Origin of the sequence: Streptomyces sp. NPDC050703, from assembly GCF_040654435.1 — a bacterium.
Classification (GTDB): domain Bacteria; phylum Actinomycetota; class Actinomycetes; order Streptomycetales; family Streptomycetaceae; genus Streptomyces.
In genome coordinates this window covers 1-41,854 of the sequence record NZ_JBFAHX010000056.1, presented here as the reverse complement: position 1 = coordinate 41,854, position 41,854 = coordinate 1, and the positions used below count along the sequence as shown (strand labels likewise).

Annotated in this window: 36 protein-coding genes, 2 tRNA genes and 1 riboswitch; of the genes, 20 read left to right on the top strand and 18 right to left on the bottom strand. The window is 71.1% G+C overall.

What is annotated here, in order from left to right; all coding sequences use genetic code 11:
• Positions 1 to 127: 127 nt before the first annotated feature.
• Complete coding sequence (locus AB0I16_RS32305) at positions 128 to 667, bottom strand: PPA1309 family protein (RefSeq protein WP_363253211.1); 540 nt, start codon at positions 665 to 667, stop codon at positions 128 to 130.
• 137 nt (positions 668 to 804) lie between these two features.
• On the opposite strand from AB0I16_RS32305, the gene AB0I16_RS32300 reads away from it, so the two are divergent.
• From AB0I16_RS32300 to AB0I16_RS32285, 4 genes are all read left to right on the top strand, one after another.
• Positions 805 to 3,765 carry a UPF0182 family protein gene (locus AB0I16_RS32300; RefSeq protein ID WP_363253214.1) on the top strand — a complete coding sequence of 987 codons (2,961 nt, stop codon included), beginning with the start codon at positions 805 to 807 and terminating at the stop codon, positions 3,763 to 3,765.
• A 51-nt stretch (positions 3,766 to 3,816) separates the two neighbouring features.
• Positions 3,817 to 3,890 (top strand) — tRNA-Met (locus AB0I16_RS32295).
• Between the two features lie 289 nt (positions 3,891 to 4,179).
• Positions 4,180 to 6,072 (top strand): sel1 repeat family protein, encoded by a 1,893-nt coding sequence (locus AB0I16_RS32290; RefSeq protein ID WP_363253210.1) that lies wholly within the window; start codon positions 4,180 to 4,182, stop codon positions 6,070 to 6,072.
• 75 nt (positions 6,073 to 6,147) lie between these two features.
• Positions 6,148 to 6,221, top strand: a tRNA-Met gene (locus AB0I16_RS32285).
• 144 nt (positions 6,222 to 6,365) lie between these two features.
• On the opposite strand, the gene AB0I16_RS32280 is transcribed toward AB0I16_RS32285, so the two are convergent.
• The 4 genes from AB0I16_RS32280 to AB0I16_RS32265 all read right to left on the bottom strand — a co-directional run bounded on the left by AB0I16_RS32280 (position 6,366) and on the right by AB0I16_RS32265 (position 9,711).
• The gene (locus tag AB0I16_RS32280; RefSeq protein ID WP_363253209.1) at positions 6,366 to 7,499 is read right to left on the bottom strand and encodes an ABC transporter substrate-binding protein; all 1,134 of its coding nucleotides are present in this window, start codon (positions 7,497 to 7,499) and stop codon (positions 6,366 to 6,368) included.
• A gap of 23 nt (positions 7,500 to 7,522) precedes the next feature.
• The gene (locus AB0I16_RS32275) at positions 7,523 to 8,392 is read right to left on the bottom strand and encodes an ABC transporter permease (RefSeq protein ID WP_363253208.1); all 870 of its coding nucleotides are present in this window, start codon (positions 8,390 to 8,392) and stop codon (positions 7,523 to 7,525) included.
• Positions 8,389 to 9,165 carry an ABC transporter ATP-binding protein gene (locus AB0I16_RS32270; RefSeq protein WP_363253207.1) on the bottom strand — a complete coding sequence of 259 codons (777 nt, stop codon included), beginning with the start codon at positions 9,163 to 9,165 and terminating at the stop codon, positions 8,389 to 8,391. Before AB0I16_RS32270 ends, AB0I16_RS32275 begins: the two co-directional genes overlap by 4 nt.
• 129 nt (positions 9,166 to 9,294) lie before the next feature.
• Entirely contained in the window at positions 9,295 to 9,711 is a 417-nt protein-coding gene (locus AB0I16_RS32265) for a Fur family transcriptional regulator (protein WP_363253206.1), read from the bottom strand.
• Between the two features lie 125 nt (positions 9,712 to 9,836).
• On the opposite strand from AB0I16_RS32265, the gene AB0I16_RS32260 reads away from it, so the two are divergent.
• A complete protein-coding gene (locus AB0I16_RS32260; RefSeq protein WP_363253205.1) occupies positions 9,837 to 11,306 on the top strand; it encodes a catalase in 1,470 nt (489 codons plus the stop codon).
• A gap of 69 nt (positions 11,307 to 11,375) precedes the next feature.
• Here AB0I16_RS32260 and AB0I16_RS32255 read toward each other — a convergent pair whose 3' ends face one another.
• Positions 11,376 to 11,777 (bottom strand): CBS domain-containing protein, encoded by a 402-nt coding sequence (locus AB0I16_RS32255; RefSeq protein WP_363253204.1) that lies wholly within the window; start codon positions 11,775 to 11,777, stop codon positions 11,376 to 11,378.
• Positions 11,778 to 12,017: 240 nt separating this feature from the next.
• Positions 12,018 to 12,818 (bottom strand): histidinol-phosphatase, encoded by an 801-nt coding sequence (hisN, locus tag AB0I16_RS32250; protein ID WP_363253203.1) that lies wholly within the window; start codon positions 12,816 to 12,818, stop codon positions 12,018 to 12,020.
• Between the two features lie 142 nt (positions 12,819 to 12,960).
• On the opposite strand from hisN, the gene AB0I16_RS32245 reads away from it, so the two are divergent.
• Positions 12,961 to 13,566 (top strand): TetR/AcrR family transcriptional regulator, encoded by a 606-nt coding sequence (locus tag AB0I16_RS32245; protein WP_363253202.1) that lies wholly within the window; start codon positions 12,961 to 12,963, stop codon positions 13,564 to 13,566.
• Between the two features lie 10 nt (positions 13,567 to 13,576).
• On the opposite strand, the gene AB0I16_RS32240 is transcribed toward AB0I16_RS32245, so the two are convergent.
• From AB0I16_RS32240 to AB0I16_RS32225, 4 genes are all read right to left on the bottom strand, one after another.
• Positions 13,577 to 13,900, bottom strand: a complete 324-nt coding sequence (locus tag AB0I16_RS32240; protein WP_363253201.1) for a multidrug efflux SMR transporter — start codon at positions 13,898 to 13,900, stop codon at positions 13,577 to 13,579.
• A gap of 111 nt (positions 13,901 to 14,011) precedes the next feature.
• Positions 14,012 to 15,022 (bottom strand): ribosome small subunit-dependent GTPase A, encoded by a 1,011-nt coding sequence (gene rsgA, locus AB0I16_RS32235; RefSeq protein WP_363253200.1) that lies wholly within the window; start codon positions 15,020 to 15,022, stop codon positions 14,012 to 14,014.
• Between the two features lie 17 nt (positions 15,023 to 15,039).
• Entirely contained in the window at positions 15,040 to 16,380 is a 1,341-nt protein-coding gene (gene aroA, locus AB0I16_RS32230) for a 3-phosphoshikimate 1-carboxyvinyltransferase (RefSeq protein WP_363253199.1), read from the bottom strand.
• A 32-nt stretch (positions 16,381 to 16,412) separates the two neighbouring features.
• Positions 16,413 to 17,147 carry a M50 family metallopeptidase gene (locus tag AB0I16_RS32225; protein ID WP_363253198.1) on the bottom strand — a complete coding sequence of 245 codons (735 nt, stop codon included), beginning with the start codon at positions 17,145 to 17,147 and terminating at the stop codon, positions 16,413 to 16,415.
• 66 nt (positions 17,148 to 17,213) lie between these two features.
• On the opposite strand from AB0I16_RS32225, the gene AB0I16_RS32220 reads away from it, so the two are divergent.
• The 10 genes from AB0I16_RS32220 (at position 17,214) to AB0I16_RS32175 (ending at position 27,503) form a co-directional block, all read left to right on the top strand.
• Positions 17,214 to 18,029 (top strand): SOS response-associated peptidase, encoded by an 816-nt coding sequence (locus AB0I16_RS32220; protein ID WP_363253197.1) that lies wholly within the window; start codon positions 17,214 to 17,216, stop codon positions 18,027 to 18,029.
• 1 nt (position 18,030) lies between these two features.
• Positions 18,031 to 18,684 carry an alpha/beta family hydrolase gene (locus tag AB0I16_RS32215; protein WP_363253196.1) on the top strand — a complete coding sequence of 218 codons (654 nt, stop codon included), beginning with the start codon at positions 18,031 to 18,033 and terminating at the stop codon, positions 18,682 to 18,684.
• A gap of 232 nt (positions 18,685 to 18,916) precedes the next feature.
• Positions 18,917 to 19,600: a sigma-70 family RNA polymerase sigma factor gene (locus AB0I16_RS32210; RefSeq protein ID WP_062782290.1), complete on the top strand. Its 684-nt coding sequence runs from the start codon at positions 18,917 to 18,919 to the stop codon at positions 19,598 to 19,600.
• Positions 19,597 to 19,905 (top strand): mycothiol system anti-sigma-R factor, encoded by a 309-nt coding sequence (rsrA, locus tag AB0I16_RS32205; protein WP_363253195.1) that lies wholly within the window; start codon positions 19,597 to 19,599, stop codon positions 19,903 to 19,905. Before AB0I16_RS32210 ends, rsrA begins: the two co-directional genes overlap by 4 nt.
• Positions 19,906 to 20,103: 198 nt before the next feature.
• A complete protein-coding gene (locus AB0I16_RS32200) occupies positions 20,104 to 21,492 on the top strand; it encodes an HD-GYP domain-containing protein (protein ID WP_363253194.1) in 1,389 nt (462 codons plus the stop codon).
• 92 nt (positions 21,493 to 21,584) lie between these two features.
• Entirely contained in the window at positions 21,585 to 22,835 is a 1,251-nt protein-coding gene (locus AB0I16_RS32195) for an HD domain-containing protein (protein ID WP_363253213.1), read from the top strand.
• A gap of 175 nt (positions 22,836 to 23,010) precedes the next feature.
• Positions 23,011 to 23,991, top strand: a complete 981-nt coding sequence (locus AB0I16_RS32190; protein ID WP_363253193.1) for a hypothetical protein — start codon at positions 23,011 to 23,013, stop codon at positions 23,989 to 23,991.
• A 74-nt stretch (positions 23,992 to 24,065) separates the two neighbouring features.
• Positions 24,066 to 24,716, top strand: coding sequence for a peptide deformylase (def, locus tag AB0I16_RS32185; RefSeq protein WP_363253192.1), 651 nt, complete (start codon positions 24,066 to 24,068; stop codon positions 24,714 to 24,716).
• A 301-nt stretch (positions 24,717 to 25,017) separates the two neighbouring features.
• Complete coding sequence (gene cyc1 / locus AB0I16_RS32180) at positions 25,018 to 26,130, top strand: epi-isozizaene synthase (protein ID WP_363253191.1); 1,113 nt, start codon at positions 25,018 to 25,020, stop codon at positions 26,128 to 26,130.
• On the top strand, positions 26,127 to 27,503 hold the full coding sequence (locus AB0I16_RS32175; protein WP_363253190.1) for a cytochrome P450: 1,377 nt from the start codon (positions 26,127 to 26,129) through the stop codon (positions 27,501 to 27,503). The genes cyc1 and AB0I16_RS32175 overlap by 4 nt, the downstream gene beginning before the upstream one ends.
• 67 nt (positions 27,504 to 27,570) lie before the next feature.
• Here AB0I16_RS32175 and AB0I16_RS32170 read toward each other — a convergent pair whose 3' ends face one another.
• The 7 genes from AB0I16_RS32170 to AB0I16_RS32140 all read right to left on the bottom strand — a co-directional run bounded on the left by AB0I16_RS32170 (position 27,571) and on the right by AB0I16_RS32140 (position 36,724).
• A complete protein-coding gene (locus AB0I16_RS32170; RefSeq protein ID WP_363253189.1) occupies positions 27,571 to 28,593 on the bottom strand; it encodes a ribonucleotide-diphosphate reductase subunit beta in 1,023 nt (340 codons plus the stop codon).
• Positions 28,593 to 31,001 (bottom strand): ribonucleoside-diphosphate reductase subunit alpha, encoded by a 2,409-nt coding sequence (locus AB0I16_RS32165; protein ID WP_363253188.1) that lies wholly within the window; start codon positions 30,999 to 31,001, stop codon positions 28,593 to 28,595. The genes AB0I16_RS32170 and AB0I16_RS32165 overlap by 1 nt, the downstream gene beginning before the upstream one ends.
• 127 nt (positions 31,002 to 31,128) lie before the next feature.
• Positions 31,129 to 31,259, bottom strand: a riboswitch (cobalamin riboswitch).
• Positions 31,260 to 31,400: 141 nt separating this feature from the next.
• Complete coding sequence (gene mctP / locus AB0I16_RS32160) at positions 31,401 to 33,044, bottom strand: monocarboxylate uptake permease MctP (protein ID WP_363253187.1); 1,644 nt, start codon at positions 33,042 to 33,044, stop codon at positions 31,401 to 31,403.
• Positions 33,041 to 33,310, bottom strand: coding sequence for a DUF3311 domain-containing protein (locus AB0I16_RS32155; RefSeq protein ID WP_363253186.1), 270 nt, complete (start codon positions 33,308 to 33,310; stop codon positions 33,041 to 33,043). The genes mctP and AB0I16_RS32155 overlap by 4 nt, the downstream gene beginning before the upstream one ends.
• 119 nt (positions 33,311 to 33,429) lie before the next feature.
• The gene (locus AB0I16_RS32150; protein ID WP_363253185.1) at positions 33,430 to 33,630 is read right to left on the bottom strand and encodes a YbdD/YjiX family protein; all 201 of its coding nucleotides are present in this window, start codon (positions 33,628 to 33,630) and stop codon (positions 33,430 to 33,432) included.
• Positions 33,627 to 35,762, bottom strand: coding sequence for a carbon starvation CstA family protein (locus tag AB0I16_RS32145; RefSeq protein WP_363253184.1), 2,136 nt, complete (start codon positions 35,760 to 35,762; stop codon positions 33,627 to 33,629). Before AB0I16_RS32145 ends, AB0I16_RS32150 begins: the two co-directional genes overlap by 4 nt.
• Positions 35,763 to 35,926: 164 nt before the next feature.
• On the bottom strand, positions 35,927 to 36,724 hold the full coding sequence (locus tag AB0I16_RS32140; RefSeq protein ID WP_363253212.1) for a GntR family transcriptional regulator: 798 nt from the start codon (positions 36,722 to 36,724) through the stop codon (positions 35,927 to 35,929).
• 384 nt (positions 36,725 to 37,108) lie between these two features.
• Here AB0I16_RS32140 and AB0I16_RS32135 point away from each other — a divergent pair, with 384 nt between their 5' ends.
• From AB0I16_RS32135 to AB0I16_RS32120, 4 genes are all read left to right on the top strand, one after another.
• Positions 37,109 to 38,383, top strand: a complete 1,275-nt coding sequence (locus AB0I16_RS32135; protein ID WP_363253183.1) for an extracellular solute-binding protein — start codon at positions 37,109 to 37,111, stop codon at positions 38,381 to 38,383.
• Positions 38,384 to 38,477: 94 nt separating this feature from the next.
• Entirely contained in the window at positions 38,478 to 39,467 is a 990-nt protein-coding gene (locus AB0I16_RS32130; protein WP_363253182.1) for a sugar ABC transporter permease, read from the top strand.
• Complete coding sequence (locus tag AB0I16_RS32125) at positions 39,464 to 40,294, top strand: carbohydrate ABC transporter permease (protein WP_363253181.1); 831 nt, start codon at positions 39,464 to 39,466, stop codon at positions 40,292 to 40,294. Before AB0I16_RS32130 ends, AB0I16_RS32125 begins: the two co-directional genes overlap by 4 nt.
• 8 nt (positions 40,295 to 40,302) lie before the next feature.
• Positions 40,303 to 41,799 carry a glycoside hydrolase family 3 protein gene (locus tag AB0I16_RS32120; protein WP_363253180.1) on the top strand — a complete coding sequence of 499 codons (1,497 nt, stop codon included), beginning with the start codon at positions 40,303 to 40,305 and terminating at the stop codon, positions 41,797 to 41,799.
• Positions 41,800 to 41,854 lie beyond the last annotated feature (55 nt).

Below are 41,854 nucleotides of genomic sequence, written 5' to 3'. Positions count from 1 at the left end.
GCAGTCCTAGACAGCTCCACCACACCGGAGGTCTTCGCCTTTGATCAAGACCCCCGTGTCAACAACGCTCGTGATCAATACAGCTAGGGCGTGTTTCCCGGAGCAGGCCGGGCAGGGCCGGCCGTCGCTACGCGAACGTCGCCGCCAGCGCGTCCGCGAGCCCCGGCACCAGGTCGGAGCCGGTGAGGACCTCGGTCGGCGAGTCCTTCTCGCGCAGCCGCAGCGCCGACTCGCGCGCGCCGTCGCGGAGCACCGCCACGGTCATGCGGACCTCCTGGCGGTCCGGGTGCGCCGCCACCCACGCGGCGAGCTTGGCGTCGCTCAGGCCCTCGGGGACGGACGTCTCGGCGGACGGGGGCAGCATCTGGCGCTCGACGGTGAGGGCGCAGCCCGCCACCGCGTCGGGCCAGGCGATGGTGCCGAGGAACTCGTCCAGCGGCTTGTTCGCGGGGATCTCCTCCTGCTCGATGGGGGTGAGACCGGCGTGCTCCACGCCGTCGTCGAGGCCGAGCTGGGAGGCGAGGCCGGGTTCTTGGGTGCGCAGTCGCGCCGTGTCGACGAGCGCGAAGAGGCGGGCGGGCCGGTCCCAGCCGAGGCCGGAGACGTACTCGTCGATCTCAAGGACGGCCCGGGTGAGGGGGCTCGCTGCCATGGGAGTGTTGGACATGGTCACAATCCTGCCTCGTTAGTCCCGAGAAACGGGAACCGAGTAAAGCGTGAGTAAGTTGCATAGGTGGGGCTCCACGATCTCGGGGGCCTGACATATCGACAGCGAACTTCGAGGTGCGCACCTTGGCTTTCCAGATGCCGGACCGCGGCGGAGGCCCGACGGGGCCACGGATCAGAGTGGGCCGACCCTCCCGTCGTGTCCGGACCCTGCTCATGACGTTGGGGGTCCTGGCCGTGCTGGCCATGGCCTTCGTCATGTTCTCCGGGTTCTGGACGGACTGGCTGTGGTACCGCTCGGTCAACTACTCATCGGTCTTCACGACGACCCTGTGGACCAAGATCGGACTGTTCTTCGTCTTCGGCCTCCTCATGGCGGTCGCGGTCGGGGTGAACATCTGGCTGGCGCACCGGCTGCGCCCGCCGCTGAGTGCCATGTCGATGGAGCAGCAGAGCCTCGACCGGTACCGCATGGGCATCGCCCCGTACAAGAAGTGGCTGCTGATCGGGGTCACCGCCCTGGTGGGCCTGATCGCGGGCGCGTCCGCCGCCGGGCAGTGGCGCACCTGGCTGCTCTGGATCAACGGCGTGCCCTTCGGCCAGAAGGACCCGCAGTTCCACATGGACGTGGCGTTCTTCGCGTTCGACCTGCCGTGGTACCGCTTCCTGCTCGGCTTCGGCTTCGCTGCGGCGGTGCTCTCCCTGGTGGCCGCCGCCCTGACGCACTACCTGTACGGCGGACTGCGGATCACCAGCCCCGGCGCGCGGGCGACCGCGGCGGCCACCGGGCACCTCTCGGTGCTGCTCGGTGTCTTCGTCACGCTCAAGGCCATCGCGTACTGGCTCGACCGGTACGGCCTCGCGGTGAAGTCCAGTGACTTCAAGGCGACGGGCAACTGGACCGGCCTGCGGTACGTGGACGCCAACGCCTACCTGCCGGCGAAGACGATCCTCTTCTGCATCGCGGTCATCTGCGCCGTGCTCTTCTTCGCGACGCTGTGGCGGCGCACCTGGCAGCTCCCGGTCATCGGCTTCGGCCTGATGGTGCTCTCGGCGATCCTCATCGGCGGGCTCTACCCCGCGATCGTCCAGAAGTTCCAGGTCCAGCCGAACGAGCAGGCCAAGGAAGCGCCGTACATCGAGAAGAACATCAAGGCCACCCGTGACGCCTACGGCATCAGCGGCGTGAAGCCCGAGGCGTACGAGGGCGCGGGCAAGGTCGACGAGACCCCCAAGAAGAAGCGCGACGCAGCGGACTCGGCGGCCAACTACCGGCTGAACGACCCGAACATCGTCTCGCCGACGTTCCAGCAGCTGGAGCAGGAGCGCAGCTACTACCAGTTCCCGAAGACGCTCGACGTCGACCGCTACAACGGCCAGGACACCATCGTCGGCCTGCGTGAGATCGACGTGAACAAGCTCGACAAGCGGAACTGGATCAACGACCACTTCGCCTACACCCACGGCTACGGCATGGTCGCGGCCAAGGGCACGGAGACGAAGAAGGGCTCCAAGGGCGCCCCGGCGTTCACCGAGTCCGGCCTGCCCACCACCGGCGACCTCGGTGAGTACGAGCAGCGGATCTACTACGGCGAGAAGACGTCGCAGTACTCGATCGTGGGCGGGCCCCAGAAGGAGCTCGACTACGAGGAGAACGGCGGCGGCCAGAAGACCTACAGCTACAAGGGCGACAGCGGGGTCAACCTCTCCAACCCGATCAACCGCGCCGCGTACGCGGTGTCCTTCGGGGAGCCGCAGATCCTGTACTCGGGCGCGATCGGCGAGGGCTCGCGGATTCTCTACAACCGCACGCCCAAGGAGCGCGTCGAGGCGGTGGCCCCCTGGCTGACGATCGACGGAGACGTGTATCCGACGGTGGTCGGCAAGCGCATCCAGTGGGTGGTCGACGCCTACACGACGTCGAACGGCTATCCGTACGCCTCGCGGACCACGCTCGGCGACACCACCGCCGACTCGCTGTCGCAGGCCGACAGCCAGCGCACGGTGATCGCCCAGCAGAACCGGGTCAACTACATCCGCAACTCGGTCAAGGCGACCGTCGACGCGTACACCGGCGAGGTCAAGCTCTACACCTGGGACGAGAAGGACCCCGTCCTCAAGACCTGGAAGAAGGCGTTCCCGGGCACCGTCAAGGACAAGAGCGAGATCCCGCAGGCGCTGATGGACCACCTGCGCTACCCGCAGGACATGTTCAAGGTGCAGCGCGAGCTCCTGACCAAGTACCACGTCACGGACCCCGGCCAGTTCTACAACGCGAGTGACGCCTGGCAGGTCCCGAACGACCCGACGAAGAAGGACGACAGCGCGGTCCCGCCGTACTACCTGTCCCTGAAGTCGCCGGGCCAGGACCGCCAGCAGTTCTCGCTGACGACGACGTTCACCCCGAGTGAGCGGCCCAACCTGCGGGCCTTCATGACGGTGGACGCCGACGCCAGAAGCGAGAACTACGGCAAGATGCAGCTCCTGAGGGTCAAGGGCGACGTCGACGGCCCGGAACAGGTGCAGAACAAGCTGAACTCCATGACGGAGGTCGGCAACTTCGTCCGGGACATGAAGGGCGCCGACTCCGACGTCCTCTACGGCAATCTGCTGACCGTGCCCCTGGACGACGGCTTCCTCTACGTGGAGCCCGTCTACGTCCAGGGCCGGAAGTCGGCGTATCCGCTCCTGAAGAAGGTGGCCGTCTCGTACGGCACGGAGACCGTCTTCGCCGACAGCCTGAGCGAGGGCCTCAACCAGGTCTTCGGCGCCGACGCGTCCACCAAGCCGCCGGGCGACGACCAGGACGAGGGCGAGCCGACGAAGCCGCCGAAGACGAGCGACCCGACGGTCCAGGCGGCGCTCGACGACGCCCAGACGGCGTTCGAGGACGGCGAGAAGGCCATGAAGGAAGGCGACTGGAAGAAGTACGGCGAGGCCCAGGAGCGGCTCCAGGAGGCGCTGGAGCGCGCCGAGGAGGCGTCGGCCAAGGCCGCGGAGAAGGACGGCGACAAGAACGCCGACAAGAACGCGGACAAGGCGGGGGACGAGGCCGGAGAGAAGGACGCCGACAAGAACGGCGACAAGAGCAGTGGCTGAGTAGCTGGTCAGGCTGCCCCCTCGCGCCGTGGTACGGTTTGGACACAACGGCGCGGGGTGGAGCAGCTCGGTAGCTCGCTGGGCTCATAACCCAGAGGTCGCAGGTTCAAATCCTGTCCCCGCTACTGCAAGGCGAAGGCCCGGATCCTTATGGATCCGGGCCTTCGTCGTGTGCGGTGTGCCACCGGGAGCGGCGTGCGCGACGCGCCCGGGCGGTCGTCGGAGGCGGCTCCGTGACGGCGGTGAACGGCGTGTGCGGGCGGCCTATGCCAATAAATGTGAACCGTGTCCGTACGGGGGAGAGTTGGGGGATCTGTGTTTCACTTATCTCTCTGTGGGCATGTCGACAAAACGCTGAAGTGACCTCACTGGCTGCGGTATACCAGGTGTACCCAGGTTGCAGGTGGTGCGACGATGGACGTTATGGGGGACAAGGCAACTCTGTTGGAGACAGGGCGGTTTGTGCAGCCGGCCGACCGGGACGACCCCGGGGCGGCCGCCGAGGAGTTGCGCCATCGGCTGGCCGCCGAGTCCGGCGACGTCGACGCCATGAGCGTCCTGGGAAGCCTTCTGCTGCGCCGCGGCGACCTCGACGGGGCCGAGTCGCTGCTGCGCGCGGCGACGGCCGAGGGCGACCGTGCCGCGGCCAACAACCTGGGCGTCCTGCTGCACCAGCGCGGCTACGCCGACGAGGCGGCGGGCTGGTGGCGCGTCGCCGCCGTCGCCGGTTCCGCGGCGGCCGCGCACGCGCTCGGCAGGCACCACCGCGAGCGCGGCGACGAGCCCGCCGCCGAGTACTGGCTGCGGCAGTCCGCCGAGCAGGGCCACACCCTCGGGGCGTACGCGCTCGCCGACCTCCTGGAGCACCGCGGGGACGTCGGGGCCGAGCGCTGGATGCGGGTCGCCGCCGAGCGGGGCCACCGTGAGGCCGCGTACCGCCTGGCCCGCGCCCTGGACCGGCGGGCCGCCGCCGAGCGCGGCGAGGCCGTCGAACCGGGCGAGGACCCCGTACGCGTGCTCCGCGGCACGGGGACCGGTCCGCGCCCGGGCGACGGCAAGGCCGACGAGGGCGCGCGCGCCGACAAGGAGGTACGAGGGCCGGCCGGCGAGGCCGAGCAGTGGTACCGCCAGGCCGCCGCGCGCGGGCACCGGCGGGCCGCCCTGCACCTCGGCGCGATCCTGGAGCGGCGCGGCGACCTCAAGGAGGCCGGGCGCTGGTACCTCAACTCCGCCAAGGACGGCGAGCCGCGGGCGGCCTGCGCCCTCGGCTTCCTGCTGCGGGACGCGGGCGACCAGGAGAGCGCCGCCGTCTGGTGGCTGAAGGCCGCCCAGGACGGCGACGGCAACGCCGCCAACGCGCTGGGCGCGCTGCACGCCGAGCGCGGCGAGACCCAGACCGCCGAGCGCTGGTACCGCGCGGCGATGGACGCGGGCGACGTGAACGGCGCGTACAACCTCGGGCTGCTCTGCGCCGAGCAGGGCCGCACCGCGCAGGCCGACCAGTGGTACCGCAGGGCCGCCTACGCGGGACACCGCGAAGCGGCGAACGCGCTGGCCGTGCTGCTGCTCCAGGGCGGCGACGCGGCCGGGGCCGAGCCGTGGTTCTGCAAGGCCGCGGAGGCGGGCAGCGTCGACGCGGCGTTCAACCTCGGCATCCTGTACGCGAGCAGGAACGACGAGACCTCCGCCCTGCGGTGGTACGAGCGCGCGGCGGCCGCGGGCCACACCGACGCCGCCCTCCAGGTCGGCACCGCGCGGCTGCGCGAGGGCGACGACCGGGAGGCGGAGCGGCATCTGCGGTGCGCGGCGGGCGGCGGCAGCGCCGAGGCGGCGTACCGGCTCGGCACGGTGCTCGACGCGCGGCGCCCGGCGGAGGCCCCGCCCGCGCTCGGCGAACCGGCCACGGAGAAGACCGAGTGCGAGGAGTGGTACGAGCGGGCCGCCGAGCTGGGGCACCGGCGGGCCCAGGTCAGGGTCGGCATGCTGGCCTCGGCGCGGGGCGACGTCGTCGAGGCCGCGCGGTGGTACCGCAAGGCCGCCGAGGCGGGCAGCCGCAACGGCGCGTTCAACCTCGGCCTGCTGCTCGCCAGGGAGGGCAGCGAGCCCGAGGCCGCGCTCTGGTGGACCAGGGCCGCCGACGCCGGCCACGGCAGGGCGGCGCTCCGCCTCGCCCTGCTCTACGCACGGCACGGGCAGCTCGCACAGGGCCAGCGCTGGGCCACGCGCGCGGTCGAGCTCGGCCCGGCGGAGGTCGCGGAGCGCGCGGGGCGCCTGCGGGAGGCCCTGCGGCAGGAGCTGTCGGCGTAGCCCTTCCGGGTGAGGCGGGCACGGCGGAACGAATTTGCGCTGGTCGTGGCCTTGACGTACTGTTGTGTTCACCGACGCGGGGTGGAGCAGCTCGGTAGCTCGCTGGGCTCATAACCCAGAGGTCGCAGGTTCAAATCCTGTCCCCGCTACTGAAGGCCGAAGGCCCGGAACCGACAAGGTTCCGGGCCTTCGGTGTGTCCCGGATGCATAAGGTGACGCGGCGCACATGGCCTGACACGGCGCGGCGCGAAGCCGAGCCCCGGGGGCCCGGGGGCCGCCGGCTGCGCCGGCCGCTATCTGTGCCCCACCGCCTCCTCGTACAGCTCGCGGTCGACCGCCTCCGCCTCCGGGACCTTGTCGCCGTCGAAGACGCCCGCCGCGCGGTACGCGTCCTGCAGCCGGTCCGTGGTGCCCGCGCGGATCTCCCAGTCCATGCGGAGCGACGGCGTCGAGAGCAGCACCTCCTCGTCCGTGTCGAGCAGATGGGCCAGGTCCCTCGCGAAGGACTCGTCGGCCTTGTAGTCGCCCGCGAAGTAGGTGTTGACCGTACGGATGTACGCGCGCAGCAGCGCGACGCCCGCCTCCGGGTCCTCCTTCAGGAGGTTCGGGCCGAAGAGGAGCCCGCCGAGGGGTTCGCCGAGCGGCTGGCCGCCGAGGAACGCGTACTTCCTGTCGCCGTCGACCTTGCGCCAGACCGGGTCGAGCAGCCAGGCCGCGTCGGTGCCGCCGTTCTCCAGGGCGGTGAGCACGTCCGCCGAGCCGAGCTGCTGGAACCGGATCTCGTCCAGGCCGCCGCCGTGCTTCTTCAGGGCCTTGTCCATCGGGTACGCGATGACGGAGCCCTTGCCGATCATCGTGCCGAGACTGCGGCCGGCCATGGGGACGCGGTCCGGGCTCTCGCCCTTCCGCAGCCGCACCCACAGGCCGCTCTTGGACCGGGGGTCGGGGGAGAAGTTCCCGGCCGTCCACTTGATGTCGAAGCCGCTGGTGATGCCGTTCAGCACGGCCGCCTCCGGGGCCGCCCACTGGGCGTCGATGTCGCCCCTGGCGAGGAGCGGGAGGGCGTCCGGCGTCGGCAGGACCTTCAGCTCGACGTCGAGGCCCTCCTTCTCGAACTCCCCCTTGTCCACCGCCACGCGCAGCGGGGCGACGTACTCGGCGCTCAGGGTGCCGGTCGCGATCGTCAGGCCGCGGCGCTCGCCCAGCGGCTCCGGGCTCGGGGTGCCACGGGCGCAGCGGGCGGGCCTCCGGTCGGGCGCGCGATCGGCGGGGTCGGTCCAGCTCCCCTTGCCGCAGCCCGCCACCGGGGTGACGCCGCGCTGCTTCGCGGGCCCGGCGGGCGACGCGTCGTCCTCCTTCGCGCAGCCCGCCGCCGCGAGGAGCGAGCCCGCCATGAGCAGGGCCAGGGCCGTGGTGCGGACGCGCATGGGACCTCCCCGGTCCTGACGGGTCATGACTGGCTCCGGCCCCGGTCCCGGGGGGCCCACGGCGTGAGCAGCCGGCCCACGAGCCGCACCAGTTCGGAGAAGACGACGCCGAGCACGGCGACGCAGACGATGCCGACGAACATCACGTCGTTCTGGAAGAGCGCGCGCGAGTCGAAGATCAGGTGGCCGAGGCCGTCGGCTGCGGCGATCTGCTCGGAGGCCACGATCACCAGGACCGCGACGCCCGCCGCGATCCGCGCGCCGACCAGCACGGCGGGCAGCGAGGCGGGCAGCAGGACGTGGCGGAACATCTGCCACGGCGACGCGCCGAAGACCCGGCCCGCGTCGCGGTGCCCGGACGGGACGGCGAGGACCGCCGCCATCGTGGAGATCCAGACGAAGAAGAAGACGGTGGTCGCCACGAGCGCGATCTGCGGTCCCTCGCCGAGGCCGAACATGTTGAGGAAGACGGGGAGCAGTGCCAGCTTCGGGACGACGTACAGCGCGTCGAGCGTGGGTTCGAGGGCGGCGCGCACGACGGAGAGCGAGCCCATCAGCAGGCCGAGGGCGTAGCCCGCCGCCGTGCCGATCGCGTATCCCGCGAGCACGCGTTGCAGCGTGGCCCGGACGTCCGGCCACAGGTCGCCTTCGGCCGCCCGGCGCCAGCCGTCCTCCAGGATGGTCTGCGGGGCGGGGTAGACGCGGTCGTCGATCCAGCCGGCCACCGCCGCGAGCTGCCAGAGCAGGACCAGGACGAGGGGCACGCCCGCGGCGAGCGACAGCTCCAGGGCGCGGCGGCGGCGATGGGCGCGGACGGGGTGCAGCTCGTGCGGGCCCGGCTCCCGTACGAGCACGCCCTCCTCCCGCGGCGCCTCGTCCGTGACGGCGCTCATGCCGCGGCCCCGGCGCCGACCTCGCCCCGGAGCAGCTCCCACAGCTCGCTCGTGAGGGCGGCGAACTCCGGGGTGGCGCGGACCGCGCCCGTGCGGGGCCGGGGGAAGGGCGGGCGCCGCTCGGCGATGACGCGTCCCGGCCGCGCCGACATCACCAGGACGCGGTCGCCGAGGACGATCGCCTCTTCGAGGCTGTGGGTGATGAAGAGGGTGGTGGTGCGGGTGGTCTGGGTGAGGCCGAGGAGTTCGTCCTGGAGGATCGTGCGGAGCTGGGCGTCCAGCGCCGCGAAGGGCTCGTCCATCAGCAGGATCTCGGGCTCGACGGCGAGCGCGCGGGCGATGGCCACGCGCTGGCGCATGCCGCCGGAGAGCGCCGCGGGGTAGGCGGCGGCGAAGTCGGTGAGGCCCATGCGGTCCAGCCAGTGCGCCGCCCTGGCGTCGGCCTCGCGGCGGGGGACCTTCTGGACGTCGAGGCCGAAGCGGATGTTGGCGAGGACGGTCTTCCAGTCGTGGATGCCGTAGTCCTGGAAGATCATCGCGGCCGGCCGCCGGGCGTTCGTACGGATGCGCAGCTCGCCGGAGCTGGGGCGGAGCAGTCCCGCCGCGATGCGCAGGAGCGTCGACTTGCCGCAGCCCGAAGGGCCGACGACACAGGTGAACTCGCCGGGGGCGACGGTCAGGTCGACGGGGCCGAGGGCGTGCACCGCCCGGGCGGCTCGGCCGAAGACGCGGGTGACGGCGCGGGCTTCTATCTTCGGGTGCGGATCTCCCACGGGTGTCTCCTCGCGGAGGGCGTACGGACATGGGGGCGCCGACCATATGACGCAGCGTCAGATACTGGAAGCCCCCGGCGGCCGATGTGGCTGCCGGGGGCTTCCGTGAACGCAGGGGGGAGGGCGGTGCTACGCCGACGTGCAGTTCGGGCAGACGCCGCGGTAGGTGACCTCGACGTCCTGGACCGTGAAGCCGAAGCGCTCCGAGTCGGGGAGGTCGGTCAGCGGGTTGCCCGTGGGGTGGACGTCCCGGATGGCGCCGCACTGCGCGCAGACCAGGTGGTGGTGCGGGCGGTGGGCGTTCGGGTCGTACCGCTTGGCGCGGCGGTCCGTGGAGACCTCCAGGATCTCGCCGAGGGACACCAGCTCGCCCAAGGTGTTGTAGACGGTCGCCCGGGAGATCTCCGGCAGCTTGCCGACGGCGCGGGCGTGCACCTCGTCGGCCGTCAGGTGGACGTGGTCGCCGTCGAGGACCTCGGCCACGACGCGTCGCTGCGCCGTCATGCGCCAACCGCGTCCGCGCAGTCGTTCCAACAGGTCACTCATGAAAACCAGCCTAACAGGCGAGGGAACAAGTCCCGAACAGGTGTGACTTTGGATGTTTGCTTGACTTAGACAATGTCCATTGTAGGATCGGACTCATCGCAAGCCAAGGGACAGGACCCGCAGGAATGACGCAGGAGGCGCACGTGACGCAGGGACCGCTCACCACGGAGGCCGGAGCACCGGTCGCCGACAACCAGAACAGCGAGACCGCGGGCCTCGGCGGACCGGTGCTCGTCCAGGACCAGCTGCTCCTCGAAAAGCTGGCCCACTTCAACCGCGAGCGCATCCCGGAGCGCGTCGTGCACGCCAGGGGCGCCGGCGCCTACGGCACGTTCACGCTCACCCGTGACGTCTCGCAGTGGACGCGTGCGAAGTTCCTCTCCGAGGTCGGCAAGCAGACCGAGACGTTTCTGCGCTTCTCCACGGTGGCGGGCAACCTCGGCGCGGCCGACGCGGTGCGCGACCCCCGCGGCTGGGCGCTGAAGTTCTACACCGAAGAGGGCAACTACGACCTCGTCGGCAACAACACCCCGGTGTTCTTCATCAGGGACGCCATCAAGTTCCCCGACTTCATCCACACCCAGAAGCGCGACCCGTACACGGGCTCGCAGGAGGCGGACAACGTCTGGGACTTCTGGGGGCTCAGCCCCGAGAGCACCCACCAGGTGACCTGGCTCTTCGGCGACCGCGGCATCCCCGCCTCGTACCGCCACATGGACGGCTTCGGCTCGCACACGTTCCAGTGGAACAACGAGGCGGGCGAGGTCTTCTGGGTCAAGTACCACTTCAAGACCGACCAGGGCATCAAGAACCTCACGCAGGCCGAGGCCAACAAGCTCGCCGGTGAGGACCCCGACTCCCACCAGCGCGACCTGCGCGAGGCGATCGAGCGCGGCGAGTTCCCGTCCTGGACCGTCCAGGTGCAGATCATGCCGGCGGCCGAGGCGGCCACGTACCGCTTCAACCCGTTCGACCTCACCAAGGTGTGGCCGCACGCGGACTACCCGCCGATCGAGATCGGCAAGCTGGAGCTCAACCGCAACCCGGAGAACGTCTTCGCGGAGGTCGAGCAGAGCATCTTCTCGCCCGCGCACTTCGTGCCCGGCATCGGCCCGTCCCCGGACAAGATGCTCCAGGGCCGTCTCTTCGCGTACGGCGACGCCCACCGCTACCGCGTCGGCATCAACGCCGACCACCTGCCGGTGAACCGCCCGCACGCCACCGAGGCGCGCACCCACTCCCGTGACGGCTTCCTGTACGACGGCCGCCACAAGGACGCGAAGAACTACGAGCCGAACAGCTTCGGCGGCCCCTTCCAGACGGACCGGGCGCTGTGGCAGCCCGTCCCCCTCACCGGCGCCACCGGCAACCACGAGACGCCCCGGCACGCCGAGGACAACGACTTCGTGCAGGCGGGCAACCTCTACCGCCTGATGTCCGAGGACGAGAAGGGCCGCCTGATCGACAACCTGTCGGGCTTCATCGCCAAGGTCTCGCGCGAGGACATCGTGGACCGCGCGATCAACAACTTCCGTCAGGCCGACGGAGACTTCGGCAAGCGGCTGGAGGCCGCGGTCCAGGCCCTGCGCGGCTGACCAGCACCACTTGTCGTAGGAAGACGGCGGGCCGGCTCCCCTTCGGGGGGCCGGCCCGCCGCCGTCCCGTCATCCCGTCAGCTGGGCCGCCGCACGCCGGTCGGGCGCCCAGCAGCGGATGATGTCGCGCACCGAGACGATGCCCGTGGGCTCGTTGCCGTCCATGACGATGAGGTGCCGGAAGCCGCCGTGCGCCATCGCGTCCGCCGCGTCCTCCAGGCTCCACGCCGGGGTGGCGAAGACGACCTCGGTCGTGGTGTGGGTGCCGGCGATCTCCGTGTCGGGGCTCTGGCCGAGGGCGAGCGAGTTGAGGACGTCGCGCTCGGTCAGGATGCCGAGGCCGTAGGTGTCGGGGTCGAGGACGACGGCCGCGCCCACGTGGCGCGCGGACATCAGCCGGGCCGCCTGGCGCAGGGTGTGGGTGGGGCCGATGGTCAGGACCACCGTGCTCATGGCGTCGCGGACGAGCATGGGCGTGAGCCACCTCCTTGGTGAAACCGGGGCCTCCCGGTGGGCGAAGGATTGCCTCCGCTACCTGCTGGAGAACGGATTCACAAGTTCACAAGTGGGGGAACTCATAGAGTCGCAGCCGAGCGGGGCGCCAACAAGGGGGCGCGTGCGGTCAGTTCAGGGCGCGCGTCGGCCCACCGGCGCCCCCGGGGTGTGCGGTGTGCGGGTGGCGCGAGGCGCGGTGCGCCGGTCGCGCGGGACTCAGTAGCGCTGGTTCAGATGGCCCAGCAGCTCGTCGTGGAGGAGGCCGTTGGAGGCCGCCGCGTTGCCGCTGTGCGGGCCCGGCCTGCCGTCGAGCCCGGTGAACGTGCCGCCGGCCTCCGTCACCACGATCGCGGTCGCCGCCATGTCCCACAGCGAGAGTTCGGGCTCCGCGCAGATGTCCACCGCGCCCTCGGCCACCATCATGTACGGCCAGAAGTCGCCGTACGCCCGGGTGCGCCACACCGCACGCGTCAGGTCCATGAAGCCGTCGAGGCGGCCCTGCTCCTCCCAGCCGGTCAGCGAGGAGTACGCGAACGAGGCGTCCTCGACGCGGGAGACCTTCGACACGCTCAGCCTGCTCGCCGAGGTGAGGCTGCGCCCCGTGTACGCGCCGCCGCCCTTCGCCGCCCACCAGCGGCGGCCGAGCGCGGGCGCGGAGACGACACCGACGACCGGCTGGTAGCCGCCCTCGCCCGCCTCCATCAGGGAGATCAGCGTGGCCCACACGGGGACGCCGCGTACGTAGTTCTTGGTGCCGTCGATCGGGTCGATCACCCAGCGGCGCGGGCCCGTCCCCTCGACCCCGTACTCCTCGCCGAGGATCGCGTCGCGGGGCCTCGTGCGCTTGAGCGAGGTACGGATCAGCTCCTCGGCCGCCTTGTCGGCCTCGCTCACCGGCGTCATGTCCGGCTTGGTCTCGACCTTGAGGTCGAGAGCCTTGAACCGGTCCATGGTCTGGGCGTCGGCGGCGTCCGCGAGGACGTGGGCGAGACGCAGATCATCGTGGTAGTCGGGCATGCATGAACAGTATCGATCTCCAAAGTGCCGAGCCACCACCGCGTATCGGACGGCATCGGCCGCCTCGCGCCGAAGCTATTGACAGTGCTCCCGAGCCCGTCAACTCTGGCACCCGGAGCCGCTACGGCCCGGGGAGGCGACGATGCCTGCGGCACGGGAATCTCTGCTCGACGCGGCCTACACCGCGCTCGCCCGGCGGTCCTGGCCGGGCGTCCGCATGGTCGACGTCGCGGCCGTCGCCGGGGTGTCCCGGCAGACCCTGTACAACGAGTTCGGCAGCAAGGACGGCCTCGCCCGCGCCCTGCTGAGGCGCGAGACCGACGGCTATCTGCACGGCGTCGAGCGCGCCCTCGCCGAGGAGCGCGAACCCGCCGAGCGGCTCGCGGCCGTGGCCGCCTGGACGGTCGGCGCCGCCCGCGGCAACCCCCTGGTGAGGGCCGCGCTCACCGGCTGCTGGGGCGAGCGACTGCCCGCGCCGAGCCGTGTCGCCGGGTCCTCGTCCCCCGTGCCCGCGCAGCGCCGCGCGGACGCCGGGGTGCCCAGCTCCGCCGAGCTGCTCGCACTGGTGCGCGACCGGGCGGTGGCCGCGCTCGGCGGCCGGGGCCGGGCCAGGCAGCCCGACCTCGCCCTGGCCTGCGAGAGCGCCGTACGCCTCGCCCTGTCCTACGTGGTCGCGCCCGCCGGAAGCGACGACGACCCCGCGGAACTGGTGCGCGGGGCCATCGGGCGGTGGGTCGCGGCGGTGTAGCCGGACCGGGTCAGTGCGCGGAGCCGGAGAGCTGGAGGCCGATCACGCCGATGATCACGAACGAGATCGAAACGATCTTCAGCGTGGAGACCAGGTCACCGAGGAAGACCATGCCGTAGATCGCCGTGCCCGCGGCCCCGATGCCGGTCCACACCGCGTACGCGGGCCCGACGTCCAGCTTCTTCAGCGCGAGCGTGAGCAGACCGAAGCTGCCGAGCGCGAAGCTGGCGAACGCGATCGTCGGCCAGAGCCTGGTGAACCCGTGCGACAGCTTCAGGCAGACCGCGAAGCCGGTCTCCAGGAGTCCCGCCACTATGACCAGCAGCCACGCCATGTCCCTGCCTCCCGCACTGTGTCCACGTTCGGTGACCGCTTGGTCCGGCCGGTACCGGCTCGGTGCGATTATGCCTTTACCGGTCCCGCGAAGCGGCAAACAACGGGGAGGTCAGTCGTCCTCGCGCCGCTCCCGCGTGGCGAGCAGCCTTCGCAGGGAGTACAGCCGCGCCGGATCGGCGTGTCCGTCCGCCACCCAGGCGTCCAGCGCGCAGTCCTTCTCGTCGTGGCTGCACCCGCGCGGGCAGTCCACCGTCCCCGGCTCCAGATCGGGGAAGGCCAGGATCACGCGGGAGGGGTCGACGTGGTTCAGCCCGAAGGACCGCACGCCGGGAGTGTCGATCACCCAGCCGTCCGAGCCCGCGAGCGGCAGGGCGAGCGCGGACGTCGTGGTGTGCCTGCCGCGGCCCGTGACCGCGTTGACATGCCCGGTGGTGCGCCGCCGCTCCTCCGGCACCAGCGCGTTCACCAGCGTCGTCTTGCCGACCCCCGAGTGTCCGACGAAGGCCGTGACCTTGCCGTCGAGCAGCTCGTGGACGCGCGCTAGCTCCGCGCCGTCGGTGAACTCCTCGCGGCTCGTCACCACGTAGGGGATGTCGAGCGTCGCGTACGTCTCCAGGAGCTTGTCGGCCGACGCGAGGTCCGACTTCGTCAGCACGAGGACCGGTTCGAGACCGCCGTCGTACGCGGCCACCACGCACCGGTCGATCAGCCGCGGGCGCGGCTCGGGGTCGGCGAGGGCGGTGACGATGGCGAGCTGGTCGGCGTTGGCGACGACCACCCGCTCGTACGGGTCGTCGTCGTCTGCGGTGCGCCGCAGGACGGAGGTGCGCTCCGCGATCCGCACGATCCGGGCGAGGGTGTCCTTCTTCCCCGAGAGGTCCCCGACGACGGCGACCCTGTCGCCCACCACGGCGGCCTTGCGGCCCAGCTCGCGGGCCTTCATGGCCATCACGACCCGGTCGTCCACGAGGACGGTGAGCCGTCCCCGGTCCACGGTGAGGACCATGCCCTCGGCCGCGTCCTCGTGCTTGGGCCTGATGTGGGTGCGGGGGCGGTTGCCCTTGCGGTTGGGGCGGACGCGGATGTCGTCCTCGTCGGGGTTCTTGCCGTAGCGGCGCATGTTCTCGATCCGCCCGTTCAGTTCCCGAGCATTCCGGTCCAGAGCTCGGGGAAGTCCGGGAGCGTCTTCGCCGTCGTGGCGACGTTCTCGATCCGCACGCCGTCCACCGCGAGGCCGATCACCGCGCCCGCGGTCGCCATGCGGTGGTCGTCGTAGGTGTGGAAGACGCCGCCGTGCATCGGGCGCGGACGGATGTGCAGGCCGTCGGCGGTCTCGGTGACGTCGCCGCCCAGTTCGTTGATCTCCTTGGTGAGCGCGGCCAGGCGGTCCGTCTCGTGCAGCCGCAGGTGGGCGACGCCGCGCAGCGTGGAGGGCGAGTCGGCGAGGGCCGCCACCGCCGCGATGCCGGGCGTCAGCTCGCCGACCTCGCCGAGGTCCACGTCCAGGCCGTGGACGGACCCCGAGCCGGTGAACACCAGGCCCGCCTGCGTCAGTTCGCAGGAGCCGCCCATCTCGGTGAAGATCTCCCGCAGCGCGTCGCCGGGCTGCGTGGTGTGCGCGGGCCAGTCGGGGATCGTGACCGTGCCACCGGTGACCAGGGCCGCGGCGAGGAACGGCTGCGCGTTCGAGAGGTCGGGCTCGACGGTCAGGTCACGGCCGAGCAGCGCGCCGGGGGTGACCCGCCAGACGTTCGGCTCGCCGCCCGCCTCGGGGGTGTCCACCTGGGCGCCGACCGCGCGGAGCATGTCCACGGTCATCCGGATGTGCGGCATGGAGGGCAGGGCGCCCCCCACGTGCCGCACCTCCACGCCCTGGTTGAAGCGCGGGGCCGAGAGCAGCAGCGCGCTCACGAACTGCGAGGAGGACGAGGCGTCGATCTCGACGGAGCCGCCGTCCAGCGCGCCGGCGCCGTGCACCGTCAGGGGCAGCGCGCCGCGGTTGTCGTCGTCGATGCGGGCACCGAGCACCCGCAGGGCGTCGATCACGCCGGTCAGGGGCCGCTCGTACGAACGGGGGTCGCCGTCGAAGCGGATCGGGCCGTCGGCGAGGGCGGCGACCGGGGGCAGGAAGCGCATGACCGTACCGGCGTTGCCGACGTCGACCGCGGCCGGGCCGTGCAGCCCCGAGGGGATGACCCGCCATGCCTCGCCGGAGCCCTCGGGCGTGCCCGCCACCGTGGAGCTGGACGAGATGGTCTCCTCGATGCCGACGCCCATCGCGCGCAGGGCTCCTGCCATCAGGAGGGTGTCGCGGGAGCGCAGCGGGCGGCGCAGCCAGCCGGGCTCGGCGGCGAGCGCGGCCAGGACGAGCGCCCTGTTGGTGACCGATTTCGAACCGGGTACGTGGACCGTCGCGGTGACGGCTCCGCTTGCGTGCGGGGCGGGCCAGAGGGCGGTGTGCGCCGGGGTTTCGGTCATGCCCTCACTTTAGTGGCTGGCAGCGGCCCCGCTCAGACGGCGAGGAGCCAGCGGGCCCCGCCCATCAGGGCGCAGAGCGAGACGGCGTGGAAGAAGAAGAGCCAGAGGCCCGCGGGGACGTGGGTGAGCCGGGCGAGCTGGTCGGCGTCCGAGTCGCCCGCGCCCCCGCGCCTGCGTTTGGCCTGCAGCTCGAACGCGGGCCGCACACCGCCGAGGAGCAGGAACCACACCACCGCGTACGCGAACGCCGCCTGCACCTCGGAGCCGGCCAGCCAGGAGACGAGCAGGAAGGTGCCGCCGGTGAGGACGACGGTCAGGGCGCCGTACGCGTTGCGGATCATCACCAGCATCGCGACGAGCAGCGCGGTGGCGATCCACAGGAGCGCCGTGATGCGCCCCGAGCCGAGCAGCGCGGCGCCGCCGAGGCCGAGCAGCGGCGGTGCCGTGTAGCCCGCCGCCGCGGTGAGGATCATGCCGGGGCCGCTGGGCCTGCCCCGCGAGACGGTCAGCCCCGAGGTGTCGGAGTGCAGCCGGATGCCGTCGAGGCGCCGGCCGGTGAGCAACGCCACAAGGCCGTGGCCGCCCTCGTGCGCGATGGTGACGGCGTTGCGGGCGAGCCGCCAGACGCCGTGCGGCACGACCACGGCCAGCGCGACGACGCCGGTGGCTATGACCAGCCATGTCCCGGGCGCCGCCTGCGTGCCGAAGATCCGGTCCCACAGGTCCGTCAGGCCGGCGTCGGCGGCGATCTCTGGTCCTTGGTCCATTGCTCGGACTGACTCCTGTTGAGGGGTGGTGGTCGGGCGACGGGTGGGCCTGGCAGTCTGGCACGTATGTGCGGACGGTATGCATCGAGTCGTGGGCCCGAGGATCTCGCGGGGATCTTCGAGGTCGAGAAGTACGAGCCGGCGGAGGCCCTGGCCCCCGACTACAACGTGGCGCCCACCAAAGAGGTGTACGCCGTCCTCGACCGCCCCTTGAAAGACGCCGACGACCCGGCTCCGGTTCGCCAGCTCCGCACACTGAAGTGGGGACTCGTGCCCTCCTGGGCCAAGACGCCCGAGGGCGGGGCCCGGATGATCAACGCCCGCGCCGAGACCGTGCACGAGAAGCCCTCCTACCGCCGCGCCTTCACCTCCCGCCGCTGCGTCATCCCGGCCGACGGCTACTACGAGTGGGTCACCGCGCCCGAGGAACGGCGGCTGGAGGTCGAGGGCAAGAAGAAGCGCCCCCGCAAGCAGCCGTACTTCGTGACGCCCGCCGACGGCTCCGTCTTCGCCATGGCGGGGCTCTACGAGTTCTGGCGGGACAGGACCCTCCCCGACGAGCACCCCCTCGCCTGGTGGGTGACCTGCACGGTGATCACCACGGAGGCCGAGACCGCACCGCTGGCCGCCGCCCCCGACGAGGGCCCGCGCTCGCTCGCCGACATCCACCCGCGGATGCCGCTGATGCTCACCCCCGACCGCTGGGACGCCTGGCTCGACCCGTCCCGCACCGACGTGGAGGACCTGCGCGCCCTGCTTGAGCCGCCACCGCACGGACTGATGCGGGCCTTCCCGGTGTCGACGGCCGTCAGCAACGTCCGCAACAACGGCCCGGAGCTGCTGAAGGAGCTGGCCGGACCGGAAGAGGGCACACTCTTCTGACGTGACGCACGAGACGCAGGACACACGGGAAACGGTCCGGACCGACGCGGGTGAGGCACGGATCACCTGGCACCCCGCCGAGGCGGACGCACGCCTCCTGCTGGCCGTGAGCCACGGCGCGGGCGGCGGCATCGAGGCCAGGGACCTCCGGGCGCTCGCCGCCGAGCTGCCCGCCCACGGAGTGACCGTCGCCCTCGTCGAGCAGCCCTGGCGGGTGGCGGGAAAGAAGCTGGCGCCCGCGCCCAGGACGCTGGACGCGGGATGGCGGGGCATCTGGCCCACACTGACGAAGCGGGGGCTGCCCGTGATCTCCGGTGGCCGCAGCGCGGGTGCCCGCGTGGCCTGCCGCACCGCGGCCGAGCTGGGTGCCGCCGCCGTGCTCGCGCTCTCCTTCCCCCTCCACCCACCGGGCAGGCCCGAGAAGTCCCGCGCCGGCGAACTGCTCGGCTCCGGCGTGCCCACGCTCGTCGTGCAGGGCGGCAACGACCCGTTCGGCAGACCCGCCGAGTTCCCCGACGGCCCGTTCGACCTGGTGGAAGTCCCCTGCGCCGACCACGGGTTCGCCGTGCCCAAGCGGGCGGGGACCGGCCAGGAGGAGACCGTGAAGCGCGTCACGGACGCCGTGGTGCGCTGGACGGGAATGTTGGACGCGTGACCTCTGTTGTCGCGAACAGACGGTGAACACCGTCGTCGACCTGTTCGTACGAGAGGGAGTCCGCCGCATGGGTTCGACCATCTGCCCGAACCGCTCCAGCGCCTCTGACCTGGAGTGGACGGTACTGAGCGCACCCAAAAGCGCAACTATTCGGGCGGCGCGCGGAACGGATCGTCGTCTATCCTCCGATTCGAGTGGGGCTGCTTTCGGCCTCGCCACGTCGTTGGAGGAGGTGGGTCCGGTCACTGGGACCGACGCGGGGACCGAGCACGGTCAGGCGGAGCAGCCCCGAGAGAATCCGGAGAGGTCCGAGACGGCCGCGGAGCGCACGGCCCGCTTCGAGCGGGACGCGCTGACCTTCCTGGACCAGATGTACTCGGCGGCGCTGCGCATGACGCGCAACCCGGCGGACGCGGAGGACCTGGTGCAGGAGACGTACGCCAAGGCGTACGCGTCGTTCCACCAGTTCCGTGAGGGCACCAACCTCAAGGCCTGGCTCTACCGCATCCTCACCAACACGTTCATCAACTCCTACCGCAAGAAGCAGCGCGAGCCGCAGCGCAGCGCCGCCGAGGAGATCGAGGACTGGCAGCTCGCGCGGGCCGAGTCGCACATGTCCACCGGTCTGCGGTCCGCCGAGTCGCAGGCGCTGGACCACCTGCCCGACTCGGACGTCAAGAAGGCCCTGCAGGCGATTCCCGAGGAATTCCGCATCGCCGTCTATCTGGCCGACGTAGAGGGCTTTGCGTACAAGGAGATCGCGGACATTATGGGGACACCCATCGGCACGGTGATGTCCCGTCTGCACCGTGGCCGCCGCCAGCTGCGCGGCATGCTGGAGGACTACGCCCGCGAGCGCGGGCTCGTCCCGGCCGGTGCCGGAGAGTCGAACGGAACGAAAGGCTCGGGCTCATGAGCTGCGGAGAGCCGCACGAGACTGACTGCAGTGAGGTCCTGGACCATCTCTATGAGTTCCTGGACCACGAGATGCCGGACAGCGACTGCACCAAGTTCGAGACGCACTTCGAGGAGTGCTCCCCGTGCCTGGAGAAGTACGGGCTCGAACAGGCCGTCAAGAAGCTGGTCAAGCGCTGCTGCGGCTCGGACGACGTCCCCGTCGACCTGCGGGCGAAGGTCATGGGGCGCATCGACCTGATCCGTTCCGGGCAGACCGTGCCCGAGCAGGACGTCATCCAGGACGTGACCGCCTCGGAGGCGTGAACGCCCCGCCGGGCGGGCGCCCGGCGACCGTCGACAGGGAAGCAGGCCGCGCGTTTCGCACGGCCTGCTTCGCTGTCTCCCGTCGTCCGTCCTCTCTTCTCCCTCCCGTCACCCGAAGGTGCTAATTCCCCGCGGACGGGAACCGGACCGATGGTTCGCGCACCTAGTCTCCGACCTGCACATAGGGAGGAGACCTCCATGCGGTCGGTGCCGATGTGGGCCCGCGCTTACATCCTGTGCGTCACCCTGGCCGGCGCCTCCTGCGCCGCGCCCGCCCTGGGCCCGCACACCCCTTGGCCCGCGGTGGCGCTTCTCGCGGCGCTCTACGCCGGGTGCGAGCGCGACACCGTGCTCGACCGGCTCACGGGCAGGACGGGCGCCGCCGCGCCCCGCCGTGCCCCGCGCGGCCCCGGCACCCTCTTCCCCGTGCTCCTCGCCGGGGTCTTCCTGCTGCCGCCCGCCGCCGCCGCGCTGGTCGCCGTGCCGGGGGCGCTGCTCGCCCGCGCCGACCGGCACCCCCGGTGGGTGCGGCGCGTCTGGCGGGCGGCGCAGCTCGCCCTCGCCTCCTGGACCGCCGCGCGGCTCTACGCGGCGCTCGGCGGGCCCGCGGCCACCGCCGCACCGGACTTCCCCTACGTGCTCGGGCCCGCGGGAGCCGCCGTGCTCGCCTTCGCCTGCGTGCTGACCGCCCTGGACGGCGGCATCCTCGCCACCGCCGAGCGGGTGCCCGCGCGGACCGCGTGGCGGGGCCTGTTCGCGCGCTCGCTCGCGCCGGTGGCCGTGCACGGCCTCGCCGGGCTGATGATGGCCGTCCTGTGGACCAGCCCCTACGGGCCCCCCGCCGCGCTGCTCGTCCTGCTGCCGATGGGCGTCTCCTGCTGGGCCTTCGCCCAGTACCACCACGAGCGGGCCGCCCACCAGGCGACCATCCGGGCGCTCGTGCAGGCCGTCGACCTGAAGGACCGGTACACGCGCGGCCACAGCGAGCGGGTCGGCCGCGCCTCCGTGCTCATCGCCAGGGAGCTTGGCATGGACGACGACCGCGTCGAGGTCCTGCGGTTCGCCGGAATCCTGCACGACGTCGGCAAGCTCGGCGTGCCGACCCGGCTGCTGCGCAAGGACGGCCCCCTGACGCCCGAGGAGCGGCGCGTCATCGAGCTGCACCCCGAGTACGGGCACGAGATGGTGCGCGGCATCGGCTTCCTCGGCGAGGCACGGGAGGCGATCCTGCACCACCACGAGCGGATCGACGGCACCGGATACCCCTACGGGCTCGCCGGGCGGCAGATCCCCGAGAGCGCCCGCGTGGTGGCCGTGGCCGACGCCTTCGACGCGATGACGTCCACGCGCTCCTACAGCAGGGCCAGGCCCGTCGCCGTGGCGCTCGAAGAGCTCGACCGGTGCGCGGGGGCGCACTTCGACCCGGTGATGGTCGCCGCCCTGACCCGGGCGCTCGACCGGCACGGCTGGCATCCCGGGGTCACCTCGGACCTCCCTGGCCGGGTCCCCGGTCAACCCGGCGACCAGCGCGGAAACGTACCGCCTGAGCTGCCGGCGCCCTCGGCGTCCGGCCCGGCGGCCCGGTGACCGCCCGCGCGGTGGCGCCCGGCGGCCCGGAGCGCGCCGGCACCGTCCCGGCCGCCGCCGGGCCGCTCACGGGCGACGAGCGGCCGGGCCGCCTGCTCGCGACGCTCGCCCAGACCGTCGCCGCCCTGCTCGCCCTGACCGCGCTCGCCTGGACCCTCTGGCACGGCATCACCGAGGGCAGGACGGCGCTGGCCTTCGGGGTGCTCGTCGGCCTCGGGGAGCTGGCCAGGTGGGGGAGCGCCAGGACCAGGGAACCGGCGCCGCTCGGAGCCGCGGGCGCCCTGGCCTACGCCCTGCTGGGGGAGAACGCCGGGCACCACACCCACCACGGGGCGCCGCAGGTGATCGCCGTGGTGGTCGCGGCCTCCCTGGTGGGGGCCGTGCCGCACGTGGCGCGCGGCAAGGGCCCCTCGCCGGACCAGGTGGCGCGGCGGCTGCTGAGCGTCGGCTTCGCCGCCGTCTGCTTCCAACCGCTCTACAACAGCGGCCTGTTGGAGGAGCGGGTCGGCCACGGCCCGTACTTCGCGCTCGTCATCGTCGCCGTGCTCGTCCTCACCGCGCTCTGCGACGCCGTCCTCGCCGCAGCGATGGCGCACGCCCGGACCCGGTGGCCCTTCGGCCCGCTGCTCCGCGACGAGCTGCGGGCCCTGCTCGGCATCGGCTCCGCCGTGTGCGCGACGGGGGCCGTCATGGCGCTCGCGGTGGCCGTGGCGGGGCTCTGGGCGCTGCCCGTGTTCAGCCTCCCGCTGCTGCTCACCCAGCTCTCCTTCCGGCGCTACGCGGCGGTCCGGGCCACCTACCGGCAGACCATCGCGTCGCTGGCCAGGGCCACGGAGATCGCCGGGTGCACCCCGCAGGGCCACGCCCACCGCGTCGCGCGCCTGAGCAAGGCGGTCGGGCGCGACCTCGGGCTCTTCGAGCCGGACTTGACCGTCCTGGAGCACGCGGCGCTGATGCACGACATCGGCCAGCTCTCCCTCGTCGACCCGGTGCCCGAGGGGGCGACCGCGGGCCTGCCCGAGGCGGAGCAGCGCCGCATGGCCCTGCTCGGCGGCGCCGTCGTACGGCAGACCGGGGTGGACCCGGCGGTCGCCGTGGTCGTGGAGCGGCAGGCCGACCCGTACCGGGAGCAGCCCCTGGCCGCGCGGATCGTGCGCACCGCGAACGCGTACGACGAGATGGCGCGGGGAGAAGGACCGTCGGGGGCGCTCGGCGGCCCGCTGTACGCGCTGGAGCGGCTGCGGCTCGCCACCGGCCGCGACCACCAGCCCGAGGTCGTGGAGTCCCTGGCGAGGGTCCTCGCGCGGGAGCGGAGCGGGCCGCGGGGCGCGGCACGGGGGTGAGGTCCGAGGACGGGCCTAGCTCGTCCCCGGCTGGGTAACCCATGGGTAATGAGCGGCCGTCCGACCGTACGTGGTTGGATGCGAAGAAGAGGGTGCGCGGGGGCATCGGCCCGACGCCGCACCCTCGCGGGACGGGACCACCGAAATCGTGACAGGCGGGAATCAGGCGGGAATCGTGAGGATCTTCGGCAAGGGACGGCACCGGCCCTCCGCCTCATGGCGGCAGGCGACCGACCGCGCGTTCACGCTGATCGGCGACGGCCGGTACGAGGACGCGGGAGCGCTGCTCACGCGCGCGGCGGACCTGGAGCCCTGGCTGTCCGAGTCCTGGTTCAACCTCGCGCTCCTGCACAAGTTCCGGCACGACTGGGAGCAGGCGCGCGCCGCGGGGCTGCGGGCCGTGGCGCTCCTGGACCGCTCGGCCGGCGCCCCTGACTGGTGGAACGTCGGCATCGCGGCGACGGCCCTGCAGGACTGGCCGCTGGCCCGCCGCGCCTGGCAGGCGTACGGGCTGCGGGTGCCGGGCGGGGTGACCGCGTCCGGTGAGCCCACGGGCATGGACCTGGGCAGCGCGGCCGTGCGGCTCTCCCCGGAGGGCGAGGCGGAGGTCGTGTGGGGCCGCAGGCTCGACCCGGCCCGCATCGAGCTGCTCTCCATCCCGCTGCCCTCCTCCGGGCGCCGCTGGGGCGAGGTCGTGCTGCATGACGGCGTCCCGCACGGCGAGCGGACGACGGCGGACGGGCACTCGTACCCCGTGTTCGACGAGATCGAGCTGTGGGCCCCCTCTCCCGTGCCGACGTGGGTGGTGCTCCTGGAGGCCGCCACCGAGGAGGACAGGGACGCCCTGGAGCGGCTCGCCGCCGACGCGGGCTTCGCCGCCGAGGACTGGTCGTCGTCGGTGCGGCTGCTGTGCCGCATGTGTTCCGAGTCCCGGATGCCGAGCGACGAGGGAGACGGGGAGCACCTCGACCCGCACGACCACAGCGAGCCCGGCCATCCGGGCCCGCTCGGCCACCGCAGCCCCGGCGCGGTCTGGGTGCCGGAGCGGGAGTGCGGCATCGCGGCGCCCGCCGCCCTGGTGCGCGGGCTCCTGGACAGCTGGGTGGCGGACAGCCCGGACTCCCGCGACTGGCGCGATCTCGAAGAGGTCTGCTGACCCGAGGGCCACCGCCCGCCGTAGGCTGTACCGGCACGAACTTTGAGGGTTTCCGAGGAAGGCGTACGGCGGACATGGCGCAGGACACTGAGCAGCAGGCCTCCGGCGGGGTGCTCCCCGTCGACGACGAGGGCTTCGTCATCGACACGGAGGACTGCGAGGAGCGGGAGACGGCCTACCGCGAGCGCGGCACGTCCCGGCCCATCACGGTCGTCGGCAACCCCGTCCTGCACAAGGAGTGCAAGGACGTCACGGCCTTCGACGACGAGCTGGCGAGGCTGGTCGACGACATGTTCGCGACCCAGCGCGTCGCGCAGGGCGTGGGCGTGGCCGCCAACCAGGTCGGCGTCGACCTGAAGGTCTTCGTCTACGACTGCATGGACGACGAGGGCGTGCGCCACGTCGGCGTGGTCTGCAACCCGGTCCTGCACGAGCTGCCCGCCGACCGGCGCCGCCTCGACGACTCGGGGGAGGGCTGCCTCTCCGTACCGACCGCCTACGCCCCGCTGGCCCGCCCGGACTACGCCGAGGTGAGCGGCCAGGACGAGAAGGGCAACCCCATCAAGGTCCGCGGCGGCGGCTACTTCGCGCGCTGCCTCCAGCACGAGACGGACCACCTGTACGGCTACCTGTACATCGACCGCCTCTCCAAGCGCGAGCGCAAGGACGCGCTCAGGCAGATGGAAGAGGGCACCCCGCGCTACCCCGTGGTGCCGAATGACTGACGCCCGCGCCGCCTGAGAGGCGTGCGCACCGCGTGACACGAGCGGCCCCTGGTCGGGAACCACCCCCTGACCAGGGGCCGTTGGCGTGCGTCGATCATCCGTACGAGCGGATCGGGCTGCCGGAGATCCATATTCAGTCACGTAAGGGGAGGTTCTCGGCGCCGGGGGCAGTGGATGGCGCAAAACTGTTCCCTGAACGGTCAGTTGTAGTGCTGAATGGAAAGCGCGGGGATACACCACGGCGCGCGCCCGGTACGGCGGGAGGGGCGCACGCACTCAGGCGGCTGAAAGGGGTCTGCTCGTGCCTGCATATTCCAGGAGCACTTCACGGACACAGCCACGCACACAGACGGTAATGGTCCCACCTGCGCTGGCGGTACCGGTGATCGAGAGGGAATTCCCCCGGCGGCTGCACCCGTATTGGCCAGAACTTCAGGAGAAGTCAAGGACCTGGCTGCGTGAAATGCGCCTGATGCCGCCGGACAAGGTCGAGCGGTACGCGGACGGCCTCTGCTACACCGACCTGGTGGCGGGCTACTACATCGGGGCGCCCGACGAACTGCTCACCGCGATAGCGGACCTCAGCAGCTGGTTCTTCGCCTGGGACGACCGGCACGACCGGGACTCGGTGCACGGCAGGGCCGGCCAGTGGCGGCGCCTCTGCCGGGGCCTGCACGGCGCCCTCGACGACCCGAAGCGGTACCTGGCGCACGCGGACCCCCTGGTGGCGGGGTTCGCCGACTGCGTCCTGCGCCTGTACTCCTTCCTGGGCCCGAGCTGGAACGCCAGGTTCGCCAGGCACTTCCACCCGGTGATCGACGCCTACGACCAGGAGTTCAGGAACCGGCGGTCCCGCACCGTGCCCCCGGTCGACGCGTACGTCGAGCTGCGGCGCCTGACGTTCGCGCACTGGGCGTGGATCGATCTCCTGGAGCCGACCGCCCGCCGCGAACTGCCGCGCCACATACGCAAGCACCCCGCGTACCGGCGGGCGGCGCTCGCGACCCAGGACTTCTCGGCCTGGTACAACGACCTGTGCTCGCTCCCCAAGGAACTCGCGGGCGATGAACTCCACAATCTCGGGATCAGCCTCATCCACCACGAGGGAATGACGCTCGAAGAAGCCGTACGAGAAGTGCACCGGCGGGTCGTCGGCTGCGTCACGGAATTCCTGAGCGCCGAGAAAGAGGTGCTGATTCTCGCCGGAAAACTGGCGGACGGAACGCAGAAGGGCGAGGAAATGGCGGACACGCTGGAGTCGTGTGTCTTCAATATGCGGAACTGGTTCTCGTCCGTCTACTGGTTCCACCACGAATCCGGGCGCTATCGGGTGGACAGCTGGGACGACAGGTCGATGCCCCCGTACGTGAGCGAAGAAATCATGGCGGAAAACGAACTGGTAGGTGAGGAATGAGCATCGATTCCGCGGTACCCGCGCCCACCGCGTCCGGCCCGGGGCCGCTGCGCACCCCACCGCTCGTGAAGGGCGGCGCGCCCCTGCTCGGACACGCCTGGAACCTGGTGCGCGACCCGCTCGGCTTCCTCTCGGCGCTGCGGGACCACGGAGATCTCGTACGGATCAGGCTGGGCCCCAAAACCGCCTACGTGGTCTGCGACCCGCGGCTCGTCGGCGCCATGCTGAAGAGCCCCGAGTACATCGTCGGCGGGCCGCTCTGGGACACCCTCGAAGTGCTCCTCGGCAAGGGCGTGGCGACCAGCAACGGCCGGCTGCACCGGCGCCAGCGCCGCATGATGCAGCCCGCGTTCCGGCCCGAGCGGATCGCCGACTACGCCAAGGTGATGGAGGAGGAGGCCCGCGCCACGGCCGCCCGCTGGCAGCCGGGCAGCACGGTCGACGTGGGCGCGGAGATGTTCCGCACGGCCGTGCGCATCGTCTCGCGCTCCCTCCTGGAGGTCGAGTCGATCGGCACCAAGGCGGACCGCGTCGCCGACTCCTTGCACACCGTCTTCGACGGGCTCTACCGCCGGATGGTGCTGTCGGCCGGCCCGTTGCACCGGGTGCCGACCCCAGCCAACCGGCGCTTCGAGAGCGCCCTGGCCGATCTGCACGCCCTCGTCGACGAGATCATCGCCGAGCGCCGCGGCACCGGGCCCGGGGGCCCCGACGACCTGCTCGCGGAGCTGCTGCGGGCGACGGACGAGTCGGGTGAGCCCCTGACCCACCAGGAGATCCACGACCATGTGGTGTCCCTCGTGGTCGCGGGCGCGGAGAATGTCGCGTCGACGCTGGCGTGGACGTTCCATCTGCTGACCGAACACCGCGAACATGAAAGGCAGTTGATTGACGAAGTAAATGCCGTGGCCCCGGACCGCGCGATCACTTTCGCCGATCTCGGTGAGCTGAGGCACACCCGCAATGTAGTGACCGAGGCCATGCGTATCCGTCCGGCGGCCTGGATATTCACCCGCAGGTCCGTGGCCGAAACCGAACTGGGCGGCTATCGCATTCCGGCTGACGCGGACATCGTCTACAGCGTCTACGCGATGCAGCGCGACCCGCGTTCCTTCGAGCGGCACCTGGAGTTCGACCCGGACCGCTGGAATCCGGAACGCGCGCCGAAAGTCCCGGAGTTCGCGATGATGCCGTTCGGCGTCGGTAACCGTAAGTGCCCGGGAGACCACTTCAGCCTGGCCGAGCTGGCCCTCATCCTGGGGACGGTGGCGCCGCGGTGGCGCCTGGAGCCGGTCGCCGGGACCGACACGGACACCCGCGTCGGCATCACCCTCCACCCCAAGAAGCTCCTCATGCGGGTGGAGCCGCGCTGAACCGGCGGGTGTGCCCGCCCCACCCCCGTGGCAGGGGCGGGCACACCCGGGCCGGTGAGCGCCAGGGTCAGAACTCGTCGTCGAAGGAGACCGAACCCTCCACCGCGACCTGGTACGCCGAGGGCCGCCGCTCGAAGAAGTTGGTCAGCTCCTGCACGCCCTGCAGCTCCATGAAGGAGAAGGGGTTCGACGAGCCGTAGACCGGCGCGAAGCCGAGGCGCTGGAGACGCTGGTCGGCGACGCACTGCAGGTACTCGCGCATCGAGTCGGTGTTCATGCCCGGCAGCCCGTCGCCGCACAGGTCGCGCGCGAACTGCAGCTCCGCCTCGACGGCCTCCTTCAGCATCTCCGTGACCTGCGTCCGGAGCGCGTCGTCGAACAGCTCCGGTTCCTCCTTGCGGACCGTGTCCACCACGTCGAACGCGAAGCTCATGTGCATCGTCTCGTCGCGGAACACCCAGTTCGTGCCGGTCGCGAGGCCGTGCAGCAGACCGCGGCTGCGGAACCAGTAGACGTACGCGAAGGCCCCGTAGAAGAACAGGCCCTCGATGCACGCGGCGAAGCAGATGAGGTTGAGCAGGAAGCGGCGGCGGTCCGCCCGCGTCTCCAGGCGGTCCAGCTTCTCCACCGAGTCCATCCACGTGAAGCAGAACTGCGCCTTCTCGCGGATGGAGGGGATCTCCTCCACCGCGTCGAAGGCCGCCGCGCGGTCCTCGGGGTCGGGCAGATAGGTGTCGAGCAGCGTCAGGTAGAACTGGACGTGCACTGCCTCCTCGAAGAGCTGACGGCTCAGGTAGAGCCGCGCCTCGGGGGAGTTGATGTGCTTGTAGAGCGTGAGCACCAGGTTGTTCGAGACGATCGAGTCACCGGTCGCGAAGAACGCGACGAGGCGGCCGATCATGTGCTGCTCACCGGGCGAGAGCTTCGCGAGGTCGGCGACGTCGGAGTGGAGGTCGACCTCCTCCACGGTCCAGGTGTTCTTGATCGCGTCCCGGTAGCGCTCGTAGAAGTCCGGGTAGCGCATGGGGCGCAGGGTCAGCTCGAAGCCCGGGTCGAGCAGGTTCTTCTCGGAGCTTGTCGTGTCGCTCATCACTGGCAGGCCTCGCAGGACTCGGGGTTTTCCAGGGAGCAGGCGACGGCGTCGGGGTCGGCCGCCTGCTGGGGGACGGGGGCGGTGGTGGCGGCGCTCGCACCGCCGGCCGCACGGGCGATGCGCGTGGCGGGCCGGGAGCGCAGGTAGTACGTGGTCTTCAGGCCCTGCTGCCAGGCGTAGGCGTACATCGACGAGAGCTTGCCGATGGTCGGCGTCTCCAGGAAGAGGTTCAGGGACTGCGCCTGGTCGAGGAACGGCGTGCGCGCCGCGGCCATGTCGATGAGGCCGCGCTGCGGGATCTCCCACGCCGTGCGGTAGAGCGCGCGCACGTCCTCGGGAATCCAGGCGAAGCCCTGGACCGAGCCGCCGGCCTCGCGCAGCGCCTCGCGGGTCTGCGCGTCCCAGCCGCCGAGCCGCTTGAGCTCCTCCACCAGATAGGCGTTGACCTGGAGGAACTCACCGCTGAGCGTCTCGCGCTTGAAGAGGTTGGAGACCTGCGGCTCGATGCACTCGTACACCCCCGCGATGGAGGCGATGGTCGCCGTCGGCGCGATGGCGAGCAGCAGGGAGTTGCGCATGCCGGTCTGTGCGACGCGGGCCCGCAGGGCCTCCCAGCGCTCGGGCCAGGCGAGCCGGACGTCATAGTGGTCGGGGTGCAGGACGCCGCGCGCGGTGCGGGTCTTCTCCCAGGCGGGCAGCGGTCCGTTCCGCTGGGCGAGGTCGGCGGACGCCTCGTACGCGGCGAGCATGATCCGTTCGGCGATGCGGGTGGAGAGCGCCCGTGCCCCGAGGGAGTCGAAGGGCAGCTTCAGCTGGAAGAAGACGTCCTGGAGGCCCATCACGCCGAGGCCCACCGGGCGCCACTTGGCGTTGGAGCGCCCGGCCTGCTCGGTCGGGTAGAAGTTGATGTCGACGACGCGGTCGAGGAAGGTGACGGCCGTGCGGACGGTCGCGTCGAGCCGGTCCCAGGCGAGGTCGCCCGAGTCCGGGTCCACGAAGGCGCCGAGGTTCACCGAGCCGAGGTTGCAGACGGCCGTCTCGCCGTCGTCGGTGACCTCCAGGATCTCCGTGCAGAGGTTCGAGGAGTGCACGGTGTGGCCGGGCTCCGCCGTCTGGTTGGCGGTGCGGTTGGCCGCGTCCTTGAACGTCATCCAGCCGTTGCCGGTCTGCGCGAGGGTGCGCATCATGCGGCCGTACAGCTCACGGGCGGGGATGGTCCTCTTGGCGAGCCCGGCGGCCTCCGCCGCGCGGTAGGCGGCGTCGAACTCCTCGCCCCACAGGTCGACGAGGTCGGGCACGTCGACGGGGGAGAACAGCGACCACTCCTGGTCGGCGGCGACCCGGCGCATGAACTCGTCCGGAATCCAGTGCGCGAGGTTGAGGTTGTGCGTGCGGCGCGCGTCCTCACCGGTGTTGTCGCGCAGCTCCAGGAACTCCTCGATGTCGGAGTGCCAGGTCTCCAGGTAGACGGCGGCGGCGCCCTTGCGCCGGCCGCCCTGGTTCACCGCGGCGACCGAGGCGTCGAGCGTCTTCAGGAACGGCACGATGCCGTTGGAGTGCCCGTTCGTGCCCCGGATCAGCGAACCGCGGGAACGGACGCGCGAGTACGAGAGTCCGATGCCGCCCGCGTGCTTGGAGAGGCGCGCGACCTGGTGGTAGCGGTCGTAGATCGAGTCGAGCTCGTCCAGGGGCGAGTCGAGGAGGTAGCAGGACGACATCTGCGGGTGCCGGGTGCCGGAGTTGAAGAGCGTGGGCGACGACGGCAGGTAGTCCAGGCGGCTCATCAGGCCGTACAGCGCGGCGACCTCGTCCACCGCCCGGACGCTGTCGTCCTCCGCCAGGCCGCTCGCCACCCGCAGCATGAAGTGCTGCGGGGTCTCGATGACCTGCCGGGTGATCGGGTGGCGCAGCAGATAGCGGCTGTACAGGGTGCGCAGGCCGAAGTAGCCGAAGCGGAAGTCGGCGCCGTCCGCGAGGGCCGCCTCCACCAGCGCGTCGAGCCGGGCCGCGTGCCGCGTCACGAACGAGGCCGTGCGGTCGGCGATCAGGCCCTCGCGGTGGCCCACCGCCACGGAGTCGGTGAAGGAGCGCACGCCCTGCGTGGCCGCTTCCTCGCGGATGCCGATCGAGAGCAGCCGGGCCGCCAGCTTCGAGTACTCGGGGTCCTCGGAGATGAGCCCCGCGGCGGCCTCGGTCGCCAGCTCCCGCAGCTCGGACACGTCAGCGCGGGCGGAGCGGCCCCGCAGCGCGGCGGCGGCGACCCGGCCGGGGTCGGCGTCGGGGAGGTCGGCGGTGAGGTCGGTCAGGGTGCGCAGCAGCGCGGCTCCCGGGCCGTCGGTTCCTTCGGCACCCTCGGCGGTCGGCGGCTTCGTCGCCGGCGCCGGATCGGCAGGCGCGATGGTCACGTGGGGCTCTCCCTCGCTCGGCTCCGGGACGGGGGAGGGGAGGGCGCACGGGGGCACGCGCGCAGGGCGGTGCACCGCGTCCACCGGCCCACTCCACGAGGCCCGGACGGTCGGCACCCGGGCCGGACGGCACGGGTGCGCTGCCGGCAGGTCTTCGGACTCCGCGTACGCCGAATGCGTACACGTCCACCGTTGCGGGACAGTTCCGGACTTGCACCGGATTCCCCTGCGGCGACAGCGAGCATGAGCATACATCTTGTGCCGGGCCGGGAAAGCGGGCCCACATCTTGTGTCGGTGCGGGGGCGGTCGTGGGTACGGCGAAGGGCCGCCGGTCGCCCGGCGGCCCTTCGTACGGCGGTGGACGGGGCCCCGACGGGCCCCTGTGCGGTGGGGCGCGGTCAGTGCACGGCGCCCGCGGTGGCCGGGGGCAGTTCCTCGATCACGCCGGGGTCTCCCGCGTCCGCGGTGTAGTCCTCGGGCGAGGTCTCGTCGATGCCGTCGGGGGCCTTCGCGGCCCGCAGGACGAAGGTGAGGACCACCGTCACGATGACGTTCAGGACGAACGCGGTGAGGCCGATGTAGCCGATCTCGCCGATGCCGGGGATCTCGTCGGAGGAGCCGCCGAAGTGCTTCTGCGTGGGCGAGGCGACGCCGTACGCGGCCAGGGTGCCGTAGGCCATGCCGACCGCCCAGCCCGCCAGCAGCGCCCAGCGGTGGAACCAGCGCGTGAACAGGCCGCCGACCAGCGCCGGCATCGTCTGGAGTATCCAGATGCCGCCCAGGAGCTGGAAGTTGATCGCGACGGTCTTGTCCATGGTGAGGACGAAGGCCAGCGCGCCCACCTTCACCAGGAGCGAGACCAGCTTGGAGACCTTGGTCTCCTGCTCGGCCGTCGCGTCCGGCTTGAGGAAGTCCTTGTAGATGTTGCGCGTGAAGAGGTTCGCGGCGGCGATGGACATGATGGCGGCCGGGACGAGCGCGCCGATGCCGATCGCGGCGAAGGCCACGCCCGTGAACCAGTCGGGGAACATGTTCTCGAACAGCTGCGGGATCGCGAGCTGCCCGTTCTCCACCTTGACCCCGGCCGCGATCGCCATGAAGCCGAGCAGCGCGAGTAGGCCGAGCATCAGCGAGTACAGCGGCAGGATCGTGGTGTTGCGGCGGATCACGTCGCGGCTCTTGGACGAGAGCGTCGCCGTGATCGAGTGCGGGTACATGAAGAGCGCGAGCGCGGAGCCGAGGGCCAGCGTCGCGTACGTCCACTGCCCCGCCTCGCCCGGCGCGAGCCCGGCGACGGGCTTGCCCGCCGCGTCGTTGGCGGCGGAGAACTTGTCGCCCGCGGCCCGGAAGATCTCGTCGAAGCCGCCCAGCTTGATCGGGATGTAGATGATCGCCACGGCGATGACGAGGTAGATCAGGCCGTCCTTCACGAACGCGATCAGGGCGGGGGCGCGCAGACCCGAGGAGTACGTGTACGCCGCGAGCACCGCGAAGGCGATCAGGAGCGGCAGGTCCTTGATGAACCAGTTGGTGTCGGGGCCGCCGCCGACGCCCATGACGTCGAGCACGGCCTGGATGCCGACGAGTTGGAGCGCGATGTACGGCATGGTGGCGAGGATGCCGGTGAGCGCGACCGCCAGGGAGAGCCCCTTGGAGCCGAAGCGTCCGCGCACGAAGTCCGAGGTCGTCACGTAGCCGTGCTTGTGCGAGACCGACCAGAGCCGCGGCAGGAAGGTGAAGATCAGCGGATAGACGAGGATCGTGTAGGGCACCGCGAAGAACCCGGCCGCGCCCGCCGCGTAGATCGCCGCGGGGACGGCGACGAAGGTGTACGCGGTGTAGAGGTCGCCGCCGAGCAGGAACCAGGTGACCCAGGTGCCGAACGAGCGGCCGCCGAGGCCCCATTCGTCGAGGCTCTCGGTCTCCGCCTTGCGCCAGCGGGCGGCGAGGAAGCCCATGACGGTGACCGCGACGAAGAAGAAGACGAAGACGGCGAGTGCTATGCCGTTGACACCGTCGGTGCCGGCCGCGAGGACGTTCATCGGCCCGCACCCCCCTGGACCCGCTCGGCCCCGCGGGCGCGCTGGTCGCGCTGCCACAGCTTGTAGGCGACCATCGTGAGCGCCGTGGAGAGCACGACCCACAGCATCTGGTACCAGTAGAAGAACGGGATGCCGATGAAGGTCGGGTCCACCTTGGCGTAGGAGCTCACCCAGAGCATCGCCACGAAGGGCGCGACGAGGCAGACGGCGATGACCACGCGGACCGGCGTGACCACCGGTCTGTTCACTTCAGGCGCATCTGACATAGCGCGGCTCCGTTCCCTCACTGATCCCATGCTTGACGTGCGGGAAATCTAAGCGAGAGTCTCGCGCCATGGAACCCCGGTCCGGATAACGGACGGGACTCGAAGTGCCGGTACGCCGCTCAGCAGCAGCGGAAGCCCTGCCGGGGGTCCGACTCCTGCCGCTCCGTCCGCATGCGCTCGAACGCCCGGCGGTCGGGCACGGCGGCGTGCGGGTGCTCCCTGCGCAGGTGCGCCACGTACCGCTCGTACGCCGACTCGCCGGTCAACTCGCGGACGTACCACCGCAGTCGGCGCAGCCGGCGCGGCAGCGGGGCGGTCATGGGCGGGCCGCCGGTTCCCGCCGCGCGGCCTCCTGTTTCTCCTCGCGGGTGGGGAAGAGTCCGGCGGGGGCCGTCAGCTTGGACTCCACGTACGGGGCCTCGCTCAGCCGCGAGGCGTGCGGGTCGCGGATGTGCCGCAGGCAGACGCGCGCCGCGTCCACGATCACGACGACGATGAGCAGGGCGAGGACCGCCGAGATCACGCCGTCCACCGTGGAGTTGGTGACGACGGTGTGCATGTCGTCCATGGACTTGGCGGGCGGCAGCACCTTGCCCGCGTCGATGGCGTCCTGGTAGTCGGAGCGCTGCTGGAAGAAGCCCACGCGGGGATCGCTGGAGAACACCTTCTGCCAGCTCGCGGTGAGCGTCACCGTGGCGTCCCAGGCGAGCGGGACCGCGGTGATCCAGGCCCACTTCAGGCGCCCGGACTTCACGAGCAGCGTGGTGCAGACGGCGAGGGCGACGGCCGCGAGGAGCTGGTTGGCGATGCCGAAGATCGGGAAGAGCTGGTTGATCCCGCCGAGCGGTTCGTGCACGCCGACCCAGAGGAAGTAGCCCCACAGACCGGTGACGGCCGCGCTGGTCAGGACGAGGCCCGGCTTCCAGCTCACGTTCCTGAACGGCTTGTAGACGTTGCCCAGCATGTCCTGGAGCATGAAGCGCCCCACGCGCGTGCCCGCGTCGAGCGCGGTCAGGATGAACAGCGCCTCGAACATGATCGCGAAGTGGTACCAGAAGGCCCGCATCGAGTCGCCCGTGACCTTCGAGAAGATCTCGGACACGCCGATCGCGAGCGTGGGCGCGCCGCCGGTGCGCGAGAGCAGCGACTCCTCCTCCACCTGCTCGGCGGCGCGCGCGAGGTCGGCGGGGGAGATGGAGTACCCGAAGTTCGCGACGGCCTTCGACGCCTCCTGCACGGTGTCGCCGACGACGCCCGCGGGCGCGTTCATCGCGAAGAAGAGGCCGGGGTCGATGATCGACGCGGCGACGAGCGCCATGATCGCGACGGCCGACTCCATCAGCATGGAGCCGTAGCCGACCATCCTGACCTGCGTCTCCTTCTCGATCATCTTCGGTGTCGTGCCCGAGGAGATCAGCGCGTGGAAGCCGGAGAGGGCCCCGCACGCGATGGTGATGAAGACGAAGGGGAACAGTGAGCCCGCGAAGACGGGGCCGTCGCCGCGCGAGGCGAAGTCGGTCACCGGGTCCATCTTCAGCGTCGGCAGGGTGAGCACCACGCCGAGGGCGAGCAGCAGGATGGTGCCGATCTTCATGAACGTCGAGAGGTAGTCGCGCGGCGCGAGCAGCATCCACACCGGCAGGATCGAGGCGATGAACCCGTACGCGACCAGCCAGATCACCAGCGTCGAGGGCGCGAGCGTGAAGGTGTCGGCGAGCGAGGACTCCGCGACCCAGCGCCCCGCGACCAGCGCGAGCAGCAGCAGCGCGATGCCGATGAGGGAGACCTCCGTGACCCGCCCCGGCCGCAGTACCCGCAGGTAGAAGCCCATCAGCAGGGCGATGGGGACGGTCATCGCGATGGAGAAGGTGCCCCACGGCGACTCGGCGAGCGCGTTGACGATCACCAGGGCGAGCACGCCGAGCAGGATGATCATGATGGCGAAGGCGGCGAGCAGCGCGGCGGCCCCGCCGAAGGGCCCGATCTCCTCGCGCGCCATCTGCCCCAGCGACTTGCCGTCGCGCCGGGTGGAGAAGAACAGCACGACCATGTCCTGCACGGCCCCGGCGAAGATCACGCCGGCGATGATCCAGATGGTGCCCGGCAGGTACCCCATCTGCGCGGCGAGCACCGGGCCGACCAGCGGCCCCGCGCCCGCGATGGCCGCGAAGTGGTGGCCGAGCAGCACGCGGCGGTCGGTCGGGTGGAAGTCGATGCCGTTGTCGAGCCGCTCGGCGGGCGTCGCCCGCGTCCTGTCGACCTTCAGGACCTTGTACGCGACGAACTTGGAGTAGAAGCGGTAGGCGATGGCGTACGAGCCGAGGGCCGCCGCCACCATCCAGGCGGCCGACACCTCCTCGTCGCGCGCCAGCGCGAGGACGCTCCAGCCCGCGGCGCCGACCAGCGCGACGAGGCTCCAGACGACGATGGTTCGGGGTTCCGCTCTGCGCACCGGGCCGCCTCCCGTTCATCAAGCGATGACGTGAGGAACGTAGGGCAGTGGGGTGCGGCGCGCCAGACCGCGTACGTCGGTCACGTCGGGGAAGGGTGTGACGGGACGTGACAGGGCGTGACTGGGCGGGGCGTGGCGGGGCGGCACGGGGCCGGCCGGCGGTCTCAGTCGGTGGGCCGCTTCAGGCGCGCCACGAACTTGTAGCGGTCGCCGCGGTAGACCGAGCGCACCCACTCCACGGGCCGTCCCTCGCCGTCGAGGGAGTGCCGGGAGAGCAGCAGCATGGGCAGGCCGACGTCGGTGCCGAGCAGGCCCGCCTCGCGCGGGGTGGCGAGCGAGGTCTCGATGGTCTCCTCGGCCTCGGCGAGGTGCACGTCGTACACCTCGGCGAGCGCGGTGTAGAGCGAGGTGTACTTGACCAGGGAGCGGCGCAGCGCGGGGAAGCGCTTGGCCGAGAGGTGGGTGGTCTCTATGGCCATGGCCTCGCCGTTGGCCAGGCGGAGCCGCTCGATGCGCAGGACCCGGCCGCCCGCGCCGATGTCGAGCAGCCCGGCGAGGGTGTCGTCGGCGGTGATGTAGCCGATGTCCAGGAGCTGCGAGGTCGGCTCAAGGCCCTGGGCGCGCATGTCCTCCGTGTACGAGGTCAGCTGCAGCGCCTGCGACACCTTCGGCTTGGCGACGAAGGTGCCCTTGCCCTGGATGCGCTCCAGGCGGCCCTCGACGACCAGCTCCTGGAGCGCCTGGCGGACCGTCGTGCGCGAGGTGTCGAACTCGGCGGCGAGCGTGCGCTCCGGGGGGACCGGGGTGCCGGGCGGCAGTGTCTCCGTCATGTCGAGGAGGTGGCGCTTGAGGCGGTAGTACTTCGGCACGCGCGCGGTGCGGCCGACGCTCGCGGTGCCCGTGCCGTCCGTCGCCACGGGCGCGACCGCGTCCGTCTTGGTGCTGCCCGCCTCGGTGCCCATGGTCCGCCCACCCGTCTCCCGGCCGCCGCTCTTCAGCGACTGGTTCGGCTCCTGTGCTGCTGCCGTCACCGGCTCCTCCGTCTGTCGCGGCTCACATCGTGGCACGGTACGGCCCCGGGTCTCCCTGCTCGAACGAAAGTCGCCCGAACGAACGTCGCCCGACGATAAGTCGGGGTGGGAAGAGGGAGCCCCGTTCCTCAGGTGTCGGTCCGATAACGGACGGGACAGCCCTTCTTATACACCCTTGACACCCCTAAAGGTCTAGGCCAAGCTCCCCGTACTGGTCTACACCATTAAAGACCAGGTTCCAGTCCCACGGGCAGATCTCGGTCCATTCGGTCGCTGCGGGTGGGGGGTTGACTGGCATCCCTTGAGGAGGGTGACGTGAAGCGCAAGCTCATAGCGGCCATCGGTGTCGCGGGCATGTTGGTGTCGGTCGCGGCGTGCGGCGGCGACGGCGACGACAAGAAGGCCGGGGGTGCCGACGGCTTCAAGGGCGAGACGCTGACGTTCTGGGCGATGGACGGCTCGACGCCGGAGCAGTGGCAGAAGGACGTCACGGCCGCCTTCGAGAAGAAGACGGGCGCGAAGCTCAAGTTCGAGGTGCAGACCTGGAACGGCATCCAGCAGAAGCTGACCACGGCCCTCTCCGAGGAGAACCCGCCGGACGTCTTCGAGATCGGCAACACCCAGACCCCCGCGTACGCCAAGACGGGCGGCCTCGCCGAGCTGGGCGACCTCAAGGAGTCCATCGGCGCCGACTGGACCGAGTCGATGAACAAGTCCTCGGTCGTGGACGGCAAGCAGTACGCCGCCCCGTGGTTCGTCCTCAACCGCGTCGTCGTCTACAACAAGAAGATCTGGGCCGACGCCGGCATCAAGGAGCTTCCCAAGACGCGCGCTCAGTTCCTCAAGGACCTCAAGCAGATCGGCGAGAAGACCGACGCCGAGCCGATCTACCTGCCCGGCCAGAACTGGTACCACTTCGTCGGCCTGACCATCGGTGAGGGCGCCGAGCTGGTCAAGAAGGACGGCGACAAGTACGTCTCCAACCTGGACGACCCGAAGGTCGCCAAGGCCATGAAGACGTACAAGCAGTTCGCGGACCTCTCCAAGGCCCCCAAGAACAAGGACGAGGCCACCCCGCAGCAGGCCGAGGTCTTCGCCAAGGGCAAGACCGGCGCCTTCATCGGCATGAGCTGGGAGGCCCCCACCGCCATCAAGGCCAACCCGAAGATCGAGAAGGACATCGGCTTCTTCACGATCCCCGGCCCCACCGCCGACAAGCCCGAGGGCGTCTTCCTCGGCGGCTCCAACCTCGCCGTCGCCGCGACCAGCAAGAAGCAGGAGCTCGCCAAGGAGTTCCTGAAGATCGCGCTGTCCGACAAGTTCGAGGGCCAGTTCGCCAAGGAAGGCGGCCAGATCCCGAACAAGAAGGCGCTGGAGTCCAACCTCAAGGGCAACCCGGCCGCCGAGGCCGCCGCGCCCGCCGCCGTCGGCGGTGGCACCACCCCGCTGATCCCGGAGTGGGGCGCGGTGGAGAACCCGCCGAACCCGATCAAGAACTACATGACCGCGGTGCTCAACGGTAAGTCTCCTGCCGCCGCCGCCAAGCAGGTCGAGGGCGAGCTCAACAAGCGCCTGTCGCAGAAGCAGTAGGAACGCCCCACTTGCCGGGGGCGGCGGGTGAAACGTCCTCGCCGCCCCCGGCACACACCTGCTTACCGCGATGCCCACGAAAGAGATGGCGAGCATGACCGTGCAGAAGACCGAACGGCCGCCCTCCGGCCCGACGGAGGTGCAGACACCGGCAGGCGGGCCACGGCCGAGTGCCCCGCGCAAGGAGCCCAGGCGTCTCGCCGGGCTGACGCCCTATCTGCTCCTTGCCCCCGCGATCGTCGCCACCCTGCTGCTGCTCGGCTGGCCCCTGGTCAACAACGGGATTCTGTCGTTCCAGAACCTCAACATGAGGCAGTTCATTCTGCACCTCACGGAGTGGAACGGGTTCGACAACTACAAGGAGGTCCTCACCGGCGAGGACTTCTGGCGGGTCACGGGACGCTCGGTCGCCTTCACCGCGGTCAACGTCGTCCTCATCATGGGCCTCGGCACGCTGGTGGGACTGCTCCTCGCCCGCCTCGGCCGGAAGATGCGCACCTTCCTGCTGCTCGGCCTCGTGCTCACCTGGGCGATGCCCGTCGTCGCGGCGAGCACCGTCTACCAGTGGCTCTTCGCCCAGCGCTTCGGCGTCGTCAACTGGGTGCTCGCCAAGATCGGCTTCGAGTCGATGGCCGACCACGACTGGCTGGCCACGCAGTACTCGACCTTCTTCGTCGTCCTGCTGCTGATCGTCTGGATGTCCATCCCCTTCGTGGCGATCAACCTGTACGCCGCCACGACCACCATCCCCAAGGAGCTGTACGAGGCCGCGGCGCTGGACGGCGCGGGGGCCCTCAAGCAGTTCACCCAGGTGACGCTGCCGTATCTGAAGCCCTTCCTCTACGCCACGACGTTCCTGGAGATCATCTGGGTCTTCAAGGCGTTCGTGCAGGTCTTCACGATCAACGAGGGCGGCCCCGACCGGCTCACCGAGATCCTCCCCGTCTACGCCTACATCGAGGGCATGGGCAACCAGCACTTCGGCATGGGCGCCGCGATCGCGCTGCTCACCATCGTCATCCTGCTGGCCATCACGTCGTTCTACCTGCGCATCGTGCTCAAGCAAGAGGAGGACGAGCTGTGAAGCGCTCGCTGATGGGCCGCCTGTGGCCCAACCTGACCGCTGTCGTCATCTTCGTCTTCTGCGTCTTCCCCGTGTACTGGATGTTCGCGACGGCCTTCAAGCCGACCGGCGACATCATCGCCGAGGACCCGGTCTGGTTCCCGACCGACGCCACCCTCGAACACTTCAAGACGGCGATCGACGCCGACCACTTCTGGACCATGGTCGGCAACTCGATCACCGTCACGGTCCTCGCGGTCGTCTTCTCCCTCATCATCGGCGTGACCGCGGCCTTCGCCCTCGCCCGGATGCGCTTCAAGGGCCGGCGCGGCTTCATCATCGGCTTCATGCTGGCGCAGATGGCGCCCTGGGAAGTCATGGTCATCGCGATCTACATCATCGTGCGCGACGCGGACATGCTGAACAGCCTGATCCCGCTGACCCTCTTCTACATGGTGATGATCCTGCCCTTCACCCTCCTCACGCTCCGCGGCTTCGTCGCCGCCGTGCCCAAGGAGCTGGAGGAGTCCGCCATGGTCGACGGCTGCACCCGCATGCAGGCCTTCCGCCGGGTGATCCTGCCGCTGCTCGCACCGGGCCTGATGTCGACCTCCCTCTTCGGCTTCATCACCGCCTGGAACGAGTTCCCGCTGGTCCTCGTGCTCAACAAGGAAGCGGAGGCCAAGACCCTGCCGGTCTGGCTGTCCAGCTTCCAGACCGCCTTCGGCGACGACTGGGGCGCCACGATGGCCGCCGCCTCCCTCTTCGCCGTCCCGATCCTGATCCTCTTCGTCTTCCTGCAGCGCAGGGCCGTCAGCGGCCTGACCGACGGCGCAGTGAAGGGATAACTCCGCACATGACGACACTCACGCACGCCGGCGACACCCTCACCCGCAACGCCCTCGCCGTGCTCCAGCCCGGCTTCGACGGCACCGCCACGGTGCCGGACTGGGTGCGCCACCGGATCGACGAGGGCCTCGCCTCCGTCAGCCTCTTCGGCCGCAACGTGCGGACCGCGGAGCAGGTCGCCGCCCTCACCGCGCAGCTGCGGGCCGAGCGCGACGACCTCCTGATCGCCATCGACGAGGAGAGCGGCGACGTCACCCGCCTGGAGGTGCGCACCGGCTCCTCCTACCCGGGCAACCACGCGCTCGGCGCCGTCGACGACACCACGCTGACCCGCGAGGTCGCCGCCGACCTCGGCCGCCGCCTCGCCGCCTGCGGCATCAACCTCAACTGGGCGCCGTCGGCCGACGTCAACGCCAACCCCGACAACCCGGTCATCGGCGTACGCTCCTTCGGCGCCGACCCCGAGCTGGTCGCCCGGCACACCGCCGCCTACGTCGAGGGCATGCAGTCCTCGGGCGTCGCCACCTCCGCCAAGCACTTCCCCGGGCACGGCGACACCGCGATCGACTCGCACCACTCCGTGCCGGTCATCGACGTCGACAGGGACGTCCTGAACTCCCGCGACCTGGCCCCGTTCCGCGCGGCCATCGCCGCGGGCACGCGCGCCGTGATGAGCGCCCACGTCCTGGCCCCGGCCCTGGACCCGGACCACCCCGGCACGCTCTCCCGCCGCATCCTCACCGGCCTGCTCCGCGAGGAGTTCGGCTACGAGGGGCTCATCGTCACCGACGGCATGGACATGCAGGCCATCGCCGGTACGTACGGCTTCGAGCGCGGCTGCGTCCTCGCCATCGCCGCCGGCGCCGACGCGATCTGCACGGGCGGCGGCCCCTCGGACGAGGGCACCGTGCTGCGGCTGCGGGACGCCTTCGTCGCGGCGGTCCGCTCGGGCGAGCTGCCCGAGGAACGCCTCGCCGACGCCGCCGACCGCGTACGGGCGCTGGCGGGCTGGGCCTCGATGTCGGGCGCGACCGATCGTTCGGGGGGCGCGCCCGACACCGGGATCGGCCTGGTCGCGGCCCGCCGCGCCCTGACGGTCACCCGCGGCGAGACCTACGCCGCCCCGCTCACCTCGGCGCCCTACGTCGCCACCTTCAGCCCGCTGCCGAACATCGCGGTCGGCGACGAGACCCCGTGGGGCGTCACCGCCGAACTCGAACGCCGGTTCCCCGGCACCCGCTCGGGCACCTTCTCCGGCGACGCGGCAGGCGCCGAGGCCCTCGCCGCGGCGGGGGAGCGGCGCGTCGTCGCGGTCGTCCGCGACGCCCACCGGCACGGCTGGATGGCCGCGGCCCTGACCACCCTGCTCACCGCGCGCCCCGACACGATCGTGGTCGAGATGGGCGTCCCGCAGTCCGCTCCGGCCGGCGGCCTCCACATCGCGACGCGCGGCGCGGCACGGGTCTGCGGCGAGGCGGCAGCGGAGATCATCACCGCGGGCTGAACCGCCCACCCCGCCCGTACGTATGAGGAGGGGCGCCCCCGGCCGGGGGCGCCCC

Coding starts and splice junctions, on each gene's coding strand:
- AB0I16_RS32305 (WP_363253211.1), bottom strand. CDS start 667: ATGTCCAACACTCCCATGGCAGCGAGCCCCCTCACCCGGGCCGTCCTT.
- AB0I16_RS32300 (WP_363253214.1), top strand. CDS start 805: ATGCCGGACCGCGGCGGAGGCCCGACGGGGCCACGGATCAGAGTGGGC.
- AB0I16_RS32290 (WP_363253210.1), top strand. CDS start 4,180: ATGGACGTTATGGGGGACAAGGCAACTCTGTTGGAGACAGGGCGGTTT.
- AB0I16_RS32280 (WP_363253209.1), bottom strand. CDS start 7,499: ATGCGCGTCCGCACCACGGCCCTGGCCCTGCTCATGGCGGGCTCGCTC.
- AB0I16_RS32275 (WP_363253208.1), bottom strand. CDS start 8,392: ATGAGCGCCGTCACGGACGAGGCGCCGCGGGAGGAGGGCGTGCTCGTA.
- AB0I16_RS32265 (WP_363253206.1), bottom strand. CDS start 9,711: ATGAGTGACCTGTTGGAACGACTGCGCGGACGCGGTTGGCGCATGACG.
- AB0I16_RS32260 (WP_363253205.1), top strand. CDS start 9,837: ATGACGCAGGAGGCGCACGTGACGCAGGGACCGCTCACCACGGAGGCC.
- AB0I16_RS32255 (WP_363253204.1), bottom strand. CDS start 11,777: ATGCTCGTCCGCGACGCCATGAGCACGGTGGTCCTGACCATCGGCCCC.
- hisN (WP_363253203.1), bottom strand. CDS start 12,818: ATGCCCGACTACCACGATGATCTGCGTCTCGCCCACGTCCTCGCGGAC.
- AB0I16_RS32245 (WP_363253202.1), top strand. CDS start 12,961: ATGCCTGCGGCACGGGAATCTCTGCTCGACGCGGCCTACACCGCGCTC.
- AB0I16_RS32240 (WP_363253201.1), bottom strand. CDS start 13,900: ATGGCGTGGCTGCTGGTCATAGTGGCGGGACTCCTGGAGACCGGCTTC.
- rsgA (WP_363253200.1), bottom strand. CDS start 15,022: ATGCGCCGCTACGGCAAGAACCCCGACGAGGACGACATCCGCGTCCGC.
- aroA (WP_363253199.1), bottom strand. CDS start 16,380: ATGACCGAAACCCCGGCGCACACCGCCCTCTGGCCCGCCCCGCACGCA.
- AB0I16_RS32225 (WP_363253198.1), bottom strand. CDS start 17,147: ATGGACCAAGGACCAGAGATCGCCGCCGACGCCGGCCTGACGGACCTG.
- AB0I16_RS32220 (WP_363253197.1), top strand. CDS start 17,214: ATGTGCGGACGGTATGCATCGAGTCGTGGGCCCGAGGATCTCGCGGGG.
- rsrA (WP_363253195.1), top strand. CDS start 19,597: ATGAGCTGCGGAGAGCCGCACGAGACTGACTGCAGTGAGGTCCTGGAC.
- AB0I16_RS32200 (WP_363253194.1), top strand. CDS start 20,104: ATGCGGTCGGTGCCGATGTGGGCCCGCGCTTACATCCTGTGCGTCACC.
- def (WP_363253192.1), top strand. CDS start 24,066: ATGGCGCAGGACACTGAGCAGCAGGCCTCCGGCGGGGTGCTCCCCGTC.
- AB0I16_RS32175 (WP_363253190.1), top strand. CDS start 26,127: ATGAGCATCGATTCCGCGGTACCCGCGCCCACCGCGTCCGGCCCGGGG.
- AB0I16_RS32170 (WP_363253189.1), bottom strand. CDS start 28,593: ATGAGCGACACGACAAGCTCCGAGAAGAACCTGCTCGACCCGGGCTTC.
- mctP (WP_363253187.1), bottom strand. CDS start 33,044: ATGAACGTCCTCGCGGCCGGCACCGACGGTGTCAACGGCATAGCACTC.
- AB0I16_RS32155 (WP_363253186.1), bottom strand. CDS start 33,310: ATGTCAGATGCGCCTGAAGTGAACAGACCGGTGGTCACGCCGGTCCGC.
- AB0I16_RS32150 (WP_363253185.1), bottom strand. CDS start 33,630: ATGACCGCCCCGCTGCCGCGCCGGCTGCGCCGACTGCGGTGGTACGTC.
- AB0I16_RS32140 (WP_363253212.1), bottom strand. CDS start 36,724: ATGGGCACCGAGGCGGGCAGCACCAAGACGGACGCGGTCGCGCCCGTG.
- AB0I16_RS32130 (WP_363253182.1), top strand. CDS start 38,478: ATGACCGTGCAGAAGACCGAACGGCCGCCCTCCGGCCCGACGGAGGTG.
- AB0I16_RS32120 (WP_363253180.1), top strand. CDS start 40,303: ATGACGACACTCACGCACGCCGGCGACACCCTCACCCGCAACGCCCTC.